Here is a 42803-nt window from a genome sequence, read left to right as displayed (position 1 = left end):
ATCTCGGTCGCCGTGAACGCCTTCAGCGACACACTCGGCAGCGCCTCCTTCAGAGCGCGCAGCGAGCGGGGGTAGTACCGCCAGGGCAGCGTCGGATGCAGACCGTTGACGATGTGCAGCTCGGTGAGGTTCTCGCCCTCCATCGCCTTCGCCAGACGGACGGCCTCCTCGATACGCATCGTGTACGCGTCCTTCTCACCCGGCTTCCGCTGGAACGAGCAGTACGCACACGACGCCGTACACACATTCGTCATGTTGAGGTGACGGTTGACGTTGAAATGGACGACATCACCGTTCTTACGGGTGCGCACCTCATGCGCCAGACCGCCCAGCCACGCCAGATCATCGGACTCGTAGAGAGCGATACCGTCCTCGCGCGTCAGCCGCTCACCCGCGTGAACCTTCTCCTCCAGCTCACGCTTCAGCCCAGCGTCCATCCCCGTTACCTCCTCCGTCAGTGCCCACGAGGGCACGGTCCTCGCATCCTCCCGGAGTCAGGTCTAGGGAATTCCCCACACCACAGGCGCTTTGCTAGGAAGCGGCCTTGCCCGAATCGGCGCCGCGGCGCGCGCCGTGGTCCGCGCCCTTGACGAACTGCGGCCGCACGCGCGGCGGCCAGGTGTCGGTGCCGAGAATCCCGAGGGAGTGCGCGCGGGCCACGAGCGCGGCGCGGTTGGGCACCTTCAACTGCCGCAGCATGCGCCCCACGTGGTACTCGACGCCCTGCCTGCTGAGGTAGAGCTGCGACGCCAGCTGGAGGTTCGAGGTGCCTTTGGCGATGCCCTCCAGAATGCGCGCGTCCACCGGTGAGAGGAGCGATCCGGCGGGCGGCACGGTGGGCTCGCCGGCCGGATGTACGGCAATGAGGTAGGTGGGCGCATCCGGTGCGCAATGGGAGGTATGAATACTGATTCCGGTGATCTCCGCCGAAAACGGAGTACGGTCGCGCTGATATCCGACGACCCGCTCGGTGAAGCGGGAATGCCCGCCCGACGAAAGCCCCGCGAACTGCCGGCCCAGCACCTCCGGCGCACTCGGATCCAGCAGATCGTAGAGATGCCGACCGCACAACTCTTCGGCGGTGCCCCCGAATTGACGCACGAAGTCGGTATCGGCCGCACGTATGGTGAGCGTCGTGTCCAGCCCCGCCATACAGCTCTGCTGGGGGCCGGCCGGGCGGCGGACCGTATCGACGGCGGCCTTGAGATGGGGAGACATGGGGGGGCGTTCCTTTCCTTCGCACGCCACGGGCACGCCGAAGCACGAAGTGAAAGAACAAGCTCCGCTCTACTGCCCCCGTGATCGCGCCGAATCCATCACCGCACGTCCGATGCTGATCATTTCCACTGTAGCGACGGGGCCGGGAACCGGACCCGGACAGGAACTGTGATCTGCGCCCCGGGCCCCGAAGAGACCCGGCCTCTCGAAGAGACAAGAAAGCCCGGGTCAGAAATTCCGACCCGGGCTTCACCTGAGCCGCCTTCGGGATTCGAACCCGAGACCTACGCATTACGAGTGCGTTGCTCTGGCCAACTGAGCTAAGGCGGCAAGCTGCCGGACACCGGTTCGGCATCAGCAGCGCGGCCAAGTCTACACAGTTTCGAGGGGTGCTCCGTACACGGCCGCCGGGGCAGGGGATCCGCAGGTCAGGAGCACTTCTGGTCGGCGGGCGGCGGGGTGTTCGTGAGGAGGTAGTTGTTGATCGCGTTGTCGACGCACTTGCTGCCCCGGGTGTAGGCCGTGTGACCGTCGCCGTCGTAGGTGAGGAGGCGGCCGGAGGAGAGCTGCGAGGCCAGGGAGCGGGCCCAGGGGTAGGGGGTCGCGGGGTCGCGGGTGGTGCCCACGACGAGGATCGGGGCGGCGCCCCGCGCGGGGATCCGGTGGGGCCGACCGGTGGCGGGCACCGACCAATAACCGCAGGTCAGCGAGGACCAGGCGAGGCTGGCGCCGAAGACGGGCGACGCCTTGCGGAAGTCGGGGAGGGCCTCGCGGACGTCGTTGGGGTTGCGGAAGGCCGGCGGGAGGTCGAGGCAGTTCACGGCGGCGTTGGCGAACATCAGGTTGGTGTACGAGCCCTTGCCGTCCCGCTCGTAATAGGCGTCCGAGAGCCTGAGCAGCAGAGCGCCGTCGCCGTTCTCCGCGTCCCGCAACCCCTTGCGCAGGAGGGCCCAGGCGGCCTCGTCGTACATGGCGGAGATCACACCCGTGGTGGCCAGGCTCTCGGTGAGCTTGCGCTTGCCGGCCTGCACCGGGTGGGCGTCGAGCTGCTTGAAGAGCGCGGCGAGCCGGTCCCCCGCCGCCGCGGCGTTCGTGGCGGGGGCAAGGGGGCAGTCCTTGCGCTTGAGGCAGTCCTGCACGAAGGCGGTGAAGGCGGTCTGGAAGCCGGCGGTCTGGTCGCGGTTGATGCGCTCCGCGTCCAGCGAGGGATCCAGCGCGCCGTCGAGCACCAGGCGGCCGACGCGGGACGGGAAGAGCCCGGCATAGGTGGCACCGAGGAAGGTGCCGTACGAGGCGCCGACGTACGCCAGCTTCTCGTCGCCCAGGGCCGCGCGGAGGACGTCCATGTCGCGGGCGGCGTCGACGGTCGAGACATGGGCCAGGAGCTTGCCGGAGCGGCTCGCGCAGCCGTCCGCGAACTTCTGGTACGCCTCGACCAGCTCGGCGATCTCGGTGGCGTCGTCGGGCGTCTGGTCCACCTGTGTGTAGGCGTCCATCTCGGCGTCCGAGAGACAGGTGACCGGCTCGCTCGCGGCGACGCCGCGCGGGTCCATGCCGACCAGGTCGTACCGCGCGCGGACGGCGGCGGGGTAGCCGTTCCCCGCGTACTGCTGGAGGTAGTGGATCGCCGAGCCGCCCGGTCCGCCCGGGTTGACCATCAGGGAGCCGAGGTGCTCGCCGGAGCCGGTCGCCTTCTTGCGGGAGACGGCGAGCTTGATGTCGTCGCCCGCCCGCGGCCGGTCGTAGTCCAGCGGCGCGGTCAGGGTGGCGCACTCGAACCCGGTGGCGCCGCACGCGTGCCAGGCGAGTTTCTGGGCGTAATAGGGCCGCAGCGCGGAAGGCAGCGCCCTCGGGAGCGGCGCGAGGGTGCTCGCGGGGCCCGCGAGAGAGCCGCCGGCACCGATCGCGCCCACGGCGGGGAGGTCGCTCCAGGCGCGCCCGTCACCCTGGACGCGCGGTCTCGCCGCCGCCGACGCGCTCGGCGCCGAGTCCTCCAGGGCACAGCCGGAGATCAGCAGTGCCGCGGTCGCGATGACGGCGCCTGAGGTGCGGAGCAGACGGCTGGAATCCATCGGCTGGTCCCTCTGATGGAGTGAATGAGGCATGAAAAGGACGAGCAGCGGGGATGACTGTTGGTTACGTCAGATCACGGTGCCCGTACGGAGCGTATCCATATGGGTGTGCGGCATGGCCGGTTGCCGGGCCACATGGCCTCGTATGAGTGAGATCGCGTAACTGTCGGCGGGTGCGCGCGTGGGCCCGCGGAACCGGGGGTTCAGCCCGCCCGGAGCGCCATCGTCATCGCCTCGACCGCGAGCAGCGGTGCCACGTTGCGGTCGAGGGCGCGGCGGCACTCGATGATCGCCTCGATGCGGCGCAGCGTCCGCTCCGGGCCGGAGCCCGCGGCGACGCGCTGGAGGGCGTCCCGGTAGTCGGTGTTGGCGAGCTCCACGCGCGAGCCGAGCTGCATCGCCAGCACGTCGCGGTAGAAGCCGGTCAGATCCACGAGGGCGAGGTCGAGGCTGTCGCGCTGGGTGCGCGTACTGCGGCGCTTCTGGCGGTCCTGGAGCTCCTTCATGGCGCCCGCCGTGCCGCGCGGGAGGCGGCTGCCGGTGCCGGCCGCCGCGCCGAGGGCGGCGCGCAGCTCCTCGGTCTCCTTCGTGTCGACCTCCTCGGCGACCTGCTTGGCGTCCTCAGCAGCCGCGTCGATCAGCTCCTGGGCGGCCTTGAGGCAGCCGCCGATGTCGTCGACGCGGAGCGGAAGTCTGAGGACGGCCGCGCGGCGGGCGCGGGCGCGCTCGTCCGTGGCGAGGCGGCGGGCCCTGCCGATGTGGCCCATCGTGGCTTGCGCCGACTGACCGGCGAGCTCGGGCTCGATGCCGTCGCGGCGGACGAGGAGGTCAGCGACCGCGGCGACGGGCGGCGTCCGCAGGGTGAGCAGGCGGCAGCGGGAGCGGATCGTCGGCAGCACGTCCTCCAGGGAGGGCGCGCACAGCAGCCACACGGTGCGCGGAGCGGGCTCCTCCACCGCCTTGAGCAGGACGTTGCCCGCGCCTTCGGTCAGCCGGTCGGCGTCCTCCAGGACGATCACCTGCCAGCGGCCGCCGGCCGGGGACAGCTGTGCACGGCGGACGAGGTCGCGGGTTTCCTTGACGCCGATCGACAGCTGGTCGGTGCGCACGACCTCGACGTCGGCGTGGGTGCCCACGAGGCTGGTGTGGCAGCCGTCGCAGAACCCGCAGCCGGGCGCCCCGCCGAGCGACCGGTCGGGGCTGACGCACTGGAGCGCGGCGGCGAACGCACGGGCCGCGGTGGCCCGGCCGGATCCGGGCGGACCGGTGAACAGCCAGGCGTGCGTCATCGACCCGCCGCTCTCGCCCCCTCCGCTGCCTGCCGTGACCAGCGCGTCCGCGTCGCGGGCGGCAGCGGAGAGCTGCTCCGTCACCCGGTCCTGACCGACCAGGTCGTCCCACACCGCCATGGCTGTCCTCCGAGCGCACTGTTGGTCCTGCGGCTACCCATTGTGGGACACGGCACTGACACCGCCCGCCACGCGCCCTCGGGCCGGACGGCCGGCCGGGGACGGCGCGGCACCGGGTCGCGGCCGCTACGGACCTCCCGCCCCGCAGCGCGCAACTCCAGGAAACACCCGCCGCACGCCCTCAGACCGGACAGCCGACCGGAGACGAGCGCGGCACCCGGGTCAGCAAAGCCCCGAGGCCGACGCGGACCTCCCGCCCCGGCGGCGCGCAGCTACAGGAAGCACCCGCCTCAGGCGTAAGGGCCGACGGACAACCGATGCCGCCGGGGCCGACGGAACCCTCGTGCCTCCTGGCCACGGCCGGCCCCTGAGAGCCGGCCGCCGCACACAGGCCGACGCCGGCCCCCGGCCAAGCAACGCCAGGGGCCGGCGGACGCCTCAGCGTCCGCCCCGGCGGCGGCCCTTCTGTTCGTCGTCCGCCGGGCGGCGCGTGTCCTCGCGCGGGCCCAGCAGTTCGTCCGCCAGCGTGGGGGCGTCGTCGGAGGCCGGTTCCGCCCAGCCGGGGCGGCGTCGGCGGCTCTCAGGTCCGTCCTCCGCCGTACGCGGAATCTCGCGCGTCCGCTCGCCGTCCTCCGGCCGGAACAACCACGTCGGCACGCGGTCCGCCGGGTCCTCGGGACGATCGGTCCGCGCGGCCGGGGCGGGGCCTTCGGGACGTACGGGCGGAAGCACCGCGGTCTCGTCCTCGGCAGCGGCACCGGACGCACCCGCCGCGGGCTCCTCCTCAGGACGCGCCACCGGCTGCGGAAGCACCGCCGTCTCCTCGGACTCCGAGCCGCCGTCGGACTTCTCCTGCTCCACCCCCCAGGTGACGCGCTGCGGCGTCTCCGGGCGGACGACCGGCGGCGCGGGCCGCACGGGCGGGAGCACCGCCGTCTCGTCGGCGGCACCCTCCGGCTGCTCCTCGCGCGGCTCGTAACGGGGCCGCTCCACCGTCGGCGTCAGGTCGGGGTCGCCCCGCCGCGGGTCCGGCCGGCCGACGATCGGCCTGCGCACCGTCCGCGCACCGTCGAAGCCGCCGGAAGCCGGCGGAGCCGGCGTCTCCACCGTCTGCGCCGCGTCGGCATCGGCGGAGTCGTCCCGCCGCTCGTCCTTCCGCAGCGACGGCCGCTCGACCGTCGGCGCCTCGGAGGCCGGAGCGGAAGCCGGGGCGGAAGCCGCAGCAGCGGCAGAGGCCGAAGCAGCCGCGGCCGCCGCCTCCGCCTCGACGCGCGCCCGCTCGGCCCGCAGCAGCGCCTCTTCCGCCTTGCGCTGCTTCTCCAGGCGCCGTTCCTCCGCCTCGGCGCGCAGCCGCGCCTCTTCCTCGGCCTGCTTGCGGAGTCGTTCCTGCTCGGCGGCGCGCGTACGCTCCTCCGCCTCGCGGCGCTTGCGCTCCTGCTCGGCCAGGAGGCGCGCTTCCTCGGCCCGCTGCCGGGCCTCCTCGGCGAGGCGCGCCTCTTCCTTCCGGCGCGCCTCTTCCGCTTCGCGCCGCTTGCGCTCTTCCTCCTCGGCCCGCAGCTTGGCGAGCTGCGCCTGGCGCTCGCGCTCCAGGCGCTCCTCCTCCGCCTTGCGCGCGGCCTCTTCCTCGGCCTTACGCCGGGCCTCCTCCTCGGCCGCCTTGCGGGCCTGCTCCCGGGCCTCGATCTCCTGGGCGGAGAGCGGGAGGACCTCGTCGAGCCGGTGCCGCACGACCGTGGAGACGGCCTCCGGCTCCTGCCCGGCGTCCACCACGAGATAGCGCGCGGGGTCGGCGGCGGCGAGGGTGAGGAACCCGGTCCGTACGCGCTGGTGGAACTCCGCCGGCTCGGACTCCAGCCGGTCCGGCGCCTCCGTGAAGCGCTCCCGGGCGGTCTCGGGCGAGACGTCCAGCAGCACCGTCAGGTGCGGAACGAGCCCGTCCGTGGCCCAGCGGGAGATACGGGCGATCTCGGTCGGCGAGAGGTCGCGGCCGGCGCCCTGATAGGCGACGGACGAGTCGATGTAGCGGTCGGTGATGACCACCGCGCCGCGCTCCAGCGCGGGCCGTACGACGGAGTCGACGTGCTGCGCGCGGTCGGCGGCGTAGAGCAGGGCCTCGGCACGGTCGGACAGACCGGCGGAGCCGACGTCCAGCAGGATCGCGCGCAGCCGCTTGCCGATGGCCGTGGCGCCGGGCTCCCGGGTGACGACGACCTCGTGCCCCTTGCCGCGGATCCAGTCGGCGACGGCCTGCACCTGTGTCGACTTTCCGGCCCCGTCGCCGCCCTCGAAGGCGATGAAGAAGCCGGTGCCCGACGGCGCCTGCGCGGGGTCGCCGCCCCGCAGGACGTCCATCAGGTCGCGGCGGAACGGTACGCCGTGCCGGTCGTCCGTCTTGCCGAGGACGATGGCGCCGACGGGCAGCAGCAGCGCGCCGATGAGCATCAGCGTGAACGCGGCCCCGCCGTGCGCGAAGACGAAGCTGCCGCTCTCCACCCGGTGCGGCCCGATGGCGGCGGCGAGCAGCGGCGCGACCACCGCGCCGAGCGCCGCGGTGACGCGGACGACGGCGTGCAGGTGGTCGGTCGTCCGGGCCCGCCGGGCCTCCTCGGTCTCCTGGTCGAGCAGGGAGTGGCCGGTGTTGGCGACGACACCCGCGCCGACGCCCGCGAGCAGGATCAGCAGCAGGACCGTCGTCGGGTCCGGCACCAGACCCGCGATCAGCAGCGCGAGGCCCGTCAGGGCGAGGGCCAGGGCGAGCAGGCGGCGGCGCGAGAAGCCCGGCAGGACCTTCCGCGCGGCGCGGATGCCGATGACGGGGCCGCCGCTCAGCGCGAGCACCAGCAGCCCGAAGGCCACCGGCCCGCCGCCCAGGTCGACGGCCTGGAGCGTGGCCACGCCGACGGCCGCGGCGATCGCGCCCGCGACGGCGGCACAGGCGAGGACGAGCACCGGGATGGCGCCCGTGCGCCCGGTGTCGGGACCGTGCTGCGTCCGGGGGCGGCGCAGTCCCTCAAGAGGGGAGCGCACGCGCGGCGACTGCACGCCGGGAAGTTCGAGGAGGTAGAGGATCGAGGCGGAACCGGCGAACAGCGCGGCCGCCAGGAAGGAGCCCATGGCCGCCTGGTGCGCGTGGAACCACGCGATGCCGGAGCCGAGCAGATTACTGACGAGGGTGATGACGACGAGCGCGGCGGCGGCTATGGGCAGCGCGACGAAGTTCGTCCGCAGCGACAGGCGACGCAGCGCGTCGTAGGGGTCCGGCAGCGGCCGGACGGCGGCACCCTCGGTGGGCGGCCTGGGCAGCAGCGCGGGCGCCGCGCCGTCCTTGGCCACGGTCCAGAAGCGCTCGGCGACGCCCACGACGAAGGCGGACACGAGCAGCAGCGGGAGGGCCTTGGTGCTGGTCCAGCCGGTCCACAGCGGCGCCACCGCGAGAACCGCCAGCCGTACGCCGTCGGCGACGAGCATCGTCCAGCGGCGGTCCAGCGGGCCGTTCGGCGCGATCAGCGAGGAGACCGGCCCGAGCAGGACGGCCCCGAAGAGCAGCGTCGCGAGCAGCCGCGCGCCGAGGACCGCGGCGACCGCCAGGGCGGCACCGCGGTAACCGCCCCCGAAGGAGCCCGCCGCGACTGCCGCCTGGAACGACAGGAGCAGGAGCACCAGCAGGGCGAGGCAGTCCCCGATCCCGCCGACGAACTGCGCACTCCACAGCCGCCGCAGCGGCGGAAAGCGCAACAGAGCCCGCACGGCACGCTCACGGGAGTCCTCGGCCAGTGCCCCGGTTGTGGGGGTTTCCACTGTTGGCTGCTCGGCTCGCGTCATCCTGCCAGCCTATCCGGCTGCGCCGGGGGGTTGCGTCTTCATGGAACGCCCGTACGAATGTTGTGTGGCGGGGTGTTTTGCGGGCGGCTCGTTGTCTTGTGCGGGTTGTGTGCGCCTGCGGCGAGCGGCCTCAAACGCCGGCCGGGCTGGGTTTGTGGTGGGTGCGCTTTCCGCTGGGTGCGGGGGCGGTTTTTGGGTGCGGGTCCATTGCGCCTGCGGCGAGCGGCCTCAAACGCCGGCCGGGCTTGGGTTGTGGCGGGTGCCGGGGGCGGGGCCTCCGGGCTGAGGACCTGGAACGCGGTGCGGGCACCGTAAGACGTATTGAGTCCCGTCAAGACGCACCGCGTTCCAGAACCCCACCCTCCGACCCCACCCCCTCCCGCCGGAGAGCGACATCGGGTCGTGGGGTGCGCCATGCTTTTGTTTTTCAGCCCGTCCGGCGTTTGAGGACGCGCCCGCAGGGCGCTCCCGCCGCAGGCGGCGAACAGGCCCGCACATCGGGGTCTGGGGCAGCGCCCCAGTTTCGGGAAGGGGCGGGTAGGGGAAAAAGCCCGCCGCAGGCGCCCACCCACCCGCAGCCTCGGGGCCAGGGCGGAGCCCCCACGCGGAGCAGCAACATCAGACGCAGCCGGAAAGGGGTGGGGCGGGGAAAGCAACCCCGCCCCACCCCCCTACTCCGCCGCAGCCTTGGACGCAGCCGCCTTCTTCGCCGTCGTCTTCTTCGCCGCCGCCGCAGTCGTCGTCTTCTTCGCCGCGGTCTTCTTCGCGGCAGTCTTCTTCGCCGCAGCAGACGTCGTCTTCTTCGCCGCCGTCTTCTTCGCAGGCGCCTTCTTGGCCGTCTTCTTCGCCGGCCCCTTCGCCCGCTTCTCGGCGAGCAGCTCGTAGCCCCGCTCCGGCGTGATCGTCTCGACGTCGTCGTCGCGGCGCAGCGTCGCGTTGGTCTCGCCGTCGGTCACGTACGGGCCGAACCGGCCGTCCTTGACCACGACGGGACGCTCGCTGACCGGGTCCGTGCCGAGCTCCTTAAGCGGCGGCTTGGCCGCGGCGCGGCCGCGCTGCTTGGGCTGGGCGTAGATCGCGAGGGCCTCGTCGAGCGTGATCGTGAAGAGCTGGTCCTCGGTCTCCAGGGAGCGCGAGTCGGTGCCCTTCTTCAGATACGGGCCGTAGCGGCCGTTCTGCGCGGTGATCTCCACGCCCTCCGCGTCCTTGCCGACGACGCGCGGCAGCGACATCAGCTTGAGCGCGTCCTCGAGGGTGACCGTGTCGAGCGACATGGTCTTGAAGAGCGAGGCGGTGCGCGGCTTCACGGCGTTCTTGCCGGTCTTGGGCGTGCCCTCGGGCAGGATCTCGGTGACGTACGGACCGTAGCGGCCGTCCTTGGCGACGATCTGGTTGCCGCTCTCGGGGTCCTTGCCCAGCTCGAAGTCGCCGCTCGGCTTGGCGAGCAGCTCCTCGGCGTAGGCGACGGTGAGCTCGTCGGGCGCCAGGTCGTCCGGCACGTCGGCGCGCTGGTGGCCCTCGGAGTCCTTCTCGCCGCGCTCGACGTACGGGCCGTAGCGGCCGACGCGCAGCACGATGCCCTCGCCGACCGGGAACGAGGAGACCTCGCGGGCGTCGATCGCGCCCAGGTCGGTGACGAGCTCCTTGAGGCCGCCGAGGTGGTCGCCGTCGCCGTTGCCGGCGTCGGCGGCGGAGCCCTCGGGGCCGTCCGCGGAACCGAAGTAGAAGCGGCGCAGCCACGGCACGGCCTGGGCCTCGCCGCGCGCGATGCGGTCGAGGTCCTCCTCCATGGAGGCGGTGAAGTCGTAGTCGACGAGCCGCCCGAAGTGCTTCTCCAGGAGGTTCACGACGGCGAAGGACAGGAAGGACGGCACCAGGGCCGTGCCCTTCTTGAAGACATAGCCGCGGTCGAGGATCGTGCCGATGATCGACGCGTACGTCGACGGGCGGCCGATCTCCCGCTCCTCCAGCTCCTTGACCAGCGAGGCCTCGGTGTAGCGCGCCGGGGGCTTGGTGGCGTGGCCGTCGGCGGTGATCTCGTCGGCGGTCAGCGCGTCGCCCTCGGTGACCTGCGGGAGGCGCCGCTCGCGGTCGTCGAGCTCGGCGTTCGGGTCGTCGGCGCCTTCGACGTACGCCTTCATGAAGCCGTGGAAGGTGATCGTCTTGCCGGACGCGCTGAACTCGGCGTCGCGGCCGTCGCTCGCCCGGCCGCCGATCTTGACGGTGACGGAGTTGCCGGTCGCGTCCTTCATCTGGGAGGCGACGGTCCGCTTCCAGATGAGCTCGTAGAGCCGGAACTGGTCGCCGGTCAGGCCGGTCTCGGCAGGCGTGCGGAAACGATCACCCGAAGGCCGGATCGCCTCGTGCGCCTCCTGCGCGTTCTTGACCTTGCCGGCGTACGTGCGCGGCTTCTCCGGCAGATAGTCGGCGCCGTAGAGCTGCGTCACCTGCGCCCTGGCCGCGGAGACCGCGGTGTCGGACAGCGTGGTGGAGTCCGTACGCATATAGGTGATGAAGCCGTTCTCGTACAGCTTCTGGGCCACCTGCATGGTGGCCTTCGCGCCGAAGCCGAGCTTGCGCGACGCCTCCTGCTGGAGGGTGGTCGTGCGGAACGGCGCGTACGGCGAGCGGCGGTACGGCTTGGACTCGACGGACCGCACCGAGAACGCGGAGTCCGCGAGAGCCGCGGCCAGCGCGCGGGCGTTGGCCTCGTCCAGGTGCAGGACCGGCGAGCCGTCCTTGAGCCGGCCGGTCGAGCCGAAGTCGCGGCCCTGCGCGACGCGGCGGCCGTCGACGGCGGTCAGCCGCGCGGCGATGCTGCCCGGGTCGCTGGCGTCGCCGCCGCGCCCGGTGGCGAAGGTGCCGGTGAGGTCCCAGTACTCGGCGGAGCGGAAGGCGATGCGCTCGCGCTCGCGCTCGACGACGAGCCGGGTGGCGACGGACTGCACGCGGCCGGCCGAGAGCCGCGGCATGACCTTCTTCCACAGGACCGGCGAGACCTCGTAGCCGTAGAGGCGGTCGAGGATGCGGCGGGTCTCCTGGGCGTCGACGAGCTTCTTGTTCAGCTCGCGGGGATTGGCGACGGCCTCGCGGATCGCGTCCTTGGTGATCTCGTGGAAGACCATCCGGCGGACCGGGACCTTGGGCTTGAGGACTTCCTGGAGGTGCCAGGCGATGGCCTCGCCCTCGCGGTCCTCATCGGTGGCGAGGAAGAGCTCGTCGGAGTCGGCCAGCAGCTCCTTGAGCTTCTTGACCTGGTCCTTCTTGTCGTGGTTGACGACATAGATGGGCTGGAAGTCGGCGTCGACGTTCACGCCGAGCCGGGCCCACGGCTCGCCCTTGTACTTGGCCGGGACCTCGGCGGCCCCGTTCGGCAGGTCACGGATGTGCCCGACGCTCGCCTCGACGACGTATCCGGGGCCGAGGTAGCCCTTGATCGTCTTCGCCTTGGCAGGCGACTCGACGATGACGAGTCGGCGGCCGCCCTGTGCGGTCTCGCTGGTCGGGGACAACTTCGCTCTTCTTCCGGTCGGCACTCGGTGTAGGCGCTGCGGTGACGCTGCGGAGTGTGACGGTACATCCCGCCCCCGTGTCAAACGGAAAAAGCCCGCAACGCCACTCGAACGGTAACCCGACAAGCGTCCTGTCTGCCGCCCGGACCGGCACACCACCGGAGTGAACCGGCGGTAGGACCCCGCCGGAGGCGTCCCGGGCGGGCTCCCGGCCCACGAGGACCGGGGGCCGGGGACCCCACGACGGCCCGTCACGGGCAACCGCACGAGGAATCGCAGGTGAGCGCCCTGCCACCCGCGGCCCCAGAAGACGATGCCCAGCCATACGTGACGTGAACCCGACCCCTCCGAACGGCGTTGTCAGCCCTCCACGGGCACCAAAAACCCCTGCTCCACGAGCAGCCGGATCGACTCCGGCGTGCGGTCGCGCAGCGCCACCGCGTCCTCACCGACGAGCTGCGCGATGGCGTCCAGAATCCGTCCCGCGCTGAGAGAGCCGTCACACACCCCGGCGAAGCCCGCGCCGACCGTGTCGACCTTGGTCGCCCGCCGCATTCCGCGGTTCTGCCGGAGGACGACGTGCTCCGGATCCTCCGCGCCGGGCATCCCGACCTGCTCCTGGACGACCTCGTCGGCCAGCCGGAAGCGGGCGGCGAGCAGCGCGGCGTCGTCATGCGAACGCAGGAAGTCCTGCCGCTCGAAATGGGCCCGAACGGATGCACCCAGCGGCTGCTCGACCGGGTGCGGCCACTCCTCCGCCGTGACGGAAGGCCGCTCCGAGCCCGTTTTGCGCAGCGTGATCCAGCCAAATCCGACGGCCTTGGTCTTCCGGGCCGCGAATTCGTCCAGCCACGCGTCATAGCGCGCCGCGTAGGCCTCGGGGGCCGACCGGTGGTCGCCGCCGTCACGCAGCCACAGCTCGGCGTACTGCGCGACGTCCTGCACCTCGCGCTGGACGATCCAGGCGTCGCAGCCGCGCGGCACCCAGGACGACAGCCGGTCGCGCCAGTCCTCGCCCTCGACGTGCTGCCAGTTGGCGAGCAGCTGGCAGTAACCGCCGTCGTTGAGCCGCTCCCCCGCCTGCTGGACGAGCGTGCGGCAGAGGTCGTCGCCGCCCATCCCGCCGTCGCGGTAGGTGAGCCGGGCGCCCGGGGAGATGACGAACGGGGGGTTGGAGACGATCAGGTCGTACGTGTCGTGGGCGACCGGCTCGAAGAGCGAGCCCTCGCGCAGGTCGGCCTCAGGCGCGCCGGAGAGCGCCAGGGTGAGCCTGGCGAAGTGCAGCGCCCGGGGGTTGAGGTCGGTCGCGGTGACCTTGGTGGCGTGCTGAGCGGCGTGCAGCGCCTGGATGCCGGAGCCGGTGCCGAGGTCCAGGGCACTCGCCACGGGCGTGCGCACGGTGATCCCGGCGAGCGTGGTGGACGCCCCGCCGACACCGAGGACGAGCTCCGAGCGCTCCACCCCGGCCGGACCGGCGGTGCCCTGGGCGATCCCGCCGGCACCGCCGACGGCGCAGCCGAGGTCGGAGACGATCCACCAGTCCTGCCCCTCGGGGCCGCCGTAGGGGCGCACGTCGACGGTGGCCCGCACCTCGTCGCCGTCGCGCACGAGCCAGCCGTCGGCGAGGCAGTCGTCCACGGGCAGCGCCGCGGCGGCCCGCGCGTACGCGACGGGGCGCTGCAGGAGGAAGAGCCGGACGAGCGTCTCCAGCGGTCCGTCGCCCCGCGTGGCACGCAGCGCGGGCACGGTCTCGCTGCGCGCGAGAGCGGCGTAGGCGGGCGCGCCCAGCAGGTCGAGGAGGCCGTCGGCGGTGAAGGCCGCGGAGAGCAGGGCGCTGCGCAGCCGGTCGGTGCGGGCGGGGTCGGCGGTGGGGAGGTGCGTACTCACCGCTCCATTGTCGGGGGCACCACCGACAATCACCGACCGCACCGCCTGCCGCTTCCGGGCCCGCTTCCGGGTCCGCTTCTCCGCCCACCTCCGCGGCCTGCTTCCACGAGCCGCTTCTGCGACTTCTACGACTTCTACGACGGCGAGACGGACGTCTTCTGGCACCCGGGCTGCTTGGCCATCGACTTGCCCACGTCGCCCGACTGAAGCTTCTTCAGCGCGTCGTCGCTCTGGCTGCTCAGCTTCCCGATGTCCCCGCCGATTCCCTTGAGCCCCTCGGCGAACTTCGCCTTGTCGCCGGTGTCCAGCCCGTCCACCCGCTTCTTCAGACCGGCGTACGCCGCGGAGAGGTCGTTGAGCGCCTTGACGGCGTTCTTCTGGCTGCTCTCGCCGTCCTTGACGGGCGGTGCGCCCGCGTTGTCCACGCCGCCGGCCAGCGCCTTGTACGCGTCGGCGTTGGCCTGGAAGGCCGCGGAGTCGGTCTGCTGGACCTTCTTGGAGTCCTCTTCGCTCTGGGCGCCGGCGATCGAGTGGTTGGCTTCCTGGATCTTCTTGACCTGAGGCTGCATCTGGTCGCAGACCTTCTTGGCCCAGTCGTCGAGCTTCTTGTTGCCCCCGCCGCCCCCGCCGCAGCCGGTCAGCGCCAGGACGAGTGCCGCACCGCCGGACAGTGCAGCCACAAGCTTCTTGTTCACCGGATTGGTCCCTTCGATGGCTCCGGCCCCGGAACTTACACGTCCAGGCGACGCCACCTCCGAGCCAAGCGCCCCGTATGCCCCCTTTTAAAGCCATTTGCACCAAGAACGCCGTGGCGTTCGCCGCACCTTGATCCACTCACCCCGGTGCCCTCGCGCGGCACGGCGGCGACCGACGGCGCACGGGCGGGCGGACGGCGCGCCTTCGCACGCCGCCCGCCCGCCCCGGCTCCGCCGGCCCGTCAGGAAACCACCGCGGGATCCGCGGGGTGCGCCGCGCGCTCCGCCTCGCCGTCGTCACCGTCCATGGCGACGCCGCGCCGCTTGGAGACGTAGACGGCGCCGATGATGACCACGACGGCCAGCACCGCGACGCCGATCCGCAGCCCCTTGTTGGCGTCGGCCCCGAAGGAGAACTTGACCACCGCGGGAGCGATCAGCAGCGCCACCAGGTTCATCACCTTCAGCAGCGGGTTGATCGCGGGCCCGGCCGTGTCCTTGAACGGGTCGCCGACCGTGTCACCGATGACCGTCGCGGCATGCGCCTCGCTCCCCTTGCCGCCGTGGTGCCCGTCCTCGACCAGCTTCTTGGCGTTGTCCCACGCGCCCCCGGAGTTGGCCAGGAAGACGGCCATCAGCGTGCCCGTGCCGATGGCGCCCGCGAGGTACGAACCGAGCGCGCCGACCCCGAGCGAGAAGCCGACCGCGATCGGCGCCAGGACGGCGAGCAGCCCTGGCGTGGCGAGTTCGCGCAGCGCGTCCTTGGTGCAGATGTCCACCACGCGCCCGTACTCGGGCTTCTCGGAGTAGTCCATGATCCCGGGGTGCTCGCGGAACTGCCGCCGCACCTCGTAGACCACCGAGCCCGCCGACCGCGACACGGCGTTGATGGCGAGCCCCGAGAAGAGGAAGACGACGGCGGCGCCCAGCACCAGTCCCACCAGGTTGTTGGGCTGCGAGATGTCCAGACTCAGGTTCATCTCCGTGGACTTCGCGTGGACGTCGTCGACCGCCGTGGCGATCGCGTCGCGGTAGGAGCCGAAGAGCGCCGACGCCGCCAGCACCGCCGTGGCGATGGCGATGCCCTTGGTGATCGCCTTGGTGGTGTTGCCCACGGCGTCGAGGTCGGTGAGCACCTGCGCGCCCGCGCCCTCGACGTCCCCGGACATCTCGGCGATGCCCTGGGCGTTGTCGGAGACCGGGCCGAAAGTGTCCATGGCGACGATGACGCCGACGGTGGTGAGCAGGCCCGTGCCCGCGAGGGCGACGGCGAACAGCGCGAGCATGATCGAGGTGCCGCCCAGCAGGAACGCGCCGTAGACGGCGAGCCCGATGAGCACCGCCGAATAGACCGCGGATTCCAGACCGAGGGAGATGCCGGCGAGCACCACGGTCGCGGGACCGGTCAGCGAGGTCTTGCCGATGTCGCGTACGGGCCTGCGGCTCGTCTCCGTGAAATAGCCCGTCAGTTGCTGGATCAGCGCGGCGAGGACGATGCCGATGGCCACCGCCACCAGGGCGAGCACCCGCGGATCGCCCTTGTGCCCGCTGATGGCGGCGTCACCGATGCCCTTCAAATCGGCGTAGCTGGACGGCAGATAGACGAACACCGCCACCGTGACCAGCACCAGGGAGACGATCGCCGAGATGAAGAAGCCGCGGTTGATCGCCGTCATCCCGCTGCGGTCGGAGCGCCGCGGGGCCACGGCGAAGATGCCGATCATCGCGGTGAGCACCCCGATGGCGGGGACGAGCAGCGGAAAGGCGAGGCCCGCGTCGCCGAACGCCGCCTTGCCGAGGATCAGCGCGGCAACCAGCGTCACGGCGTAGGACTCGAAGAGGTCGGCGGCCATGCCCGCGCAGTCGCCGACGTTGTCGCCCACATTGTCGGCGATGGTGGCGGCATTGCGCGGATCGTCCTCCGGAATGCCCTGTTCCACCTTGCCGACCAGGTCGGCGCCCACGTCGGCGGCCTTGGTGAAGATGCCACCGCCGACCCTCATGAACATCGCGAGCAGTGCCGCGCCGAACCCGAAGCCCTCCAGCACCTTGGGCGCGTCCGACTTGTACGCCAGCACCACGCACGAGGCGCCCAGGAGGCCCAGCCCGACCGTGCACATGCCGACGACGCCACCGGTACGGAAAGCGATCTTCATGGCCTTGTGCGACACGGCCGTCAGATCCTTTTCGGGCTCGCCCTCGGCAGGCGTGGCCTCGCGCGCGGCGGCGGCCACCCGCACATTGCTGCGCACCGCGAGCCACATGCCGATATAGCCGGTGGCCGCGGAGAAGAGAGCGCCGACCAGGAAAAAGGCCGAACGCCCGATGCGCTGCGACCAGTTGTCCGCCGGCAACAGCATGAGCAGGAAGAACACGGCCACGGCGAAAAAGCCGAGGGTCCGCAACTGGCGGGCGAGATAGGCATTCGCGCCCTCCTGCACCGCCGCGGCGATCTTTCTCATGCTTTCGGTGCCCTCACGCGCCGCGAGGACCTGCCGTACGAGCACCACGGCGACCCCGAGCGCGGCGAGCGCCACGGCGCCGATCACCAGCACCAGCGTGCGATTGCCCCGGGTCAGCTCGGCCGCGAGATTCTGAGTGAAGTCCACCTGTTCAGGGGTAAGAGGCCCCGCCATTCGTCCTCCCTGACGTTTGGCACATGGGCGCGCGACAGCACCGCGAACGCGGAACAGCCGCCACGCTCAGGCGTCCTGAGCTCAAGATGGACGGATTGTAGGGAGCATGCCGAGATCAAAACAGAGCGCGGCAAACGGAACCGGCCTTACCGCCGTGAAGATCGGGTGAATGATCGCGCGGCAAAGGATCTCGGGAGAAAGATCCCGATTGCGCGGACGGAGATCCGCGAAGAAAAGATCGACACGAGGAGATCGGAAAAGGGATCCGGAATAGACCCGCGGCTCATGCCGCACGGCGGAAATCCGCCCCTGGGCACCGGGGCTCCGGCGCGGCCCGGCAGGCGCCCGGGCCCTGCTCGGGAGCGGCCGCACGCCGAAGCGGGGGCCCTCGCCGGGCCCCTGACGGTTACGCCGGATCCGTGACGGCCCGCTACGGCATTACGGTGACGGCCGGCTACGACAGGACGTGCGCCGACGTCGTCGGCCAGCTCATACGGATCAGGCCGCCGCTGTCGTCGGCAGTCACCTCGACATCGTCGACCAGGCCACTGATCACGGCCAGGCCCATGTCGTCCTCGCCGCCGTCCGCCCCTCCGTCGTCCTGGGCGGGCACGGACGGGCCGGGGACGCCGCCGACGCCCTTGGCGGCCGCGAGCGCGGCAGCGGGCGGCCTGGGGGCGTCGTCCCCGACCTCGATGGAGAACTTCTTCTCGTCCTCGATCAGCACCACCCGGACGGGGCTGGTCACACCATGATTGAGGTGCAGCCCGACCGCGCGGGAGCACGCCTCGCCCACGGCGAGACGGAGCTCGTCCAGCACGGCCTCGTCGACCCCGGCCCGGCGCGCCACCGCGGCCGCCACCAGCCGGGCGGTCCGGACATGCTCGGGAAGGGCACTGAAGAGCAGTTCGACGGTGGCCATGCCATCCCCCTCAGTCGTACGTGCCCCTTTCCCCTCTTCCGGAAAAGGGCGGACTCGCGGGGAGGGCCGGGCCCCTCAGGGCCCGGATCCCCCCGCGTGGCAGTCTTCCTGCGACGACCGTCAGTCGGTCGCCTGCACCGCGTCCTCGACCGAGGTGTGAATCGGGAACACCTTGGTGAGGCCGGTGATACGGAAAATCTTCAGAATGCGCTCCTGGTTGCAGACCAGGCGCAGCGAGCCCTCGTGGGCTCGCACCCGCTTGAGGCCGCCGACCAGCACGCCGAGCCCGGTGGAGTCGAGGAAGTCGACGCCCTCCATGTCCACGACGAGGTGATAGCTGCCGTCGTTGACAAGCTCGACCAACTGCTCACGCAGCTTGGGCGCGGTGTACACATCAATCTCGCCACCGACCCGGACAACCGTACGGTCGCCTACGGTCTCGGTCGACAGGGACAGGTCCACGGATCCTCCAGCACCTTGCATCGAGCGGTCGCCCCCCATGGATCGGCAGCCGCGATGGCATTCAATCACTTACCGGCAGGCGTGCACGACGCCTTGGCGCCATTGTCCGCCACGCCAGTGACACACTCGGTGTCAATGGCCAACGATCAACTCCCGCCGGAGGCGGGCGTACACCCCGCTCCCCGGATGGTCCTCGACAGGCTGACCGCCGGGGCCGACCGGGCTGCGCGCATCACTCATACGGAGCACTTGCCCCCGCGTCCGGGACGTCATGCCCCCTGGCCTGAGAAGATCCGGCCGGAAGTGGTCGATGCCATCCGGCTGGCCGGCATCGAGCGCCCTTGGGCTCACCAGGCTCTCACGGCCGAGCACGCCCTGCGCGGCGAGTCGGTGGTGGTGGCCACCGGAACGGCCTCCGGCAAGTCCCTCGCCTATCTGGCCCCCGTGCTGAGCGCCCTGCTGGACGGGGCGGAGGCCCCGAACGGCCGTGGCGCGACCGCCCTCTACCTCGCCCCCACCAAGGCCCTCGCGGCCGACCAGCGTCGCGCCGTACGGGCCCTGGCCGAGCCCCTGGGCAAGAGCGTCCGCCCCGCCGTCTACGACGGCGACACGCCCGTGGAGGAGCGGGAGTGGGTGCGTCAGTACGCCAATTACGCGCTCACCAACCCCGACATGCTCCACCGCTCGATCCTGCCCGCCCACCCCAAGTGGTCCTCCTTCCTGCGCGCCCTGCGCTACGTCATCATCGACGAGTGCCACACCTACCGCGGCGTCTTCGGCTCGCACGTCGCCCAGGTGCTGCGCAGGCTCCGGCGTGTCTGCGCCCGCTACGGCTCGCACCCTGTCTTCCTCCTCGCCTCCGCCACCGCCTCGGACCCGGCCACCGCGGCGTGCCGGCTCACCGGGGTGCCCGTGGCGGAGATCACCGAGGACTCCTCCCCGCGCGGCGAACTGGTCTTCGCCCTCTGGGAGCCCCCGCTCACCGAGTTCCACGGCGAGAAGGGCGCGCCCGTCCGCCGCACCGCCACCGCGGAGACCGCCGACCTCCTCACCGATCTCGTCGTCCAGGGCGTCCGCACCGTCGCGTTCGTCCGCTCACGGCGCGGCGCCGAGCTCATCTCCCTCATCGCCCAGGAACGCCTGGCCGCCGTCGACCGCTCCCTCCCCTCCCGCGTCGCCGCCTACCGGGGCGGCTATCTCCCGGAGGAGCGCCGCGCCATCGAGCACACCCTGCACTCCGGGGAGCTGCTGGGCCTCTCGGCCACCACCGCCCTGGAACTCGGCGTCGACGTCGCCGGTCTCGACGCCGTCCTGATCTCCGGCTATCCCGGCACCCGGGCCTCGCTCTGGCAGCAGGCGGGCCGCGCGGGCCGTACGGGCCGGGGCGCGCTCGCCGTTCTCGTCGCCCGCGACGATCCGCTGGACACCTATCTCGTCCACCACCCGGAAGCCCTCTTCCGGCAGCCGGTCGAATCCACCGTCCTCGACCCGGACAACCCCTACGTCCTCGCCCCCCATCTGTGCGCGGCGGCGGCCGAGCTGCCCCTCACCGAGGCCGACCTCTCGCTCTTCGGCCCCGAGGCCCCCGGGCTCCTCACCCAGCTCGAAGGACGCAAACTGCTCCGCCGCCGCGCCGCCGCCTGGCACTGGACGCGCCGCGAGCGGGCCGTCGACCTCACCGACATCCGGGGCGGGGGCGGCCGACCCGTCCAGGTCGTGGAGGAGGGCACCGGGCGGCTGCTGGGCACGGTGGACGCCGCCGCCGCGCACGCGGCCGTCCACGAGGGCGCGGTCCACCTCCACCAGGGCCGGACCTACCTCGTCCGCCACCTCGACCTGGACGCCTCCGTCGCCCTGGTCGAGCAGGCCGACCCGCCCTATTCGACGACCGCCCGCGACACCACCGCCATCTCGATCCTGGAGACCAGCGCCGAGGTTCCCTGGGGGGACGCACGGCTCTGCTTCGGCTCGGTCGAGGTCACCAACCAGGTCGTCTCCTTCCTCCGCCGCCGGCTCATCACCGGCGAGGTCCTCGGCGAGTCCAAGCTGGACCTGCCACCCCGCACCCTGCGCACCCGAGCCGTCTGGTGGACCGTCACCGAGGACCAGCTCGACGACGCCCGCGTCCACCCCGAGGCCCTGGGCGGCGCCCTGCACGCCGCGGAACACGCCTCCATCGGCATGCTGCCGCTCTTCGCCACCTGCGACCGCTGGGACATCGGGGGCGTCTCCGTCCCCCTCCACCCCGACACGCTCCTGCCCACCGTCTTCGTCTACGACGGCCACTCGGGCGGCGCCGGCTTCGCCGAGCGGGCCTTCCACACCGCCGCCGAGTGGCTCACCGCCACCCGCGAGGCGATCGCCGCCTGCGAGTGCGAATCCAGCTGCCCCTCCTGCGTCCAGTCCCCGAAGTGCGGCAACGGCAACGACCCTCTCGACAAGAAGGCCGCCATCCGCCTCCTCACCCACCTCCTGAAAGGCGCCCCACCGAATCCACCGGAGGAGACATGACCTGGACTCCCGCGCCTGCCTGACGGCGCCTCAGATGTGCTCCCCGTGCGGCCTTGCCACCGGTCCGCGCCGAAGGGCGGGAACCAGAGGCATGGCTAGGGGCATGGCCAGGGGCGGCGTGTCCGCTGCGAGGCCGTGCCGGCGGCAAGTCGCCGGGCGGACCTCCGCGCCGACCGGGGTCTCCCACGCACCGAACCCGGGGCCACCTCACAACCGCCCAGAAGCGAATCCCAGGATGGGCCAGAGCCGCAGAACAGCGGTGCCACCCTGAGCCCGTCTCAGGGTCGCCCCAGCCAGGCCGCAGGCCCAGGCTCACCCCAGCCACCACCCCAGCCATCCACCAGGCCGCGGGCAACAGCACACCGCTCACGGCCAAGCGGCCCCACCTCCCATCGCCGGACCCGCTCGTGAGCGGACGCGTACCGCGTACGGGCCCGCCCTCGCCTCCGCCGAGACTTCGACGAACTCGCCGCTCACCGCGCAGCGCACCACCAGCGTGCGCTGAGCCACCGCCACCCGCCGGGCGAGACCGCACGCCGTCGGCTCTCCTTCGAGAGCGTGATCCGCGGCTGCCAGCGCCGCCAGGTCCGCCGCTCCCCCGGCCCGGTGGCGGGCCTCGACCGCGCGGCTCATCGCCAGGACCGCCGCGAACACCGCGCACAACGCCGTGGCGGCCAACGCGACCCACACCGTGGCCATGCCTCCGTCATCCCACGGTCTCCTCCGCAAGGGCCACCGCCTCTCCTCCGAGCCGGACCGCCAGGGGCCCCAGCCCCGCGGACCGGGCATCCACGCGCACCCGGACCAGGTCTCCCTCCCCGCTCAGCGCGACCCTCGCGCCCTCCGGCGCGGCCGCCCTGGCCGCGGCGATCGCCGCCGACGGCGGGTCGGACCGGGCCGCCGCCCGGGCCCCGGCCCGCGCCGCGTCCACGCACTGGATCTGCGCGGACGCGGCCATCAGCCCCCAGATCAGCGCCATGCCGAAGAGCATCAGCGCCGGCAGCGCCAGCGCGGCCTCCGCGGTCACATAGCCGCCGTCAGAACGGCGCATGGAGTGCCTTCTGGATCAGCCCCTGCAAGGCCGCGCTGACCGCCCCGCTCGTGACCACCTTGTAGAGCACGGCAGCCAGGGCGCAGGCCGCCAAGGTGCCGACGGCGTACTCGGCCGTGGACATCCCCGCCTCCCCACCCGCTCCGGACCCCGCCCGCACCCGAGCTTCCCGCCATGCGCGGAACCTCGACCACCACGGCACCGTTACCGTCACCGCTGTCATTTCCACTTCCCCCGCTTCCGTCTCACGCATCGTCAATTGCCTTTCAGGAGCCTGCTCGCCAGCCCGAACACCACAGGTGCCACGCCGACCGTCAGGAACGCGGGCAGGAAGCACAGCCCCAGCGGGGCCGTGACCAGCACGCCCGCGCGCCGGGCCCGTATGCCCGCTGCCCGGCTCCGCTCGGCGCGCAGGCGGCCCGCGAGCCGGGACATGGGCTCCACCGCGGGCACCCCGGTCGCCTGCGCACGCTCCAGGCAGCTCGCCAGGGAGCGCGCTTGAGGGAGGTTCCCGACGCGGCTCCAGGCCGTGGCGGGGTCGCCCCCGAGCCGGACCTCCGCGGCCGCCTGGGCCAACCTCTCCCCCACCGGCCCACCGAGGGACGCACCCACCGCCTCCGCCGCCTCCCTCGACCCCGCCCCGGCGGCGAGGCAGGCGGCCAGGAGGTCCGCGGCGAGCGGAAGCTGCTTCTCCACTTCCGCGTCCGCCAAAGCCGGGCCGGCCGATGCGCACGCCGGCGCCACCGCCGCTCCAGCCAGTACGGCCGCGGAAGCGCCGCCTGAGCCGTCACCGGCTCCGCTCGCCCGTGACCGGAACCGCCACATGCCGTACACGGCGGCGAGTCCCAGCCCCCACCCGACGGCTCCTCCGACGAGGATGGGCCCGGCGGCAGCGGCCCCCACCATCGGCAGCCAGCGGCGGATCCCCGGGAGCCGCTCCGTGCGCAGCCTCAGCAATATCCCCGCCCATCCACTAATCTCCGCCTCGCGCCGGCCGAACAGGGACGCAATCCTCCTGCGCACGCTCCGCCTCCCGCGAGCCGCGCCGAGAGCCACCACCGCGCCCGCGAGCACGGCACAGAGCGGCATCACCGTCCACAGGCTGTGGATAACTCTTCCGCTCACCTGCCACCCCTCCGCTCCGAGCCCCGCATCACGCCTGGCCCCGCGGCGGGCTCTCCGGCCGCACCGCGCACGATCCGCCCCGTCCAGGCGAGCCCCGCGCCCTCCAGCAACCCACCGAGACACAGGCAGCCCAGCCCCACCGGCGTATGCAGCAACACCCGCAACGGCGCGGCCCCGAGCGCACTGCCCATCAGCAGCGCCATGACCGGAAGTACGGCGAGCATCACGGCCGTGGACCGGGTGCCCGCCAACTGGGCGCGCAGCTCCTCCCGTTGATCGCGCTCGGCGCTCAACGCACCCGCCACCCGCTCCAGCCCCGCAGCGAGCCCGGCGCCACCGTCGACCGCTACCTTCCAGCAGGCAGCCACGCCCTGAAGCCCCTCGGCCCCCGGCAGCCGCCCGACCGTGCGCAGCGCCTCCGGCACGTCCCCGCCGAATCTGGCCGCCGCCGGAACCACGGCCCAGTCCGACCCCAACTCCCCTGCCCCGGCAGCTGAAAGCACCTCGAAGGGCTGCCGCCCTGCCCGCAGCTCTCCCGCGACGGCTCCGCAGAACTCGATCACCGCCGCTTCCCGCCGCTCGCACTCCTCCCGTGCCCGGCGCGCGCCCAGCCACCGCCTGGCCAAGGGCACGGCCGCCACCGCCGCCAAGAGCGGCAATACGGACTGCCCCAGCAGCGCCAACACGCCTCCGAGCGGGAGGCACACCAGCTCGCGCCGCTCCCGCGCCAGCCGCCACAATCGGTCGCGCCACTCCTCGACCCAGCCGGGAAGTCCGAAGCCGGTCGGTCCGACCACGCCCCCACCGGCGAACAGCAGCCTGGCCCGCCGCACTTCCTGGTCCGGCCTCGTCAGCGACCAGGCCATGACCAGCGCCCCCAACGCCGCCACCGGCCCGAGCACGGCCTGGGGCGCCGCCGCGTGAACCGTCATGGCGCGCACCCCCCGCGCTCGCACAGCTCCGCCAGCCGATCCCAGCCCCGGGCCCGCTCGAAGCCCTTCGGACCGCGGACGGCCGCGGGCACGGTCGTCACGAACCCCGCCCCGTCACGGTCCAGCACATGCACCTCGGCGATACGCCGCAGCCCTCCTCGCTCCCGGACGAGGTGGATCACCACGGCCAGCCCCGCCGCCAACTGACTGTGCAGCGCCGCCCGGTCGAGCCCGGCCGTGGACCCCAAGGCCTCCAAACGGGCCGGTACGTCCGCTGCGGCATTCGCGTGAACCGTGCCACAACCTCCCTCATGGCCCGTGTTCAACGCCGCTAGCAAGTCGGTGACTTCGGGTCCTCGGACCTCGCCGACCACCAGCCGGTCCGGCCGCATCCGCAGCGCCTGCCTCACCAGATCCCGCAGGGTGACCAGGCCGATGCCCTCCTGGTTCGCGGGCCGTGTCTCCAGCCGCACCACATGCGGATGGTCCGGCCTCAGCTCCGCGGAATCCTCTGCCAGCACGATGCGCTCATCCGGGGCGACCAGCCCCAACAAGGTCGTCAGCAGAGTCGTCTTGCCGCTGCCCGTGCCGCCACTGATCACGAAGGAGAGCCGCGCCTCCAGCACCGCCCGCAACAGCCGCTCACCGCCCGGCGGAACGGTCCCGGCGGCAACCAGGTCGGCCAGGGTGAAGGCGCGCGGCCGCACCACCCGCAGCGAGAGGCACGTCGAACCCACCGCCACAGGGGGCAGCACGGCGTGCAGCCGCGTCCCGTCCGGGAGCCGAGCGTCCACCCATGGCCGGGCATCGTCCAGCCGCCGGCCGGCGATCGCGGCGAGTCGCTGCGCGAGCCGCCGCACCGCTGCCGCGTCGGGGAAGGTCACCCCCGTGCGCTCCAGGCCGGAGCCACGGTCGACCCACACCTGATCAGGGGCCGTCACAAGCACATCGGTGACCTCGGGCTCGGCCAGCAGCCGCTCCAGGGGGCCGGTGCCGACCAGCTCGGACCGCAACCGCGTCACGACGCCGAGCACTTCGGCGTCCCCCAGCAGCCGCCCCTCGCTGCGCAGCGCCTCCGCCACCCGGGCCGGCGTCGGCTCCGTACCGCTCTCGGCGAGCCTCAGCCGCACGGCGTCCAACAGCTCGGCGCTCATGAGGATGCCCCGCTGCTCTCGACGGCCAGCTGATCCCAGAACTCCGCGCTGAACCGGGCGAGCGGTCCGCGATCGGCACCCGGTGGCCGTCCGGCGGTCAACGCGCCGGGCAGGCCGGGGTCGAGGGGCAGCTCACCGGCGAGCGGCAGGCCGAGGAGGCGAGCGATCTCCTTGCCGTCGAGTCCGGCACCGCACGGGCCGCGCACGACCGCCCGCAGGTCGTCGAGCACCATCCTGACCATGGACGTGACGCGTTGCGCCGCCACCACGGCGCGCAGCTCCGCGGGCACCACCAACAGCCCCATGTCCAGCTGCCCGAGGGCCTCGACCGCGGCATCGTCGAGCCGCCTCGGCAGGTCGACGACGACCACACCGCCTCGCCTGCGCGCCGCGCCGAGCACGGCCCGCATCGCGTCGGGCGGCACGCTCGCGCAGGTGCCCCTGTCCCAGCTGAGCAGGCGCAGTGAGTGCAGCTCGGGCAGCGCTTCCTCCAGCGCCTGTCCCGCCACCCGGCCCCGCGAGTCGGCGAAGGCCGGCCAGCGGAGCCCTTCCGCTCTCTCGCCGCCGAAGAGCACGTCCAGTCCGCCACCCAGCGGGTCGGCGTCGATGAGCATCGTGCGCCGCTCCGAGCGGGCGGCGCCGAGGGCGAGCGCGCAGGCCAGCGTGCTCGCTCCCGCACCGCCCCGGCCACCGATCACCCCGACGGTCAGGGCAGGCCGTCCTTTCTCCTCCATGGCGTCGGCGATGCGGTCGACCAGCCACGCCTCGTTATCCGGCAGCAGGGCCACGCCTCCGGCCCCCAGCTCCACGGCCCGCCGCCAGATGCCGGGGTCCTCCGGATCCCTGCCGACGAGCACGAGCCCCTCGCCCGGGGGCCCGGCGACCGCCCTCCCAAGGCGGCCGGCGCAGTCGTCACCGACCAGGACCAGGGGTGCCCGCTCCCAGACGCCTCTGCGCGTGGGCACCCCCTGCGCCACCTCGGGCACCGCCCCGGCCGCGGCGCACAACCGCAGCAGGTCGTCGAGCAGCGCCTCGTCCTCCGCGACGATCAAGGGCCCGGCCCGTCCGCCCTCGGCGGCAGGCGGCCAAACGGATGCACTGGATCCGGCCACGATGTCCTCCCCGTCCCACTACGCGCTCTCGCTTCCACGAACATCGCGGAACAGCGCGGGGAATCACCGTGCCCGGAACTGGAAAATCATGTGGATCTTGGTTGAAAACTGTGGACGACCGAGCCGTTGTGAATATCCCGGTCACCTATACCGGTGACTTCCGGAGAGCGGCCTGGCGATTACGCAGCGTGACGCGTATGAAGGAAGGGAGCGCACGGCACCGCGAGACCGAGGGAACGGAGAAAGACCGGGAGGGGCGCACGAAACGCATCCGGACATGCGACGACCCCCGCCGGGGGGGAGAGCGGGGGTCGTCCCCACGGCCGACTCGGGGGGGGAGGAGTCGGGCCGGGTTAGACACGGTCGCGAACGATCCGTGACTTCCATGGTGTACCCGAGAGCCTTCTCAGGCAAACCCACACGCCTCAGCTTACGCCGAATGGAGGGCCCCTATGCTCGGCACCGTGGAAAACCACTCGCTGTCCAGGACAGCCGCGTTCTTTGATCTGGACAAGACGGTCATTGCCAAGTCGAGCACGCTCACCTTCAGCAAGTCGTTCTACCAAGGTGGCCTGATCAACCGACGCGCCGTCCTGCGCACCGCGTATGCGCAGTTCGTCTTCCTCATCGGCGGCGCCGATCACGACCAGATGGAGCGGATGCGCGAGTATCTCTCCGCGCTCTGCCGGGGCTGGAATGTCCAGCAGGTGCGTGAGCTCGTCGCGGAGACTCTGCACGAACTCATCGACCCGATCATTTACGACGAGGCCGCCTCTCTCATCGAAGCACACCACACCGCAGGCCGCGATGTGGTGATTGTGAGCACCTCCGGCGCCGAGGTCGTCGAGCCCATCGGCGAACTCCTGGGCGCGGACCGCGTGGTCGCCACCCGCATGGTCGTCGAGGACGGCGCCTTCACGGGCGAAGTCGAGTACTACGCCTATGGCCCGACCAAGGCCGAGGCCATCAGGGAGCTCGCGGAGTCCGAGGGATACGATCTCGCGCGCTGCTATGCGTACAGCGACTCGGTGACCGATATCCCGATGCTGGAATCCGTGGGCCACCCGCACGCGGTGAATCCGGACCGCGCGCTGCGCCGGGAGGCGGCCGCCCGCGACTGGCCCGTCCTCTCCTTCAATCGACCGGTGCGGCTCAAGCAGCGTGTCCCCTCGCTGTCCCTGCCGTCCCGCCCCGCCCTGGTCACGGCCGCCGCGGTCGGCGCCGCCATGGCCACCGCGAGCCTGGTCTGGCTCGCCAGCCGGCGCCGCTCACCCCGCGCCCGCATTGCCCGCCTTTGAAGGTAAAAGCAAAGAACTGCGGCTTGGGCTTCCGCTTCGAGGGCGACAGGAGTAGAAAGGAATCAACGGCCCGCGAGACCAGGGACATCCGAGAGGAAGCCCTTCACGCACCACGGCCCCACGGACCGAGCATGAACGTCGGGCACCCACGCGACGCCGACCCGTCGATTACGGGCCAGCCGCACCAGGGGCGAGCGAAGTCTCGACCTGATGGGCAAACATCGTGCACGCATGGTAACCCGGCGAACATGCCAGCGGCGGTACCGGACTTGACCGGTACCGCCGCAACCCTGTCCGCCGGACTTCCCCGGCTCTCCCCGCAGCAGCGAACCACCGCCACTCCGGAGCACCCCCGCCGGAGACCGCGCTGCCGCGGCGCCCGGCCGGGCGGTCAGGCAGCTCCGCGCTGGAGCGCCTCGCAGACAGCCGTGCTCTCGCGTACGCCCAGCTCCACGGCGCGGGCGCAGTGGATGATCCAGGCCGCCACGCCCTCGGGCGTGCCGGACACATAGCCTTCGAGTGCCGCCACATAGGCCGCCCGGCCCAGTTCGGCGTGGCCCACCTCAGCGGGGCAGACCGACTTGGGGTCGAGCCCGCTGCCGACGAGCACGATCCGCTCGGCGGTCCGCGCCACCAGCCCGTTGCACGACCCGAAGGGCCGCAGCGCCAGCAGTTCACCGTGCACCACGGCGGCTGTCACCAGCGCGGGCGCCTCACTGCCCGTGATCAGCAGTCCGGCCAGCCCGTCCAGCCGCCCCGACACCTCGGCGGCACTCGGCAGCTCCAGCTCGATCAGCGGCTCGTCGACCGGCTCGCCCTCCAGCCGGGGCCGCCCCACCGTGTCGTCCGGCCGGTTGCCGCCCGCCGCCACCAGGTGCAGCCTGGCGAGCACCCGCAGCGGCGACTGCCGCCACACGCTGAGCAGTTGCCCCGCCTCGGCGGTGAGCCTCAGGGCCGCACCCACCGTCCGCGGCTCGCCCTCGACGCTGAAGTCGGTGCGGCGGCGCACCTCTTCGAGCGCCCAGTCGGCGCCGGAGAGCGCCGCGGAGCCACGCGCTCCGCGCAGCGCGGCCTCGGAGGCGATCTCATTGCTGCGGCGGCGCATCACACGGTGGCCGTAGACACGGTCCACCGCCTTGCGCACGGAGTCCACGGAGTCGGCAACGCCAGGGAGCGAACCCAGGGCCGCGAGCGGATCGGCAGTCGTACTCATGGGTAAAACAGTACGCACTTTGGCTTCACACCCCTCGAAGGAGTGGTCTTCTTCACGCGCGGCTCTCACTTTCCGCGGCCATCACCCTACGCTTGGTGAACATGAAGATCGCTTTCGTAGGCAAGGGCGGCAGCGGCAAGACCACGCTGTCCTCACTGTTCATCCGCCATCTCGCAGCGGCCGGCGCACCCCTGATCGCGGTGGACGCCGATATCAACCAGCACCTCGGCGCCGCGCTCGGGCTGGACGACGAGGAGGCCGCCGCGCTGCCCGCGATGGGCGCCCAGCTCCCTTTGATCAAGGACTACCTGCGGGGGAGCAACCCCCGGATCGCCTCCGCGGCCACGATGATCAAGACGACCCCGCCGGGCGAGGGCTCGCGGCTGCTGCGGGTGGACGAGGGGAACCCCGTCTACGCCGCCTGTGCCCGCACCGTGCCGCTGGACGACGGCGCGTCGGTCCGGCTGATGGCGACCGGCCCGTTCACCGAGTCCGATCTCGGTGTCGCTTGCTACCACTCCAAGGTCGGCGCGGTCGAGCTGTGCCTCAACCACCTTGTCGACGGCCCCGGCGAGTACGTCGTCGTCGACATGACAGCGGGCAGCGACTCGTTCGCGTCCGGGATGTTCACCCGCTTCGACATGACGTTCCTGGTGGCCGAGCCCACCCGCAAGGGGGTGTCGGTCTACCGCCAGTACAAGGAGTACGCACAGGACTTCGGCGTCTCCCTGAAGGTCGTGGGCAACAAGGTGCAAGGCGCCGACGACCTCGACTTCCTGCGCACGGAGGTCGGCGACGACCTGCTGGTCACGGTCGGCCACTCGGACTGGGTGCGGGCCATGGAGAAGGGCCGGCCGCCCCGCTTCGGCCTGCTGGAGGAGTCCAACCGGGCCGCGCTGCGGACGCTGCGCGAGACGGCCGACAGCGCGTACGAGCGGCGCGACTGGCAGCGTTACACGCGGCAGATGGTGCACTTCCACCTCAAGAACGCGGAGAGCTGGGGCAACGCGAAGACGGGCGCCGATCTCGCCGCCCAGGTCGATCCCTCCTTCGTTCTCGGCGAGCGGCAGGCGGCCACCACGCCGCAGCCCGCCTGAGCGCGTCCGAAAAGAATCGGCGGGAAAGAACCGCGGCGGACTCGCACAAGCAACACCCCCACGCAGAACGAAAATCGAAGAACAGCTGGCAGATAAAGACACCCATTCACTCGATAGGAGGAATCGCCCCTTCTCCGATCTTTCAGCCTTCCCTCCACCTTTACTCTCCATTACGATTCGTTTACCGAGTGTTGATACACCCCCGCCATCGCAGCCGCTCCCGCCGCTGCACGCCGTGACCACGGCCGCGACCCGACTCGCGGCCGCGCCGCCCCGACGAAGACGGGAACGCCCATGCAGCCTCAGTCGACGAATACGACGGACACGTCGAATACGACCGCCTCGACCGACTCCGCGCCCAGCGGAGCACGGGAATCCGGCAGGCACCTCTGGCGGCGCGATCTCTTCGCCTCCGTGGTCGTCTTCCTGATCACCGTCCCGCTCTCCCTGGGCATCGCCCTGGCCACCGGCGCCCCGCTCCAGGCCGGCCTGGTCGCGGCGGCCGTCGGCGGCATCGTCGCGGGCCTGCTCGGCGGCGCCCCGCTTCAGGTCAGCGGCGCCGCCACGGGGCTCGTCGTGGTGACCGCGGAGCTCGTGCAGCAGTACGGATGGCGGGCCACCTGCGCGATCACCGCACTCGCCGGCCTGGCCCAACTGGCGCTCGGCGCGGCCCGGGTGGCCCGTGCCGCGCTCGCCGTGAGCCCGGCCATCGTGCACGGCCTGCTGTCAGGCGTCGGTGTCACCATCGCGCTCGGGCAGGTCCACGTCGTCCTGGGCGGCAGCCCGTACAGCTCCGCGGCGGCGAATCTCGCCGCGCTCCCCTCAGTGCTGACGGATCCACACCCGGCGGCCCTGCTCGTCGGCGCGGTCACGCTGACGGTGCTGATCGCCTGGCCCCGGCTGCCGGGGCGGGCCGGGCGTGGGCTGCGCGCCGTCCCGGCCCCGGTGGCCGCGGTGGCCGTGGCCACCGCCGCCGCCACCGGGCTGGTCCTGCCCCGCGTCTCGCTGCCCCGATGGGAGCTCCAGGCCCTGCCCGCCGTGCCGGAGGGGCCGGTGCTCGGGGTGTTCGCCGCCGTGCTGACGGTGACGCTCGTCGCGAGCATGGAGTCACTGCTGTCCGCCGTGGCGGTCGACAGGCTGCGGTCCGAGCGGCCGGACGCGCCGGCCGACCCCGCCGCGCTGGACCGGGAGCTCATCGGGCAGGGCACGGCGAACGTGATCTCCGGGCTGCTCGGCGGGCTGCCGATCGCCGGCGGCGCGCTGCGCGGCTCGGCGAACGTCCGGGCGGGCGCGGCGACCCGCAAGTCCACGGTCCTGCAAGGGGTATGGGTGGTGCTCTGCGCGGGCCTGCTCACCTCCGTGCTGGAGCTGATCCCCCTCGCGGCGCTCGGCGCGCTGGTCATGGCCGCCGGTGTCCGGATGGTGAGCGTCGTCCACGTCCAAAATGTACGAATGCGGCGGGAGTTCCCGATGTACGCGGCCACGCTGGGGTCGGTGGTGCTGCTCGGCGTGCTCCAGGGACTCGCGGTCGGGCTCGTGGTCACCGGCTTCCTCGCCCTGCGGCGGCTGGCACACACCCGCATCACCGTCGAGGCACGGGGGCGCGATCATCTGGTGCTCGTCAGCGGGCAGTTGACGTTCCTGGCCGTGCCACGGCTGACCCGGGCACTGGCGCACGTGCCCAACGGCGCGAGCGTGGTGGTCGAGCTGGGCGGTTCCTTCATGGATCACGCGGCCTACGACGCCTTGCAGTCGTGGACCAACGCCCATCGCGCACACGGCGGTCGGGTCACGCTCCGCGGCCGCGGCGGTCAGCCCATCGCCGAGCCCTCCGGCGCCCACGTGTGCCACCCCTGGACTCCCTGGCGCAACCACCACTGCACCCGCCCCGCCACGGACACCGGCACCCCGGACACCGGAGGCGGGCGGCAGCTCCTCGGCGGGGTCACCGCCTTCCAGCGCCACACGGCCCCCCTGGTGCGGGACGAGCTGGCCCGGCTCGCGCTCGAAGGGCAGCGCCCCACCCAGCTGTTCCTCACCTGCGCCGACTCCCGGCTGGTGACGAGCATGATCACCTCCAGCGGTCCGGGCGACCTGTTCACCGTGCGCAACGTCGGCAATCTGATGCCTCCGCCCGACTCCGACGGCACCTGCGATTCGGTCGGCGCCGCCGTGGAGTACGCGGTGGAGGTGCTGCGGGTCGGCACCATCACCGTCTGCGGGCACTCCGGATGCGGGGCGATGCAGGCGCTGCTCGACGCCGCCGGACAGGGGCCGGGCGCCCAGCAGTCCTCGCTCACCCGCTGGCTGCGGCACGGCCGTCCGAGCCTGGCCCGGATACAGCGGATCGGCCGGCTCGGCCGGGGTGAGGTGGCGCTGGCCGACCGCCCCGTGGCGGACGACGCCGAACGCCTCGCGCTCGTCAACGTGATGCAGCAGCTCGATCACCTGATGGCCCACGTGTGCGTCGCCCGGCGCGTGGCGGAAGGGACGCTTCAGCTCCAGGGGATGTATTTCCATGTGGCCGAGGCGCAGGCCTATGTGCTGGATCCGCGCTCGCGCACCTTCAAGGCCGTACGGCCGGAGGTCCTCGACGCCGTCTGAGGGGCGGCCGCCCGCCGGGCGCCACCCCGCGACGACGTACCCCGTCACGCCCGCACCACCCGTCTGACCTCGAACAACCTCTCCACACAAAGGTCTAAACCAGTTTTTGCCGACAACCCTTGTCAGAGTGCACTCCGGGCTGATGAGCTATGGCCCGGGACGCAACGGACACCCTGGGAAAGGGAGATGTCGTGAGCAACGAAAGCCTGGCCAACCTCTTGAAGGAGGAGCGCCGCTTCGCACCGCCTGCCGACCTGGCCGCGAACGCCAATGTCACCGCGGAGGCGTACGAGCAGGCGCGGGCTGATCGGCTGGGCTTCTGGGCCACGCAGGCCCGGCGGCTGAGCTGGGAGACCGAGCCGACCGAGGTGCTGGACTGGTCGAACCCGCCGTTCGCCAAGTGGTTCGCGGACGGCCGGCTCAACGTGGCCTACAACTGCGTGGACCGTCATGTGGAGAACGGCCTGGGCGACCGGGTCGCCATCCACTTCGAGGGCGAGCCCGGCGACACCCGCACCATCACCTACGCCGAGCTCCAGCGCGAGGTCTCCAAGGCCGCCAACGCCCTGACGGAGCTGGGTGTCCAGGCGGGCGACCGGGTCGCGATCTATCTGCCGATGATCCCCGAGGCCGTCGTCTCGATGCTCGCCTGCGCGCGGATCGGCGCCCCGCACTCGCTCGTCTTCGGCGGCTTCTCCGCGGACGCCCTCGCGACCCGCATCAACGACGCCGACGCCCGCGTCGTCATCACCGCCGACGGCGGCTACCGGCGCGGCAAGCCGTCCGCGCTCAAGCCCGCGGTGGACGAGGCCCTGACCCGCCCCGGCACCGAGAACGTCCGCAGCGTCCTCGTCGTCCGGCGCACCGGCCAGGAGGACGTCGCCTTCACTGAAGGCCGCGACGTGTGGTGGCACGACCTCGTCGAGCGCCAGTCGGACCAGCACACCCCGCAGGCGTTCGACGCCGAGCACCCGCTGTTCATCCTCTACACCTCCGGCACCACGGGTAAGCCCAAGGGCATCCTGCACACCACCGGCGGCTATCTCACCCAGACCTCGTACACCCACCACGCCGTCTTCGACCTCAAGCCGGAGACCGACGTCTTCTGGTGCACGGCCGACGTCGGCTGGGTGACCGGCCACTCGTACATCGTCTACGGCCCCTTGAGCAACGGCGCGACCGAAGTCCTCTACGAGGGCACGCCAGACAGCCCGCACCAGGGCCGCTGGTGGGAGATCGTCCAGAAGTACGGCGTCACGATCCTCTACACCGCGCCGACCGCGATCCGCGCCGCGATGAAGTGGGGCGACGACATCCCCGCCAAGTTCGACCTGTCCAGCCTGCGCGTCCTCGGCTCGGTCGGCGAACCCATCAACCCCGAGGCGTGGGTCTGGTACCGCAAGCACATCGGCGCCGACCGCACCCCCGTCGTCGACACCTGGTGGCAGACCGAGACCGGCAGCATCATGATCAGCCCGCTGCCCGGTGTCACGGCCACCAAGCCCGGCTCCGCGCAGGTGCCACTCCCCGGCATCGCGGCCACCGTCGTGGACGACGACGCCCGCGAGGTGCCCGACGGCCACGGCGGCTATCTCGTCCTGACCGAGCCCTGGCCCTCCATGCTCCGCACCATCTGGGGCGACGACCAGCGCTACCTCGACACCTACTGGTCCCGCTTCGAGCACAAATACTTCGCGGGCGACGGCGCGAAGAAGGACGACGACGGCGACGTCTGGCTGCTCGGCCGCGTCGACGACGTGATGCTGGTCTCCGGCCACAACATCTCCACCACCGAGGTCGAGTCCGCCCTCGTCTCGCACCCCAAGGTCGCCGAGGCGGCCGTCGTCGGCGCCGCCGACCCGCAGACCACCCAGGCCATCTGCGCCTTCGTGATCCTGCGCGGCACCGCGGACGCGACCGAGGAGGGCCTGGTCGAGGAGCTCCGGGCGCACGTCGCCAAGCAGCTCGGTCCGATCGCCAAGCCCAAGCGCATCCTGCCCGTCGCCGAGTTGCCCAAGACCCGGTCCGGCAAGATCATGCGCCGCCTGCTGCGCGACGTGGCCGAGAACCGCACCCTCGGGGACGTCACCACGCTGACCGACTCCTCGGTCATGGACCTGATCCAGTCCCAGCTCCCCGCCGCGAGCAGCGAGGACTGAGGCAGCACGCAGCCCTCGGGCAGCGAGTGAACACCTCGTACGAGTGAGGGGCACCTGGCATCGCGCCGGGTGCCCCTCACACTTTCGGGCTAAGGTAAGTATTCGTCGCGTCAAAAACGCGACAAGAATCATGGGCGCGCCGGGAAGTCTGGTCGGCACACAGCACACGTGTATCCAGTCGACCCCAGGAGGTACTCCGCCGTGGCCGCGCCCAAGAACCGCCGCTCCGTCTTTCTCGGCCGGCTGCCGCTGCCAGAGCGGACTTACCTCGCCGACGCCCTGCGTACCGAAACCGTGGGCGGCGTGCTGCTGCTCATCGCCGCCGTCGCCGCGCTGATCTGGGCGAACACCCCGCTGCGCGACAGCTATCAGTCGGTCAGCTCGTTCCACTTCGGCCCCGGCTCCCTCGGCCTGAATCTTTCGGTCCAGCACTGGGCGGCCGACGGACTGCTGGCCGTCTTCTTCTTCGTGGCGGGCATCGAGCTCAAGCGCGAGCTGGTCGCGGGCGAGCTGCGCGATCCCAAGGCGGCGGTCCTTCCGGTCGTCGCGGCGGTCTGCGGCATGGCCGCGCCCGCGCTCGTCTATTTCACCGTGGTGACGACCGGCGGCGGCTCGACGGCGGGCTGGGCCGTGCCCACCGCGACCGACATCGCCTTCGCGCTCGCCGTGCTCGCCGTCATCGGCACCTCCCTGCCGTCGGCGCTCCGGGCGTTCCTGCTGACCCTCGCCGTCGTCGACGACCTCTTCGCGATCCTGATCATCGCGGTGTTCTTCACGCAGAAGCTGAACTTCGCGGCTCTCGGCTTCGCCGTGCTGGGCCTGGCCGTCTTCTGGCTGCTGCTCCGCAAGGGCGTGCGCGGGTGGTACGTCTACGTCCCTCTGGGCATCGTCAACTGGGCGCTGATGTACAACAGCGGCGTCCACGCCACGATCGCGGGCGTCGCCATGGGGCTCATGCTGCGCTGCACGCGCCGTGAGGACGAGGTGCACTCCCCCGGCGAGCACATCGAGCACCTCGTGCGCCCCCTCTCCGCAGGGCTGGCCGTGCCGCTGTTCGCGCTGTTCTCGGCGGGTGTCGCGATCTCCGGCGGCGCGCTGTCGGACGTCTTCACCCGGCCCGAGACCCTCGGTGTCGTCCTCGGCCTGGTCGTCGGCAAGGCGATCGGTGTGTTCGGCGGCACCTGGCTGGCGGCACGTTTCACCAAGGCCGAGCTCAACCCCGACCTCAAGTGGCCCGACGTGCTGGCCGTCGCCTCGCTGGCCGGCATCGGCTTCACGGTCTCGCTGCTGATCGGCGAGCTCGCCTTCAAGAACGACCCGCTGCTGACCGACGAGATCAAGGCGTCCGTGCTCGTCGGTTCGCTGATAGCGGCGGTGCTGGCGAGCGTGCTGCTCAAGCTGCGCGACAACAAGTACAAGAAGCTGTGCGCCGCGGAGGACCTCGACGAGGACCACGACGGCATCCCCGACATCTACGAGCAGGACAATCCGGCGTACCACCTCCGGATGGCCGCGATCCTGGAGGCGAAGGCGGCCGAGCACCGCAGGCTGGCCGAAGTCGCTGCCGGGCGCACCGCCGGGGAGGATGGTCCGGCATGATCTGAGTGTCTTCACATTCGCTGGAGACCCGCAGATGACGAGCTGATGACGATGAGGGAGCAGCCGATGAGCGCAGCCGACGACGGTGCGGCGACCGGTGTGAACGGCGCCAACGGCGCGAACCGCAGCCTCGGCCAGCTGATGGCGACGGCCACCACGGAGCTGTCCGCACTGGTGCACGACGAGATCGCGCTGGCCAAGGCCGAACTGCGGCAGGACGCCAAGCGCGTCGGCATCGGCGGTGGCGCGATCGCCGCGGCCGGGACGCTGGCGCTGTTCTCGCTGCCCGTTCTGAGCTTCGCCGCTGCGTACGGCATCCACAACCTCGGCCTGGGGCTCGCCTGGTCGTTCCTGATTGTCGGTGGCGCGTTCCTGCTGGTCGCCGCGGTTCTCGGGCTGCTGGCCGTGAACAGGTTCAAGAAGGTCAGCAAGCCCGAGAAGACCATTGCCTCCGCGAAGCAGACGGCTGCCGTCCTGGGCACCGTCAAGCCGCACCCGTATCCGCTGACGGACACGGGCCGCTCCGACGCATCTGTGACACGCTCGGCCGTATGACGGTGCCCGATACCTCCGCAGCGCCCGCGTCCCCCGACCCCGAGCCCACCCCCTCCGCCGGGCCTCCGGCGGCGCGGACGGGCCCGGCCCCGGCGGTGTCCGGGGCGTCGGTCGTACGTCCCGAGGGTCCCTGGACCCACCGGGATGTGGCGGCGAACGGCGCGCGGTTCCACATCGCCGAGATGGGCGATGGGCCTCTGGTGCTGCTGCTGCACGGCTTCCCGCAGTTCTGGTGGACGTGGCGGCACCAGTTGCAGGCGCTCGCGGACGCCGGTTTCCGGGCGGTCGCGATGGACCTGCGCGGGGTGGGCGGCAGCGACCGTACGCCGCGCGGCTACGACCCGGCGAACCTCGCGCTCGACATCACCGGAGTGATCCGCTCGCTCGGGGAGCCGGACGCCGCGCTGGTGGGGCACGACCTGGGCGGCTATCTGGCGTGGACGGCGGCGGTGATGCGGCCGAAGCTGGTGCGCAGGCTCGCGGTCTCCTCGATGCCGCACCCGCGGCGCTGGCGTTCGGCGATGCTCTCCGACGTCAAGCAGAGCGCGGCCGGTTCTTACGTCTGGGGCTTCCAGCAGCCGTGGCTGCCGGAGCGACGGCTGGTCGCGGACGACGCGGCGCTGGTGGGGCGGCTGGTGCGGGAGTGGTCGGGCCCCCGGCTGCCGGACGACGACGCGGTCGATGCCTACCGACGGGCCATGACGATCCCCTCCACGGCGCACTGCTCGATCGAGCCGTACCGCTGGATGGTGCGTTCGATGGCGCGCCCGGACGGCCTCCAGTTCAACCGCCGGATGAAGCGGCCGGTGCGGGTGCCGACGCTGCACCTGCACGGTTCCCTCGATCCGGTGATGCGCACGCGCAGCGCGGCGGGCTCCGGGGAGTACGTGGAGGCACCGTACCGCTGGCGGCTCTTCGACGGGCTCGGGCACTTCCCCCACGAGGAGGACCCGGCGGCGTTCTCCGCGGAACTGGTCAACTGGCTCAAGGATCCGGAACCGGACCGCTGACCTCCGCCGAGGGTCCGCGACCCGCCCGGATCCCGCCCGGCACGGGCCGCCGGGGCACCGCCGCACGCACGGGAACGGCCGTTCCTCGAACGGCCAATTGCCCGGCGCATAGGCCAATTGAGCGACCCCTGGGCGATTACCGACCTTTGGCCCCGGGCACAGAGCTCTGTATGGGCTGGACGCACGACTACCGTGACGCGACACAGGAGCGGGGCGCCGAGGGCGACTCCGCTGTGGCTGTGGGCGAGGTGACCGACAGGGCTGCGAGGGTGGAGCACCGGCCGGTGGCCGGACCGGATCCGCTCATCGGCATCCCGCGCATCATCCGCCGTCGCGCCCGCTGGGTGTCGGCGCGGCTGCGCCACCACCCGCGCGGCCGCTGACGCGCCTCTTCCGCGCCGGCGCTCCCTCTGGGCACGCCGGGCGCCGAAAGGCCCTCAGAAGCCCGCACAGGGCCCGCGTGAGGGCTCAGAGAGCGCAGCTCTGGGTGTTCACCCGCTCGACCGCCTTACGGCCGCTGACGACGTCAGGACGCACCTCGTCGGCCGTGAGGGCGTAGCCGGTGTCGGCGTCGTCGAGGGACTTGGCGAAGACCACGCCGTAGACCCGGCCGTCCGGAGTGAGCAACGGGCCGCCGGAATTGCCCTGGCGCACGGTGGTGTAGAGCGAGTAGACGTCACGCCGGACGTTGCCGCGGTGGTAGATGTCCGGGCCGTTGGCCTGGACCCTGCTGCGGACGCGGGCGGCGCGCACGTCGTACGACCCGTTCTCGGGAAAGCCGACGACGATGGCGCTCCTGCCCGTCTCGGCGTCGTTCTCGGCGAACCGCAGGGCGGGCGCCTCCAGCTGCGGCACGTCCAGGACGGCGATGTCGCGCTTCCAGTCGTAGAGGACGACCTTCGCCTCGTACTGCTTGCCCTGCCCGCCGATCTGGACGGTCGGCTCGTCGACGCCGCCGACGACGTGGGCGTTGGTCATCACCCGGTGCCGGTCGAAGACGAAGCCGGAGCCCTCGAGGACCTTGCCGCAGCTGGGCGCCGTGCCCACGACCTTGACGACGCTGCGCTGGGCGGAGGTGGCGACGGGGCCCTCGGCGAGCTGCGGGTCGGGCGCGGGCACCGAGGTGATGGGCTCGGTGGAGAACGGCGCGAAGACCTGCGGGAAGCCGTTCTGCGCGAGGGCCGTGCTGAAGTCCGCGAACCAGGTGTTGGCCTGCGAGGGGACGACCCGGGCGACGCCGAGCAGCACCTTGGAGTTGCGGACCTCCTTGCCGAGCGTCGGCAGGGAGGTGCCGGCGAGGGCGGAGCCGATCAGCCAGGCGACCAGCAGCATCGCCAGGACGTTGACGAGCGCGCCTCCGGTGGCGTCCAGCGCGCGGGCCGGGGACCAGGTGATGTGGCGGCGGAGCTTGTTGCCGAGGTGGGTCGTGGCGGCCTGGCCGATCGAGGCGAAGACGATGACGATGACGACGGCCGCGACGGCCGCGACCGTGCCCGGGGTGGCGTCGTCCGTCGCGCTGTCCCAGATGACCGGCAGGACGTACACCGCGACCAGGCCACCGCCGAGGAAGCCGATCACGGACAGCACCCCGACGACGAAGCCCTGGCGGTAGCCGACGACGGCGAACCACACGGCAGCGATCAGCAGCACGACATCCAGCACGTTCACCGGGAAATGCCTCGCAATGATGTTGTCGGTGGGGTCGGCGGTGCCGCGCCCGGGGGTGGGCCGAGGTCACCGTCTCATGCCTGTCAGGCGTGCTGGTCCAGAGGTACCTGCCGGGCCCGGTCCCAGGGGCGCTCCCAGCCGGAGTAGTGCAGGATCCGGTCGATCACCCCTGCGGTGAACCCCCACACGAGCGCTCCCTGGACCCGGAAGGCGGGCCCTGTGTGGCCGCTGGGGTGCTTGGCCGTCGCGCGGTTCGCCGGGTCGGCCAGGTCGGCCACCGGCACCGCGAAGACCCGCGCGGTCTCCGCCTCGTCGACCGGCCCCACGGGGCTGGGCGCGCGCCACCAGCCGAGCACGGGGGTGACAACGAAATCGCTCACAGGGATGTAGAGCCGGGGCAGCACGCCGAAGACCTGCACACCGGAGGGGTCGAGCCCGGTCTCCTCCTCGGCCTCCCGCAGCGCGGCCCGCACCGGCCCGCCCGCGGCCGGGTCGCCGTCCTCCGGGTCGAGCGCGCCTCCGGGGAACGACGGCTGCCCCGCGTGCGAGCGCAGCGTCCCCGCGCGCTCCAGGAGCAGCAGTTCCGGCCCCTTGGGGCCGTCGCCGAAGAGGACGAGCACGGCGGACTGCCGGCCGCCGGTGTCGGGCGGCAGGAAGCGGCTGAGCTGGTGCGGCTCGATCGTCTCCGAGGCGCGCGCCACCGGTTCGAGCCACTCGGGCAGCCCCTCCGCGGTGACAGCGGCTCCCCGGCCGTACGTGCTGGTCATGCGCTTCCCCTCGTGCGTGCGCTCATCGGCTCACTCCGTGCGTGCCCTCGGCCCGCTCACTCGGCGCCCAGCGGGCGGCCCGGCAGGCCGGGGTAGTCCGGCGGGGGCTTCAGCCGCTGGCCCGGCAGCCCGCCCTTCTCGTACTTCAGCAGCTTCTTCGCCTTCTCCGGATCCGTCTCGCCCTCGCCGTACGACGGGCACAACGGGGCGATCGGGCAGGCTCCGCAGGCGGGCCTGCGGGAGTGACAGATGCGCCGCCCGTGGAAGACGACCCGGTGCGAGAGCATCGTCCACTCGCTCTTGGGGAAGAGGTCGCAGACGACGGCCTCGACCTTCTCGGGGTCCGTCGCGTCGGTCCACTTCCAGCGGCGGACGAGCCGGCCGAAGTGGGTGTCCACGGTGATGCCGGGGACCCCGAAGGGGGTCGTCACATTAGCACCATGGTTCGGATCGCCTGCCCGACTTGCCTCACAAGCGCATGCGTTCCCCGTGACCACGAACGCGGTCTTCCGCCCGACACCAGGGAGTTTGACCAGCTCAGCGAGGGTCTTGGGCACCATGCCGTCATGCTCCCCCACCACGGCAGCCGCAAGCTTGGTGATGCTCCGGGTCTTGGCCCGGAAGAACCCCGTGGGCCTGATCAGGTCCTCAACGTCTGCCGGGTCGGCCCCTGCCAGATCAGCCGGGTGCGGGTACTTGGCGAACAGGGCAGGGGTCACCTGGTTGACGCGTAGGTCTGTCGTCTGCGCGCTGAGCACGGTTGCTACCAGCAATTGCCACGCGTTCACGTGGTCTAGCTCGCAGTGCGCGTAAGGGTAAGTCTCGGCAAGCACACGGTTGATCTTCCGTGCCCGCCGGACGAGTGCTAGCCGGGTCTCTTCCGCCATACGGGCCAGCGTACGGGGCAGAACGGCTCTGCACGGCCGTCTGAGGGCATAAGAAGGCCCCGCCCACGCGCCACGGGGGCGACGCATGGACGGGGCCGTTCGGGGGCCGTCTGGCAGGGTCCGGACCCTTGCCCCCTCATCCTCTAGGGCGTGCTCTCAGTGGCCGCCCAAGAGGGCCGTGCACCCGTTCCGGACGGCTCGACCTGTCCAGGGTTGTTCCGGCCGGAACGGGCGTCTGCGCCGGTCCTGTGGGGCTAGGCTCGCTCTATGGCTGAGCCTTTCGTGAACGCGGATGACATCGACCATCCGGCGTGCGGTATCTGTCCTTCAAAGCGGCTCCCCCGGTCGGAATTTTTGGTCTATGACCGGCCGACCAGAGAAGCGCCTTTCAATCCCGAAGACGGATTCCGCTATACGTCGGATGGAACACCTGTCTGCGTTCACCCCCACAAGGTCGGGCTTGAACCTGATCGCATCGCGCCACCCCCGGAACCGGTAAAGCCGGAGACGACGGAAGCGGAACCGCCTAAGCGGCCGTGGTGGCGAGCGGGATGGAAACGCGCTTCCCGCGCTCAGTGACGCCGATACCGGCGTACACGCCATCCAGGATCTTCCGGCGGCGTTCGGTTTCGGCAGAGCCGATCCAGTAGCGCGGGTTCACGTCACCGAACGCCGCCTTATAGACCTGGTGCGTGTAGTCGCCGTGGTCCCACGTGCCGCCGCCTGCGCCCTCTTCCATGTCCGTCATGTGCACGAACTGAATGCCGAGTCGCTTTTGCATTCGGCACAGAAGCGTGAACTGAGCCGTAAGCGCGTGGCTCATCACGTCCACAGGCACGGGGAGCGGGATTTCCGCCGCACGCTCGTCGCCGTCCGTCAGCTCGTACACCGCCGACTTGATGGCCATGGCGCGTGTGGTCGCCTTGAACAATTCCGGGGCGTCTGCGATGGCGTCGTACTCGCTGATGATCGGGTAGCCGGTGTAGTCCGTCCAGTCGGACGAATACTTACGGCACGTGTCCCAGAGCCGACTGAACTCCGGGTCAGCCTGCATGTCCGCGAAGATCTCTCGGGCGCGCTCCGCCACCTTTTCCGGTGCGGGGCGGCTAATAGTTGCTGTCACTTCCTGCACTCTCCTTCTTCGGTGGTGCATTCGGTCACCCACCCGACTGCCGCTGTCCTTCGGTTTGCAGCCGGGCGGGAGTCTGGGGGAATTCAGAAACGGTTACAGCACAAGCGACACGGCGTCTTGTTCGCCCGCTGAGCTTTTTCAAGCGACACGACCACCACCTTTGCGGGGTCGTGCTTGCCCAGTGACACGCAGTCTTGGGCTAGGTGGAATTCACCATCACCCGCAACAACAGTGACCGCCGTGGTAATCGCCTGTTGGCCATTCATGATTTCCCTGGTGTTCGTCGCTGGCTTA

Annotated in this window: 32 protein-coding genes and 1 tRNA gene; 9 read left to right on the top strand and 24 right to left on the bottom strand. The window is 71.6% G+C overall.

The genetic code is table 11. The features are described from left to right. From ACFY1P_RS19800 to bldG, 12 genes are all read right to left on the bottom strand, one after another. On the bottom strand, positions 1-437 hold a 437-nt coding region (locus ACFY1P_RS19800; RefSeq protein WP_390751295.1), incomplete at its 3' end, for a radical SAM protein. A 94-nt stretch (positions 438-531) separates the two neighbouring features. After that, the gene (locus tag ACFY1P_RS19795) at positions 532-1218 is read right to left on the bottom strand and encodes a LuxR C-terminal-related transcriptional regulator (protein WP_390751294.1); all 687 of its coding nucleotides are present in this window, start codon (positions 1216-1218) and stop codon (positions 532-534) included. 256 nt (positions 1219-1474) lie between these two features. Further along, a tRNA-Thr gene (locus ACFY1P_RS19790) sits at positions 1475-1548 on the bottom strand. A 98-nt stretch (positions 1549-1646) separates the two neighbouring features. Next, positions 1647-3290, bottom strand: a complete 1644-nt coding sequence (locus ACFY1P_RS19785) for an alpha/beta hydrolase (RefSeq protein WP_390751293.1) — start codon at positions 3288-3290, stop codon at positions 1647-1649. A 203-nt stretch (positions 3291-3493) separates the two neighbouring features. Beyond that, a complete protein-coding gene (locus tag ACFY1P_RS19780; RefSeq protein WP_361526523.1) occupies positions 3494-4699 on the bottom strand; it encodes a DNA polymerase III subunit delta' in 1206 nt (401 codons plus the stop codon). Positions 4700-5137: 438 nt separating this feature from the next. Further along, positions 5138-8521, bottom strand: a complete 3384-nt coding sequence (gene tmk, locus ACFY1P_RS19775) for a dTMP kinase (RefSeq protein WP_390751292.1) — start codon at positions 8519-8521, stop codon at positions 5138-5140. A 671-nt stretch (positions 8522-9192) separates the two neighbouring features. Beyond that, positions 9193-12033, bottom strand: coding sequence for a type I DNA topoisomerase (gene topA / locus ACFY1P_RS19770; protein WP_390751291.1), 2841 nt, complete (start codon positions 12031-12033; stop codon positions 9193-9195). Positions 12034-12393: 360 nt separating this feature from the next. Then, the gene (locus ACFY1P_RS19765) at positions 12394-13920 is read right to left on the bottom strand and encodes a methyltransferase (protein ID WP_361526514.1); all 1527 of its coding nucleotides are present in this window, start codon (positions 13918-13920) and stop codon (positions 12394-12396) included. A gap of 134 nt (positions 13921-14054) precedes the next feature. Continuing rightward, the gene (locus tag ACFY1P_RS19760; protein ID WP_361526511.1) at positions 14055-14615 is read right to left on the bottom strand and encodes a small secreted protein; all 561 of its coding nucleotides are present in this window, start codon (positions 14613-14615) and stop codon (positions 14055-14057) included. Between the two features lie 242 nt (positions 14616-14857). Next, the gene (locus ACFY1P_RS19755; protein ID WP_361525420.1) at positions 14858-17251 is read right to left on the bottom strand and encodes a sodium-translocating pyrophosphatase; all 2394 of its coding nucleotides are present in this window, start codon (positions 17249-17251) and stop codon (positions 14858-14860) included. A 454-nt stretch (positions 17252-17705) separates the two neighbouring features. Further along, positions 17706-18173 (bottom strand): ATP-binding protein, encoded by a 468-nt coding sequence (locus ACFY1P_RS19750; protein WP_361525417.1) that lies wholly within the window; start codon positions 18171-18173, stop codon positions 17706-17708. Positions 18174-18293: 120 nt separating this feature from the next. Beyond that, on the bottom strand, positions 18294-18635 hold the full coding sequence (gene bldG / locus ACFY1P_RS19745) for an anti-sigma factor antagonist BldG (protein ID WP_030367299.1): 342 nt from the start codon (positions 18633-18635) through the stop codon (positions 18294-18296). A gap of 54 nt (positions 18636-18689) precedes the next feature. On the opposite strand from bldG, the gene ACFY1P_RS19740 reads away from it, so the two are divergent. Next, entirely contained in the window at positions 18690-21146 is a 2457-nt protein-coding gene (locus tag ACFY1P_RS19740) for a DEAD/DEAH box helicase (protein ID WP_390751290.1), read from the top strand. Positions 21147-21512: 366 nt separating this feature from the next. On the opposite strand, the gene ACFY1P_RS19735 is transcribed toward ACFY1P_RS19740, so the two are convergent. The 7 genes from ACFY1P_RS19735 to ssd all read right to left on the bottom strand — a co-directional run bounded on the left by ACFY1P_RS19735 (position 21513) and on the right by ssd (position 26520). Continuing rightward, positions 21513-21845 carry an Rv3654c family TadE-like protein gene (locus ACFY1P_RS19735; RefSeq protein ID WP_390751289.1) on the bottom strand — a complete coding sequence of 111 codons (333 nt, stop codon included), beginning with the start codon at positions 21843-21845 and terminating at the stop codon, positions 21513-21515. Between the two features lie 7 nt (positions 21846-21852). After that, positions 21853-22197, bottom strand: coding sequence for a TadE family type IV pilus minor pilin (locus tag ACFY1P_RS19730; protein ID WP_390751288.1), 345 nt, complete (start codon positions 22195-22197; stop codon positions 21853-21855). Beyond that, complete coding sequence (locus ACFY1P_RS19725) at positions 22184-22321, bottom strand: DUF4244 domain-containing protein (protein WP_390751287.1); 138 nt, start codon at positions 22319-22321, stop codon at positions 22184-22186. The genes ACFY1P_RS19730 and ACFY1P_RS19725 overlap by 14 nt, the downstream gene beginning before the upstream one ends. A gap of 131 nt (positions 22322-22452) precedes the next feature. Continuing rightward, positions 22453-22893 carry a type II secretion system F family protein gene (locus tag ACFY1P_RS19720; RefSeq protein ID WP_390751286.1) on the bottom strand — a complete coding sequence of 147 codons (441 nt, stop codon included), beginning with the start codon at positions 22891-22893 and terminating at the stop codon, positions 22453-22455. A gap of 425 nt (positions 22894-23318) precedes the next feature. Next, on the bottom strand, positions 23319-24254 hold the full coding sequence (locus ACFY1P_RS19715) for a type II secretion system F family protein (RefSeq protein ID WP_390751285.1): 936 nt from the start codon (positions 24252-24254) through the stop codon (positions 23319-23321). Next, positions 24251-25408: a TadA family conjugal transfer-associated ATPase gene (locus tag ACFY1P_RS19710; protein WP_361525402.1), complete on the bottom strand. Its 1158-nt coding sequence runs from the start codon at positions 25406-25408 to the stop codon at positions 24251-24253. Before ACFY1P_RS19710 ends, ACFY1P_RS19715 begins: the two co-directional genes overlap by 4 nt. After that, positions 25405-26520 (bottom strand): septum site-determining protein Ssd, encoded by a 1116-nt coding sequence (ssd, locus tag ACFY1P_RS19705; protein WP_390751284.1) that lies wholly within the window; start codon positions 26518-26520, stop codon positions 25405-25407. Before ssd ends, ACFY1P_RS19710 begins: the two co-directional genes overlap by 4 nt. Before the next feature lie 452 nt (positions 26521-26972). Here ssd and ACFY1P_RS19700 point away from each other — a divergent pair, with 452 nt between their 5' ends. After that, positions 26973-27818, top strand: a complete 846-nt coding sequence (locus ACFY1P_RS19700; RefSeq protein WP_361525397.1) for an HAD family hydrolase — start codon at positions 26973-26975, stop codon at positions 27816-27818. A 391-nt stretch (positions 27819-28209) separates the two neighbouring features. Here ACFY1P_RS19700 and ACFY1P_RS19695 read toward each other — a convergent pair whose 3' ends face one another. After that, positions 28210-29031 (bottom strand): oxidoreductase, encoded by an 822-nt coding sequence (locus ACFY1P_RS19695; protein ID WP_390751283.1) that lies wholly within the window; start codon positions 29029-29031, stop codon positions 28210-28212. A 101-nt stretch (positions 29032-29132) separates the two neighbouring features. On the opposite strand from ACFY1P_RS19695, the gene ACFY1P_RS19690 reads away from it, so the two are divergent. From ACFY1P_RS19690 to ACFY1P_RS19660, 7 genes are all read left to right on the top strand, one after another. Continuing rightward, a complete protein-coding gene (locus tag ACFY1P_RS19690; protein ID WP_390751282.1) occupies positions 29133-30128 on the top strand; it encodes an ATP-binding protein in 996 nt (331 codons plus the stop codon). 294 nt (positions 30129-30422) lie between these two features. Beyond that, entirely contained in the window at positions 30423-32732 is a 2310-nt protein-coding gene (locus ACFY1P_RS19685) for a SulP family inorganic anion transporter (protein WP_390751281.1), read from the top strand. A 191-nt stretch (positions 32733-32923) separates the two neighbouring features. Beyond that, positions 32924-34891 (top strand): acetate--CoA ligase, encoded by a 1968-nt coding sequence (gene acs, locus ACFY1P_RS19680; RefSeq protein WP_361525386.1) that lies wholly within the window; start codon positions 32924-32926, stop codon positions 34889-34891. A 201-nt stretch (positions 34892-35092) separates the two neighbouring features. Beyond that, complete coding sequence (nhaA, locus tag ACFY1P_RS19675; protein WP_390751280.1) at positions 35093-36490, top strand: Na+/H+ antiporter NhaA; 1398 nt, start codon at positions 35093-35095, stop codon at positions 36488-36490. Between the two features lie 66 nt (positions 36491-36556). Then, positions 36557-37045: a phage holin family protein gene (locus ACFY1P_RS19670; RefSeq protein ID WP_361525381.1), complete on the top strand. Its 489-nt coding sequence runs from the start codon at positions 36557-36559 to the stop codon at positions 37043-37045. Further along, positions 37042-38055, top strand: coding sequence for an alpha/beta hydrolase (locus ACFY1P_RS19665; protein ID WP_361525378.1), 1014 nt, complete (start codon positions 37042-37044; stop codon positions 38053-38055). Before ACFY1P_RS19670 ends, ACFY1P_RS19665 begins: the two co-directional genes overlap by 4 nt. Before the next feature lie 170 nt (positions 38056-38225). Continuing rightward, positions 38226-38438, top strand: coding sequence for a hypothetical protein (locus tag ACFY1P_RS19660; RefSeq protein ID WP_361525375.1), 213 nt, complete (start codon positions 38226-38228; stop codon positions 38436-38438). Positions 38439-38523: 85 nt separating this feature from the next. On the opposite strand, the gene ACFY1P_RS19655 is transcribed toward ACFY1P_RS19660, so the two are convergent. From ACFY1P_RS19655 to ACFY1P_RS19640, 4 genes are all read right to left on the bottom strand, one after another. Further along, a complete protein-coding gene (locus ACFY1P_RS19655) occupies positions 38524-39723 on the bottom strand; it encodes a MarP family serine protease (protein WP_361525373.1) in 1200 nt (399 codons plus the stop codon). Between the two features lie 83 nt (positions 39724-39806). Beyond that, a complete protein-coding gene (locus tag ACFY1P_RS19650) occupies positions 39807-40490 on the bottom strand; it encodes a CoA pyrophosphatase (protein ID WP_361525370.1) in 684 nt (227 codons plus the stop codon). Between the two features lie 56 nt (positions 40491-40546). After that, positions 40547-41464: an endonuclease III domain-containing protein gene (nth, locus tag ACFY1P_RS19645; protein WP_390751279.1), complete on the bottom strand. Its 918-nt coding sequence runs from the start codon at positions 41462-41464 to the stop codon at positions 40547-40549. Between the two features lie 439 nt (positions 41465-41903). Beyond that, the gene (locus tag ACFY1P_RS19640; RefSeq protein ID WP_390751278.1) at positions 41904-42500 is read right to left on the bottom strand and encodes a hypothetical protein; all 597 of its coding nucleotides are present in this window, start codon (positions 42498-42500) and stop codon (positions 41904-41906) included. Positions 42501-42803 lie beyond the last annotated feature (303 nt).

It is taken from the genome of Streptomyces sp. NPDC001407 (genome assembly GCF_042895325.1).
Classification (GTDB): domain Bacteria; phylum Actinomycetota; class Actinomycetes; order Streptomycetales; family Streptomycetaceae; genus Streptomyces.
The sequence above is the reverse complement of the archived record's forward strand: the minus strand, read 5'-3'. Positions and strand labels throughout refer to the sequence as shown.

What these genes read in the sequence shown, in the direction of transcription:
- ACFY1P_RS19785 (WP_390751293.1), bottom strand. Translation starts at nt 3,290, where the DNA reads ATGGATTCCAGCCGTCTGCTCCGCACCTCAGGCGCCGTCATCGCGACC.
- tmk (WP_390751292.1), bottom strand. Translation starts at nt 8,521, where the DNA reads ATGACGCGAGCCGAGCAGCCAACAGTGGAAACCCCCACAACCGGGGCA.
- ACFY1P_RS19780 (WP_361526523.1), bottom strand. Translation starts at nt 4,699, where the DNA reads ATGGCGGTGTGGGACGACCTGGTCGGTCAGGACCGGGTGACGGAGCAG.
- ACFY1P_RS19755 (WP_361525420.1), bottom strand. Translation starts at nt 17,251, where the DNA reads ATGGCGGGGCCTCTTACCCCTGAACAGGTGGACTTCACTCAGAATCTC.
- ACFY1P_RS19740 (WP_390751290.1), top strand. Translation starts at nt 18,690, where the DNA reads ATGGCATTCAATCACTTACCGGCAGGCGTGCACGACGCCTTGGCGCCA.
- ACFY1P_RS19750 (WP_361525417.1), bottom strand. Translation starts at nt 18,173, where the DNA reads ATGGCCACCGTCGAACTGCTCTTCAGTGCCCTTCCCGAGCATGTCCGG.
- ACFY1P_RS19660 (WP_361525375.1), top strand. Translation starts at nt 38,226, where the DNA reads ATGGGCTGGACGCACGACTACCGTGACGCGACACAGGAGCGGGGCGCC.
- nth (WP_390751279.1), bottom strand. Translation starts at nt 41,464, where the DNA reads ATGCGTCGCCCCCGTGGCGCGTGGGCGGGGCCTTCTTATGCCCTCAGA.
- ACFY1P_RS19795 (WP_390751294.1), bottom strand. Translation starts at nt 1,218, where the DNA reads ATGTCTCCCCATCTCAAGGCCGCCGTCGATACGGTCCGCCGCCCGGCC.
- ACFY1P_RS19690 (WP_390751282.1), top strand. Translation starts at nt 29,133, where the DNA reads ATGAAGATCGCTTTCGTAGGCAAGGGCGGCAGCGGCAAGACCACGCTG.
- ACFY1P_RS19730 (WP_390751288.1), bottom strand. Translation starts at nt 22,197, where the DNA reads ATGCGCCGTTCTGACGGCGGCTATGTGACCGCGGAGGCCGCGCTGGCG.
- ACFY1P_RS19665 (WP_361525378.1), top strand. Translation starts at nt 37,042, where the DNA reads ATGACGGTGCCCGATACCTCCGCAGCGCCCGCGTCCCCCGACCCCGAG.
- ACFY1P_RS19735 (WP_390751289.1), bottom strand. Translation starts at nt 21,845, where the DNA reads ATGGCCACGGTGTGGGTCGCGTTGGCCGCCACGGCGTTGTGCGCGGTG.
- ACFY1P_RS19650 (WP_361525370.1), bottom strand. Translation starts at nt 40,490, where the DNA reads ATGACCAGCACGTACGGCCGGGGAGCCGCTGTCACCGCGGAGGGGCTG.
- ACFY1P_RS19695 (WP_390751283.1), bottom strand. Translation starts at nt 29,031, where the DNA reads ATGAGTACGACTGCCGATCCGCTCGCGGCCCTGGGTTCGCTCCCTGGC.
- ACFY1P_RS19700 (WP_361525397.1), top strand. Translation starts at nt 26,973, where the DNA reads ATGCTCGGCACCGTGGAAAACCACTCGCTGTCCAGGACAGCCGCGTTC.
- ACFY1P_RS19710 (WP_361525402.1), bottom strand. Translation starts at nt 25,408, where the DNA reads ATGAGCGCCGAGCTGTTGGACGCCGTGCGGCTGAGGCTCGCCGAGAGC.
- ACFY1P_RS19725 (WP_390751287.1), bottom strand. Translation starts at nt 22,321, where the DNA reads ATGTCCACGGCCGAGTACGCCGTCGGCACCTTGGCGGCCTGCGCCCTG.
- ACFY1P_RS19670 (WP_361525381.1), top strand. Translation starts at nt 36,557, where the DNA reads ATGAGCGCAGCCGACGACGGTGCGGCGACCGGTGTGAACGGCGCCAAC.
- ACFY1P_RS19715 (WP_390751285.1), bottom strand. Translation starts at nt 24,254, where the DNA reads ATGACGGTTCACGCGGCGGCGCCCCAGGCCGTGCTCGGGCCGGTGGCG.
- ACFY1P_RS19685 (WP_390751281.1), top strand. Translation starts at nt 30,423, where the DNA reads ATGCAGCCTCAGTCGACGAATACGACGGACACGTCGAATACGACCGCC.